51 protein-coding genes and 1 pseudogene (1 of these 52 cut by a window edge) are annotated in these 51,055 nt (G+C 49.7%); 45 read left to right on the forward strand and 7 right to left on the reverse strand.

Annotated elements, in window-relative coordinates; translation table 11 throughout:
- Nucleotides 1–415, reverse strand: partial view of a calcium/proton exchanger gene (gene cax / locus M3661_RS04750; RefSeq protein WP_251482669.1) — the beginning only. Its footprint begins 650 nt before the window's first position; only the first 415 of its 1,065 coding nucleotides appear in the window; its start codon is at nucleotides 413–415; its stop codon lies off the left edge, out of view.
- A 197-nt stretch (nucleotides 416–612) separates the two neighbouring features.
- On the opposite strand from cax, the gene M3661_RS04755 reads away from it, so the two are divergent.
- On the forward strand, nucleotides 613–1,002 hold the full coding sequence (locus M3661_RS04755) for an Asp23/Gls24 family envelope stress response protein (RefSeq protein WP_021256675.1): 390 nt from the start codon (nucleotides 613–615) through the stop codon (nucleotides 1,000–1,002).
- 36 nt (nucleotides 1,003–1,038) lie between these two features.
- On the opposite strand, the gene ftsW is transcribed toward M3661_RS04755, so the two are convergent.
- Together ftsW and M3661_RS04765 are read right to left on the reverse strand one after the other, a co-directional pair.
- Nucleotides 1,039–2,277, reverse strand: coding sequence for a putative lipid II flippase FtsW (gene ftsW, locus M3661_RS04760; RefSeq protein WP_251482765.1), 1,239 nt, complete (start codon nucleotides 2,275–2,277; stop codon nucleotides 1,039–1,041).
- A 34-nt stretch (nucleotides 2,278–2,311) separates the two neighbouring features.
- Complete coding sequence (locus tag M3661_RS04765) at nucleotides 2,312–2,653, reverse strand: YugN family protein (RefSeq protein WP_251482671.1); 342 nt, start codon at nucleotides 2,651–2,653, stop codon at nucleotides 2,312–2,314.
- A gap of 211 nt (nucleotides 2,654–2,864) precedes the next feature.
- Between M3661_RS04765 and M3661_RS04770 the strand changes: the two genes are divergently transcribed.
- From M3661_RS04770 to M3661_RS04810, 9 genes are all read left to right on the forward strand, one after another.
- Nucleotides 2,865–4,055, forward strand: a complete 1,191-nt coding sequence (locus tag M3661_RS04770) for a M20 metallopeptidase family protein (protein WP_065290272.1) — start codon at nucleotides 2,865–2,867, stop codon at nucleotides 4,053–4,055.
- 217 nt (nucleotides 4,056–4,272) lie between these two features.
- Nucleotides 4,273–4,698 carry a CBS domain-containing protein gene (locus M3661_RS04775; RefSeq protein ID WP_251482673.1) on the forward strand — a complete coding sequence of 142 codons (426 nt, stop codon included), beginning with the start codon at nucleotides 4,273–4,275 and terminating at the stop codon, nucleotides 4,696–4,698.
- A 136-nt stretch (nucleotides 4,699–4,834) separates the two neighbouring features.
- On the forward strand, nucleotides 4,835–6,541 hold the full coding sequence (locus M3661_RS04780; protein ID WP_251482675.1) for a DNA repair helicase XPB: 1,707 nt from the start codon (nucleotides 4,835–4,837) through the stop codon (nucleotides 6,539–6,541).
- A complete protein-coding gene (locus tag M3661_RS04785; protein WP_251482678.1) occupies nucleotides 6,501–8,480 on the forward strand; it encodes a helicase-associated domain-containing protein in 1,980 nt (659 codons plus the stop codon). The genes M3661_RS04780 and M3661_RS04785 overlap by 41 nt, the downstream gene beginning before the upstream one ends.
- Before the next feature lie 91 nt (nucleotides 8,481–8,571).
- Nucleotides 8,572–8,991, forward strand: a complete 420-nt coding sequence (locus M3661_RS04790; RefSeq protein ID WP_251482767.1) for a YlbF/YmcA family competence regulator — start codon at nucleotides 8,572–8,574, stop codon at nucleotides 8,989–8,991.
- 30 nt (nucleotides 8,992–9,021) lie between these two features.
- Nucleotides 9,022–9,285 (forward strand): YlbG family protein, encoded by a 264-nt coding sequence (locus tag M3661_RS04795; protein ID WP_021256667.1) that lies wholly within the window; start codon nucleotides 9,022–9,024, stop codon nucleotides 9,283–9,285.
- 208 nt (nucleotides 9,286–9,493) lie between these two features.
- Nucleotides 9,494–9,931, forward strand: coding sequence for a hypothetical protein (locus M3661_RS04800; RefSeq protein ID WP_021256666.1), 438 nt, complete (start codon nucleotides 9,494–9,496; stop codon nucleotides 9,929–9,931).
- Nucleotides 9,932–10,116: 185 nt separating this feature from the next.
- The gene (locus tag M3661_RS04805) at nucleotides 10,117–11,031 is read left to right on the forward strand and encodes a selenium metabolism-associated LysR family transcriptional regulator (RefSeq protein WP_065290275.1); all 915 of its coding nucleotides are present in this window, start codon (nucleotides 10,117–10,119) and stop codon (nucleotides 11,029–11,031) included.
- Entirely contained in the window at nucleotides 11,028–11,975 is a 948-nt protein-coding gene (locus tag M3661_RS04810; RefSeq protein ID WP_251482680.1) for a PHP domain-containing protein, read from the forward strand. The genes M3661_RS04805 and M3661_RS04810 overlap by 4 nt, the downstream gene beginning before the upstream one ends.
- Nucleotides 11,976–12,110: 135 nt before the next feature.
- On the opposite strand, the gene M3661_RS04815 is transcribed toward M3661_RS04810, so the two are convergent.
- The gene (locus M3661_RS04815; protein WP_065290277.1) at nucleotides 12,111–13,928 is read right to left on the reverse strand and encodes an Rqc2 family fibronectin-binding protein; all 1,818 of its coding nucleotides are present in this window, start codon (nucleotides 13,926–13,928) and stop codon (nucleotides 12,111–12,113) included.
- 330 nt (nucleotides 13,929–14,258) lie between these two features.
- Here M3661_RS04815 and M3661_RS04820 point away from each other — a divergent pair, with 330 nt between their 5' ends.
- From M3661_RS04820 to spoVM, 19 genes are all read left to right on the forward strand, one after another.
- Nucleotides 14,259–17,093, forward strand: coding sequence for a calcium-translocating P-type ATPase, SERCA-type (locus M3661_RS04820; protein WP_251482682.1), 2,835 nt, complete (start codon nucleotides 14,259–14,261; stop codon nucleotides 17,091–17,093).
- 163 nt (nucleotides 17,094–17,256) lie between these two features.
- Complete coding sequence (dapF, locus tag M3661_RS04825; protein ID WP_251482684.1) at nucleotides 17,257–18,087, forward strand: diaminopimelate epimerase; 831 nt, start codon at nucleotides 17,257–17,259, stop codon at nucleotides 18,085–18,087.
- 252 nt (nucleotides 18,088–18,339) lie between these two features.
- On the forward strand, nucleotides 18,340–20,244 hold the full coding sequence (locus M3661_RS04830; protein WP_065290280.1) for a bifunctional homocysteine S-methyltransferase/methylenetetrahydrofolate reductase: 1,905 nt from the start codon (nucleotides 18,340–18,342) through the stop codon (nucleotides 20,242–20,244).
- A 32-nt stretch (nucleotides 20,245–20,276) separates the two neighbouring features.
- Nucleotides 20,277–21,161 carry a YicC/YloC family endoribonuclease gene (locus tag M3661_RS04835; RefSeq protein ID WP_028531238.1) on the forward strand — a complete coding sequence of 295 codons (885 nt, stop codon included), beginning with the start codon at nucleotides 20,277–20,279 and terminating at the stop codon, nucleotides 21,159–21,161.
- A 36-nt stretch (nucleotides 21,162–21,197) separates the two neighbouring features.
- Complete coding sequence (gene remA / locus M3661_RS04840) at nucleotides 21,198–21,458, forward strand: extracellular matrix/biofilm regulator RemA (RefSeq protein ID WP_005548256.1); 261 nt, start codon at nucleotides 21,198–21,200, stop codon at nucleotides 21,456–21,458.
- A 13-nt stretch (nucleotides 21,459–21,471) separates the two neighbouring features.
- Complete coding sequence (gmk, locus tag M3661_RS04845) at nucleotides 21,472–22,050, forward strand: guanylate kinase (RefSeq protein ID WP_065290335.1); 579 nt, start codon at nucleotides 21,472–21,474, stop codon at nucleotides 22,048–22,050.
- Nucleotides 22,051–22,195: 145 nt separating this feature from the next.
- Complete coding sequence (rpoZ, locus tag M3661_RS04850; protein ID WP_065290281.1) at nucleotides 22,196–22,414, forward strand: DNA-directed RNA polymerase subunit omega; 219 nt, start codon at nucleotides 22,196–22,198, stop codon at nucleotides 22,412–22,414.
- 290 nt (nucleotides 22,415–22,704) lie between these two features.
- Entirely contained in the window at nucleotides 22,705–24,039 is a 1,335-nt protein-coding gene (gene coaBC, locus M3661_RS04855) for a bifunctional phosphopantothenoylcysteine decarboxylase/phosphopantothenate--cysteine ligase CoaBC (RefSeq protein WP_072728824.1), read from the forward strand.
- Complete coding sequence (gene priA, locus M3661_RS04860) at nucleotides 24,032–26,713, forward strand: primosomal protein N' (protein ID WP_251482686.1); 2,682 nt, start codon at nucleotides 24,032–24,034, stop codon at nucleotides 26,711–26,713. The genes coaBC and priA overlap by 8 nt, the downstream gene beginning before the upstream one ends.
- Before the next feature lie 88 nt (nucleotides 26,714–26,801).
- A complete protein-coding gene (gene def, locus M3661_RS04865) occupies nucleotides 26,802–27,278 on the forward strand; it encodes a peptide deformylase (protein WP_021256654.1) in 477 nt (158 codons plus the stop codon).
- Between the two features lie 3 nt (nucleotides 27,279–27,281).
- Nucleotides 27,282–28,232, forward strand: a complete 951-nt coding sequence (gene fmt, locus M3661_RS04870) for a methionyl-tRNA formyltransferase (protein ID WP_090511587.1) — start codon at nucleotides 27,282–27,284, stop codon at nucleotides 28,230–28,232.
- Nucleotides 28,229–29,626 carry a 16S rRNA (cytosine(967)-C(5))-methyltransferase RsmB gene (rsmB, locus tag M3661_RS04875; RefSeq protein ID WP_251482688.1) on the forward strand — a complete coding sequence of 466 codons (1,398 nt, stop codon included), beginning with the start codon at nucleotides 28,229–28,231 and terminating at the stop codon, nucleotides 29,624–29,626. Before fmt ends, rsmB begins: the two co-directional genes overlap by 4 nt.
- Nucleotides 29,627–29,839: 213 nt before the next feature.
- A complete protein-coding gene (gene rlmN / locus M3661_RS04880; protein WP_028531234.1) occupies nucleotides 29,840–30,892 on the forward strand; it encodes a dual-specificity RNA methyltransferase RlmN in 1,053 nt (350 codons plus the stop codon).
- 6 nt (nucleotides 30,893–30,898) lie between these two features.
- On the forward strand, nucleotides 30,899–31,672 hold the full coding sequence (locus M3661_RS04885; RefSeq protein WP_065290284.1) for a Stp1/IreP family PP2C-type Ser/Thr phosphatase: 774 nt from the start codon (nucleotides 30,899–30,901) through the stop codon (nucleotides 31,670–31,672).
- On the forward strand, nucleotides 31,669–33,819 hold the full coding sequence (gene pknB / locus M3661_RS04890; protein ID WP_251482691.1) for a Stk1 family PASTA domain-containing Ser/Thr kinase: 2,151 nt from the start codon (nucleotides 31,669–31,671) through the stop codon (nucleotides 33,817–33,819). The genes M3661_RS04885 and pknB overlap by 4 nt, the downstream gene beginning before the upstream one ends.
- 60 nt (nucleotides 33,820–33,879) lie before the next feature.
- Nucleotides 33,880–34,797, forward strand: coding sequence for a ribosome small subunit-dependent GTPase A (rsgA, locus tag M3661_RS04895; RefSeq protein ID WP_251482694.1), 918 nt, complete (start codon nucleotides 33,880–33,882; stop codon nucleotides 34,795–34,797).
- Between the two features lies 1 nt (nucleotide 34,798).
- On the forward strand, nucleotides 34,799–35,476 hold the full coding sequence (rpe, locus tag M3661_RS04900; protein ID WP_251482696.1) for a ribulose-phosphate 3-epimerase: 678 nt from the start codon (nucleotides 34,799–34,801) through the stop codon (nucleotides 35,474–35,476).
- Nucleotides 35,430–35,825, forward strand: coding sequence for a hypothetical protein (locus M3661_RS04905; protein ID WP_251482698.1), 396 nt, complete (start codon nucleotides 35,430–35,432; stop codon nucleotides 35,823–35,825). The genes rpe and M3661_RS04905 overlap by 47 nt, the downstream gene beginning before the upstream one ends.
- Before the next feature lie 167 nt (nucleotides 35,826–35,992).
- Nucleotides 35,993–36,073 carry a stage V sporulation protein SpoVM gene (gene spoVM / locus M3661_RS04910; protein WP_019424875.1) on the forward strand — a complete coding sequence of 27 codons (81 nt, stop codon included), beginning with the start codon at nucleotides 35,993–35,995 and terminating at the stop codon, nucleotides 36,071–36,073.
- Nucleotides 36,074–36,398: 325 nt separating this feature from the next.
- Here the strand turns inward: spoVM and rpmB are convergent, their stop codons facing one another.
- Nucleotides 36,399–36,587, reverse strand: a complete 189-nt coding sequence (rpmB, locus tag M3661_RS04915; protein ID WP_005548278.1) for a 50S ribosomal protein L28 — start codon at nucleotides 36,585–36,587, stop codon at nucleotides 36,399–36,401.
- Between the two features lie 170 nt (nucleotides 36,588–36,757).
- Here rpmB and M3661_RS04920 point away from each other — a divergent pair, with 170 nt between their 5' ends.
- From M3661_RS04920 to M3661_RS04955, 8 genes are all read left to right on the forward strand, one after another.
- Nucleotides 36,758–37,117, forward strand: a complete 360-nt coding sequence (locus M3661_RS04920; protein WP_021256645.1) for an Asp23/Gls24 family envelope stress response protein — start codon at nucleotides 36,758–36,760, stop codon at nucleotides 37,115–37,117.
- A 54-nt stretch (nucleotides 37,118–37,171) separates the two neighbouring features.
- The gene (locus M3661_RS04925; RefSeq protein WP_065290338.1) at nucleotides 37,172–38,875 is read left to right on the forward strand and encodes a DAK2 domain-containing protein; all 1,704 of its coding nucleotides are present in this window, start codon (nucleotides 37,172–37,174) and stop codon (nucleotides 38,873–38,875) included.
- A 23-nt stretch (nucleotides 38,876–38,898) separates the two neighbouring features.
- The gene (locus M3661_RS04930) at nucleotides 38,899–39,777 is read left to right on the forward strand and encodes a DegV family protein (RefSeq protein WP_065290286.1); all 879 of its coding nucleotides are present in this window, start codon (nucleotides 38,899–38,901) and stop codon (nucleotides 39,775–39,777) included.
- Nucleotides 39,778–39,795: 18 nt separating this feature from the next.
- Nucleotides 39,796–41,844, forward strand: coding sequence for an ATP-dependent DNA helicase RecG (recG, locus tag M3661_RS04935; RefSeq protein ID WP_251482700.1), 2,049 nt, complete (start codon nucleotides 39,796–39,798; stop codon nucleotides 41,842–41,844).
- 168 nt (nucleotides 41,845–42,012) lie between these two features.
- Nucleotides 42,013–42,300, forward strand: coding sequence for a stage VI sporulation protein F (locus tag M3661_RS04940; RefSeq protein WP_021256641.1), 288 nt, complete (start codon nucleotides 42,013–42,015; stop codon nucleotides 42,298–42,300).
- A 329-nt stretch (nucleotides 42,301–42,629) separates the two neighbouring features.
- A complete protein-coding gene (locus M3661_RS04945) occupies nucleotides 42,630–43,022 on the forward strand; it encodes a cupredoxin domain-containing protein (protein WP_021256640.1) in 393 nt (130 codons plus the stop codon).
- A gap of 8 nt (nucleotides 43,023–43,030) precedes the next feature.
- Nucleotides 43,031–43,969, forward strand: a complete 939-nt coding sequence (locus tag M3661_RS04950; RefSeq protein ID WP_251482702.1) for a helix-turn-helix transcriptional regulator — start codon at nucleotides 43,031–43,033, stop codon at nucleotides 43,967–43,969.
- 63 nt (nucleotides 43,970–44,032) lie between these two features.
- Nucleotides 44,033–44,596, forward strand: coding sequence for a DinB family protein (locus tag M3661_RS04955; RefSeq protein WP_083189032.1), 564 nt, complete (start codon nucleotides 44,033–44,035; stop codon nucleotides 44,594–44,596).
- An 87-nt stretch (nucleotides 44,597–44,683) separates the two neighbouring features.
- Here the strand turns inward: M3661_RS04955 and M3661_RS04960 are convergent, their stop codons facing one another.
- The gene (locus tag M3661_RS04960; protein WP_251482704.1) at nucleotides 44,684–45,415 is read right to left on the reverse strand and encodes an SOS response-associated peptidase; all 732 of its coding nucleotides are present in this window, start codon (nucleotides 45,413–45,415) and stop codon (nucleotides 44,684–44,686) included.
- Between the two features lie 311 nt (nucleotides 45,416–45,726).
- Between M3661_RS04960 and M3661_RS04965 the strand changes: the two are divergent.
- From M3661_RS04965 to M3661_RS04975, 3 genes and pseudogenes are all read left to right on the forward strand, one after another.
- Nucleotides 45,727–45,980 (forward strand): annotated as a pseudogene (locus tag M3661_RS04965) (Y-family DNA polymerase); the annotation flags it as partial.
- 114 nt (nucleotides 45,981–46,094) lie between these two features.
- Nucleotides 46,095–47,363, forward strand: a complete 1,269-nt coding sequence (locus M3661_RS04970) for a DNA polymerase IV (RefSeq protein ID WP_021256635.1) — start codon at nucleotides 46,095–46,097, stop codon at nucleotides 47,361–47,363.
- On the forward strand, nucleotides 47,360–47,863 hold the full coding sequence (locus M3661_RS04975; RefSeq protein ID WP_021256634.1) for a YhjD family protein: 504 nt from the start codon (nucleotides 47,360–47,362) through the stop codon (nucleotides 47,861–47,863). The genes M3661_RS04970 and M3661_RS04975 overlap by 4 nt, the downstream gene beginning before the upstream one ends.
- Before the next feature lie 376 nt (nucleotides 47,864–48,239).
- Here the strand turns inward: M3661_RS04975 and M3661_RS04980 are convergent, their stop codons facing one another.
- Nucleotides 48,240–48,677, reverse strand: coding sequence for a YhjD family protein (locus tag M3661_RS04980; protein WP_251482705.1), 438 nt, complete (start codon nucleotides 48,675–48,677; stop codon nucleotides 48,240–48,242).
- Between the two features lie 254 nt (nucleotides 48,678–48,931).
- Here M3661_RS04980 and M3661_RS04985 point away from each other — a divergent pair, with 254 nt between their 5' ends.
- The 5 genes from M3661_RS04985 to M3661_RS05005 form a co-directional block, all read left to right on the forward strand.
- Entirely contained in the window at nucleotides 48,932–49,441 is a 510-nt protein-coding gene (locus tag M3661_RS04985; protein WP_251482707.1) for a Crp/Fnr family transcriptional regulator, read from the forward strand.
- A 48-nt stretch (nucleotides 49,442–49,489) separates the two neighbouring features.
- Nucleotides 49,490–50,023: a GNAT family N-acetyltransferase gene (locus tag M3661_RS04990; protein WP_311279529.1), complete on the forward strand. Its 534-nt coding sequence runs from the start codon at nucleotides 49,490–49,492 to the stop codon at nucleotides 50,021–50,023.
- A gap of 197 nt (nucleotides 50,024–50,220) precedes the next feature.
- The gene (locus tag M3661_RS04995; RefSeq protein WP_083189033.1) at nucleotides 50,221–50,538 is read left to right on the forward strand and encodes a spore coat associated protein CotJA; all 318 of its coding nucleotides are present in this window, start codon (nucleotides 50,221–50,223) and stop codon (nucleotides 50,536–50,538) included.
- A 2-nt stretch (nucleotides 50,539–50,540) separates the two neighbouring features.
- The gene (locus tag M3661_RS05000) at nucleotides 50,541–50,810 is read left to right on the forward strand and encodes a spore coat protein CotJB (protein ID WP_065290343.1); all 270 of its coding nucleotides are present in this window, start codon (nucleotides 50,541–50,543) and stop codon (nucleotides 50,808–50,810) included.
- A gap of 51 nt (nucleotides 50,811–50,861) precedes the next feature.
- A partial coding sequence (locus M3661_RS05005) for a manganese catalase family protein (RefSeq protein ID WP_251482709.1) occupies nucleotides 50,862–51,055 on the forward strand: 194 nt, incomplete at its 3' end.

A 51,055-nucleotide genomic window follows, 5' to 3' on the forward strand; every position in this document is an offset into this window, starting at 1 on the left:
CAATCACAGCAAGCAGCATCAGGGAACCGTTCATGCCTGCAAGCTCGATGTTGAACCGCTGCACCTTGTATTTTAAGCCGCCTACAAATAAGCTAAGCCCCAATACAAGCAGTAAGTTGCCGATAATCGCACCAGTCAAGCTGGCCTTGACCATGTCGAACAATCCTTCCCGAACAAGGAAGATTGCGATGATGAGCTCAGCTGCATTGCCGAAGGTCGCGTTAAGGAAGCCACCGAGCCGCTGGCCTGCGTAGTGGGATACACTCTCTGTGGCCCGTCCAAGAAAGCCGGCGACGAAAATAATCGAGACTGAGGAGATGACGAATTGCAATGTCATATTCCAGTGAAGGTAATGACCTACCCCACTAAGGACGAATGTGGTGCACAAAAGCGCAAAAAACAATCGGTTGCGCAAACCGATCACTCCTAACGTTCATAAGGTATGGGGCAAAACATCTGATATTTAATATAGCGAACTGATTTTCGTTTGTAAACTATGCCAATTGATCCATATCGTCGCTGTGAATTGAATCTGATTCGAGTTGAATTCACTGTTTGCTTTCATGTTCAAAAATCGACTACAATATAGGGGAGACAGAAAGGAGGATGACGATGGCTGAGGAACAATTGAACACGCAGGAAGGTAACATTCGGATATCCGACGATGTCGTCGCCACAATCGCTGGTCTTGCTGCGCTTGAAACTCCAGGTATTGCTGCTATGTCAGGCGGACTGTCCGAAGGCTGGGCGAAGCGATTGAGCGGCAAGAATGTACAAAAGGGTGTATCTGTAGAGGTAGGCCAAGTGGAAGCCGCTATAGATCTACGAGTGATTGTCATGTATGGCATGCCAATTCAGGAAGTGTGCCGCCAGTTGCAATTAAACGTCCGCGAAGCGGTTCAGAATATGACCGGACTAGGCGTCGTTGAAATTAATGTTAAGGTTGAGGGCGTCGCATTTAAAGATGAGGAACTGGAAGAGATCCAGCGAATCAGTAAATAGGCACTTATGCTTGCATGCACACCACGAAAAAAAAGACTACACGGACCTAAGAGGCCGGTAGTCTTTTTTGGTTGTTCGCTCGCGGGAATTCGGCAAGCTCCCAATTGGCTTCTTATCATGATTCATCCGATTCGCCTCGCGTGACACACTGAGCAATATGCCGATACTCGCCATCGTAATGAGCAGCGAGGAACCGCCATAACTGATGAGTGGAAGCGTGACACCGGTTATCGGGATCGTTCTCGTTACGCCTCCGATGTTAATGAAGGCTTGAACGGCGATAATCCCAACGATGCCAACACTAACAAGTGTCCCGTACGTATCTGGACACCGGAGAGCGATCATGATGCCGCGCCAGATGAACATCAAATAAACGATCAGGAATATGCTTGTTCCGATAAAGCCCCATTCCTCGGCGATGATAGCGAAGATGAAGTCATTATACGGGTAGGGCAGATAGAGCAGCTTCTGGATGCTCTGACCGAACCCAGCGCCAGTCCATCCGCCATGAGCGATCGCCTTCAACGATTGCAGGAGATTATAACTGGTATTCTGCGAATCGTGAAAGGGATCGAGCCAGGACTGGATGCGGGCGAATTGATATCCGTCCGTCAGCTTCCCAGGCGATAACAAAAAATGCAATCCTAGAACGACAATCACACCTGTCAGTCCTACCAACAGGCAATTCATGATGTGCTTCAGGTTGGCTCCGCCTGCAATGACGATAACACCGGCACAGAAGGCTAGAATCATGGCAGACCCAAAGTCAGGCTGCAGCATGATCAGGCCGACAACGAAGCCGACGATAATCATAACAGGAAAGAGTCCTTTTTTGAAATCTCGAAATTTCTCGCCCTTCTTGGTAATTAAGGCGGCTAGGTACAGAACAATTGATATCTTAGCCAGTTCTGTAGGCTGTATCCCGATTGAACCGACGCCAAACCAGCTGCGTGCTCCGTTCACATCCTTACCTATATACGGGACGAGCATTAGCATTATAATCGTAGCAATAAATAAAGGGATAAATAACTTTTTATACATCCTGTACGGGATATTCATTGCAATGAGCATTGCGATGAATCCAACTCCAGCCCACATGAGCTGACGCTTGCCGAAGTAAAGTGCATCATGGTTGTATAAAGCAGAAACGGCAGCCAGACTAGAACTCGCACTATATACCATGACGACACCGAATCCAACTAGCAATAACGTAAGCACGAGCAAGGTGAAATCCGGCGTGCCTTTGGCTGGTGGAGACGGGGTATCTCGTTTCATGGGTTTATATGTTGTTCTACTCAAATGAGAACCACTACGCGCTAAGCGCTTCCTTCAATTGATGCAGGCGTTGGGTAGCAGTGTTGAGCTGTGCTTGCGGAATGGGTGTTTCATAATCCAATCCGTGCGGGAAAGACGCACGTCCCATGTAGACCGCTTCGATTGCCAGAATCGCATCTGGCTTCTCCAGCTTGCCTTCCTTCACCCGTGTGTTAATACGCAAATAATAGTCTTCGCCGCCTGCTTCCAGCTTCAAGTCGTATGTAGCACGGTAATACTCCCATTGGCCGCGAAAGAAACCGAGCTTCTCCATTGCTTCATCAAGATAAGCAAGGTCGGATTCAAGCCCGATCAGGCCAGAATTTTCGATTATCATGTACCACTTTCCTCCTTCGAGTTCTCGTCTACCTTGTAAGTACAACCATCTTTACTCTCTACCATGATAGTATGTTTCCTACGCTTGCGCAAGACACCTCTAGCAGGAGCGGATATGGCTCCATATTTCAGGCAGAATCATGCAAAGATGTCTACGAAAGAATGCATGTTATGGTACAATTATGAAAATGGAAACGTAGGGGGAGAGAAGGATGAGTGTGTCTCAGGCATCGTCCTTATGGAAGGAAGCTTTGTCAGCGCAGTTTGACCAGATGATTGCATGGCGACGTTACTTGCATCAGAATCCGGAACTGTCCTATGAAGAATCGAAGACAGCCGCATTTGTAGCGGAACAGTTGCGCTCCTTTGGAATTGAGGTTGAAACCGGCATTGGCGGCAACGGAGTGGTAGGCCGCATTCGCAATGGTGATGGTGCAGTTGTTGCCCTGCGTGCAGATATAGATGCGCTTCCGATTCAAGATGAGAAGCAGTGTGAATACCGTTCACAGGTTGCCGGCGTGATGCATGCATGTGGTCATGATGGACATACGGCTACGCTGCTGTCGGTAGCTAAGGTGCTGTCAGAGCATCGAAGCCATTGGTCAGGAGAAATACGATTGCTGTTCCAGCCTGCGGAAGAGGTAAGCCCTGGCGGCGCTCAGGCTATGATCCGTGATGGCGCGCTGGAAGGTGTAGATCGGATATACGGCGTTCATCTGTGGACACCGATCCCTACAGGCATCATAGCTACGCGTCAAGGGCCGATGATGGCGGCTGTGGATGACTTCCGCTTGACGATTGCAGGGAAGGGCGGGCATGGAGGAATGCCGCATCTGTGCACAGATGCTGTATTAATCGGAGCCTCGCTTGTGCAGCAGCTGCAATCCATCGTTAGCCGCAACGTATCGCCGCTTCAGCCTGCGGTACTATCCATTGGCTCCATACAGGCGGGTACGACCCAAAATGTGATTGCAGAACGTGCGGAATTGAAGGGGACATTACGCTCGTTTGATCCGGATGTCCGCCAGCTGCTTCGTCAGCGCTTCGAGCGTATCGTAGATCTGACTTGTGCAATGCACGAAGCTGAATATGACTTAGAATTTCGAGTTGGCTATCCGGCACTCGTGAATGACAACAGCGAAGCTGAGCGTGTCTTCCGCATTGCAGCAGAAGTGGTGGGGCAGGATTGCGTTCGGGAAGCAGAGATGATGATGCCAGCCGAAGATTTTGCCTATTACGTGAAGCAGATTCAAGGCTGCTTCGTACTTGTCGGTGCTGGAAACGAGGACTACGCTCGTTATCCACACCATCATCCGAAGTTCGACTTCGACGAGTCTGCCATGTTGCCCGCTGGTCAGATGTTGATCGGATTAGCTATGGATGCATTGGCCGAGAAGAAGTAGCCATTGGCTGCCTGTGATATAGTAGTATAGAATACGTAACAGACTCCATTGGATGAGAATAAATTTGAGCCAGCTAACCTCTTATTCAGTATTACATACGTGTTCGGCAATTACATACGTGGCTGAGCATTAGAGCGCACTATGCTGGGAGAATGGTTGATAACCTTGGATAATCTCCTCCAATTAGGGCAACCTATGCCTGAATAGGAGGATGCTGATGTCAACGGTACAAGAGGTAATGACGACAAACTGTGCATCATGTACAGTATTGGATAACATCTACGAGGCAGCCGTCAAGATGAAGCAATACGATACGGGATTTATTCCGATAGTTGACGGAGAACGACTCGTTGGGGCTGTAACGGATCGTGATTTGGTGCTTCGCGGCATTGCAGCCAAGCAACCTGGTTCCACACGGATTTCGCATATTATGACAGAAGAGATCGTTAGCATATCACCGGATACGACGATTGACGACGCAGCTGCATTGATGGCTGAAGAGCAAGTTAGACGTCTTCCTGTCGTGAAGAACGGCAAGCTCGTAGGGGTCGTGTCCATCGGCGACTTAGCGAAACGGACGCCATTTGCGGATGAAGCAGGCCAGGCGCTCAGCGAGATTTCTGAATCGCCTTACACACATTAGGCAAGACATGTAACATGTACAGTTCATCTCGTCTTCTGTTATGAGGAGGGATGGACTTTTTTGCATTTAGTGTTAAGGACAGTTCGGGGATTCTTATATAGATAAAAATATTAACAAGCGAAGGGAGGTGCGGCAAATGACGAAAGAGATGTTTACGCTCGCAGTTCAGCAGGACATGACGATACTGGTTAATGCGCAGTCCGATGGCTATTCAGTTGTACGTCGAGCTCTGTTAGGATTTGCCGAGTTGGTGAAGAATCCGCACGGGCTGCATACCTTTCGAATGACTCCAATTACGCTATGGAATGCTGCGGCAAGCGGCAAGACTGCGGAGATGGTCTGCTCGGTGCTGGATGCTCATGCAACCTACCCTGTTCCTGTTAAGGCCAAGCAAGAGATCGCGATGTGGATGGGGCGGTATGGCTTATTCGTCCTACATGGGGAAGAAAAAGAATCCAGCATTACCTTGCATGCTAAGGATGCGAAAGTGTTAGAGCGCCTGTTGTCAGACCGAGAGGTCGGCAGATTGTTCACAGGGAAGCCGCAGGATGGCTGTGTGGCTATATTAGCGAAGCATCGTGGACGCTTGAAGCGGGCGCTTGCTAATGCAGGATATCCGGTTGTGGATCGGGTTGGATTCAGAGATGGGGAGCCGCTAGATTTCCGGTTTCGAGATGAAGGAGGCTTCCGAGTACGGGATTATCAGCGAGAAGCCGTACGGGCTTTTATCGGCAGTGAAGAACGTGCTGCGGGAGATGGCGTCATTGTGCTGCCATGCGGAGCGGGCAAGACAATCGTTGGGATTACGGCTATGACTGAGCTGCAAAGCGAGACTTTGATTCTCACATCGAATACAACTTCAGTGAAGCAGTGGAAGCGGGAAATACTGGCGCGAACGACCCTGTTAGATGAACAGATTGGCGAATATACGGGCAGAACGAAGCAGGTACGGCCGGTAACGATATCTACCTACCAAATGATGACTTACCGTCAAGACAAGGATGGGGAGTGCCAGCATATGCACTTATTTCATGAGCGGGATTGGGGGCTTATCATTTATGACGAAGTGCATTTGCTTCCGGCTCCTGTATTTCGCACAACGGCAGATTTACAGGCAACTAGACGGCTTGGTTTGACAGCTACACTCGTCCGTGAGGATGGATGCGAACGGGATGTATTTTCCTTGATTGGTCCGAAGCGGTATGAGCTCCCTTGGAAGGAGCTGGAGCAGGATGGTTGGATTGCCGAGGTGGATTGTGTAGAGGTTCGTGTGCCCTTATCAGAGGCTGGCAGACGGCACTACCTTCAAGCCGGCGAGCGAGACAAGGCAAGAATCGCGGGAGAAAATGAATTGAAGATAGAGGCTGTAAAGCGCCTCCTTCAGCGCCATCCCGGTGTTCCAACTTTGGTTATCGGGCAATATTTGCAGCAGTTGGATCGGTTATCGCAGTCACTGAATGCCCCTGTATTGACTGGGAAGACGCCGCAAGAGGAGCGGGAGCAGTTGTATGCGCAGTTCAAGCAAGGAGCGATACAAGTGTTGATTGTCTCCAAGGTTGCTAACTTTGCTGTGGATTTGCCGGATGCTACGGTAGCGATACAAGTGTCTGGAAGCTTCGGATCAAGGCAGGAGGAGGCCCAGCGGTTAGGTAGACTGCTTCGTCCCAAGGCGGATGGGAGACAAGCAAGCTTCTATTCAGTTGTGAGCGAAGATACGAAGGAGCGGGATTACGCCTTGAAGCGACAGCGGTTCCTCGTGGAACAGGGGTACCAATATGCAATTGAGCAACAGGAGGGCAGCCATGAATACGTATCAACTATGGAAGCGAACGGAACAGGATAAGGAGCATCCACGCAGCCAGCAGTGGAGAACATTCAACGATAATCCTGACCGGATTGCCGAGGCATATGCAGCACTGTCTGAGGAGCATAGAGTCTCGTACGATGTCATGCTCGATCGATCTGCTACTCTCCCTTTCGCATTGGATTCCCTGCGCAAATGGCATGGCCCTCAGGCAACAGGGGCGATGCTGCGTGCTGCTTGCGGATCGTTGTTGAAGTCAGGTCTGTTGGCAAGTGTCCGAACATCCTGGGGAGAGCGGCTTTTGTTCATTCCGAAGGACATATACGAGCATTTGCTTGCAATGCGTCTAGACGATGCGTTCTCGAAGTATGATTGCGTACCGGAAGGAGCGGAAATGGGAGATGCATTCCTGTATTCGCTTCATCCTCTCTCTGGAGGCGGTGTAATCTCGGTAGAAGCTTCCAAGGGGATGCTGACTGATTTGTTCCAAATGCTCGTATACGCCATGAATGAAGGCCTTCCGCTTACGGCTAAGGGGAACCTGCATAAGAGAGCGATCACGCGGCTTGATTCCTTGCTTCGTTTGGATGGACAAGCACTTGCATTTTGGAACATCAAAATTCCGTTTGCAGAGTCGTTGCCTATTCATGTAGCCATCGTGCTGGATATGGCTCTCCGGCTTGGGCTGCTGCGTAAAGACCCAACTAGCTATGTGGTGCAGATTGAACAGTTGAAGTGGTGGTTCAGCTTGCCTTCGCACGAAGCACTTCGGGCTATAGCCGAAGTTGTGATTGAGCACTATTTGCCTAATGAGGCGTTGGCAAGACATATTGCTTACTCCGCACTTTATTATGGAAGTTTGCGCAAGTGGAGCTCAGAAGAGAGCATTGTGAACGCTTGTCGGCATCTTGGGTGGCTCGAAGATGATGAACATACATATGAGGCGGTGCGGGAGCAGATTCGGGACTGGCTGAGAACAGCCCACTCCTTAGGGTTGTGCGATGTTGGTACGTCGGATGGATGCTGGATGTTCCGCAGCATACAACAGGAAGAAGGAGTACAACAACGCGTTCTATTCGTCCAGCCCGATTTTGAGATTATGGTGCCGCCTCACACCTCATTTCTCATTCGTTTCGAATTGGAGGTCTTTGCCGAACTGTGGAAGTCCGATCAGATGGATACGTATCGCTTGACTCGTGATTCGTTCGAGAACGGATTGGAGCATGGCCGCTCGGTTCAGTCGGTTCTGTCGTTTCTAGAGAGATGCTCGCTGACGGGAGTACCGGAGAATGTACGCGATGCAATCGAAATGTGGGGCCGTCAATACGGGAGAGTTCAGTTCGCAGAAGTCATTCTGCTTCGTTGTACAGATGCGGATACAGCCCAGGCTGTACAGTCCGCAATGGACAGCTTTGAGCCGCTCAAAAGATGGCTTATTCCCGTAGGTGCCCTCGATTATATTGTCGATCGGGAACATGTTGATGAAGTATCCAATCAGCTGACTCGCTTCGAGCTGCCGCCCTTGCAGCGCTGGGGTGGAGAAGAGCGGATGCGCATGCCATGTCTGTGGCAGGATGTGGTACGCGAACAAGAGGAACTGGAAGCAGATCATGAAGGGCCAGTTTACAGTCCATCCTCATTGCAGTATTATGAAATGGATACCGGTTCGATGGCGCAGGATGTTGATGAGAATAGCAACGACGATATTTCCAGCCAATGGACGAAGGCATTGCGGCCCTATCATACTTCAACGAAGCGTGATATGGTGATGGCGGCCATTCGGCATCAGACACAGCTTGAAGTCGAGGAAGAGGGGCGATCGCACGTGATTGTGCCGCTAACCTCGAAGGTGTCCGATGACAAGAGCTGGGCGGTAACAGCTTACGTATTGCCGTGCCTGTCGAGCGACAAGCCTGTCAACCTGTCTCCTGAGAAGTGGGACAAGGTTCGCTTGATCGTACCGGAGGGGCTGCTGTAGGGTTGGACTGCTGTATGCCCTCAATCGCAATACTTTCAAAAGAATTGAGCGTGATAACGTGCCAATAGAAGAAAAGCAAGATGTTGCCGATATGGCCGTTCTGCTCACCAATGCATATGAATTAGGCGACATGATCAACCAGTCAATAGAGGTTGCCGATTATGTGATGTGGAAAGAACGCATGGAAGGCAATGAGCAGGTTAAGCAGCTCATACGCGAATTTGCCCGTAAGAAGGAAAGGTTTGAAGAAGCGGAGCGATTTGGTCACTTCCATCCCGATTATCATAAGGCGAAGGATGAAGTGCTCGCTGTACAGCATGAGCTGGAGTCTATAGAAGAAGTATTTCAATTCAAGCAAGCTGAGGAAGCAGTCGATAAGCTGCTGCACAACTTGTCAGAAACAATTGCTCTTGCAGTATCTGAGACGATCAAGGTGCCGAGCAATGATCCACAACCGAAAGGTGGATGTGGGAGCGGAGGTTGCAGCGGCGGCTGCAGCAGTTGTTCATAGCAGCTCGGCTAGGGGAAAGCGAGGAGAGTTATGATTCCTGAACGGACGGGGTATATCATTTGGGTAAACGATGTGAAGGCTGCGCGCAACTTGGATAAATACGGAACGCTTCACTATGTATCGAAGAAGATGCAGTATGCTGTTCTTTATGTAAATGCGGAGAAGGCAGAAGAGACGGTCAAAAATGTGAAACGCTTGAATTACGTGAAGAAGATTGAGCGCTCGTATCGAAATGAGATTAAAACGGAATACAGTAAGGATGTTCCAGACAAAACTCGTTTTTACGGTATGTAAAATCAGATTAGAGCAGAATAGCAGAACTCTCCATTCTATTTGGAGGGGGCTGCTATTTTTTTTGTAATTTCTGATTTTATGTTAAAGATTTCCTAAAATGAAGGAAAAAGTTCTGTCTTGAACTTGTGAACAGTTGGCGCATCATGTAATATATTGGGTATATATACATAGATATAAAGACCTAACATGGTGGAGAGTGGTGAAGCCAATGAGAGACAAAGTAATGAATCGATGGAGCACCTATGAACCTTTCTATGTGTTGTTAGGCGATAAGAAAGTAGCCAATGTTGTCATTACGAATCATGCACGGGCTCGCTGGAATGATCGTATCGCGAAGGAAGAGGCGGATATTGAGTCTATAGCAGCGTTCATATGGGACAGCTTGAAGCAGAACCGGATCATCTCTTACTATCGCAATGAGCAGGATGTGTTCTTGATCGATGATGATTTGGTTGTGGTAGCTGAGTTCGTGGAGTCGGACACGGAGTTCGATTTGGCAGGCGATCCATTGTCTAAGATGATCATCGTTACCTTTCTTGGCAAGATGTCGGAGACGATGGAACTGCGTGATTTGAAGACATATTATTCATGGCTGCGGCATTCGCGGCGCATGACGTTGGTGAAGAATAGCCGCAAACATAGATGAATGCTTCCCCGGGTTGCATCGCATATATAATAGGCCAATCAGATCATCTGATTGGTTTTTTTGATTTGGCAACAGCATCGAGCTGAGTTGGTGCGGCAATGATATCAGTGGGAGGAGAAGTCTTATTGATCTTACGGATTTACGCTATAATAGAGCAGAAGAGTTAGGAAAGAGGGGAAAGGCGTATGGGGTTGAATTTTCATCAGCTGCATATTTTCTATAACGTCGCAACAAGAGGAAGCTTCTCGGCTGCTGCGCAAGCGCTGCATATGACCCAGCCGGCGGTAACGATGCAGATTCAGGCATTGGAAGAGTATTTCGGAACGAAGCTGCTGCACCGTTCTACGAAGAAGCTGCAATTGTCTGAGGCGGGCCATAAGCTGTTCCCTTATGCACAGCGTTGTATGGAGCTTGTTCGCGAAACAGAGGAAATAATGTCAAATTATACACTCGACTTGCATGGCAAGCTTGTGCTTGCAGCGAGTTTGACCATTGGTGAATATATGTTGCCGCCGATCCTCGGTCATTTTGCCAAGCTGCACCCGCATTTGGACATCCATATGCGTGTGATGAACAGCTCGCAAATTGTAGAGGGGATTCGCAGTCAACAGCTGCATCTCGGGCTCGTGGAAGCTCCGGTAGCGGATAATGATATTCATGTCGAGCCGATTATGGAGGATGAGCTGCTGCTGGTTGTGCCGCGGGATCACTCGCTGGCAGCGGTTAGTGAAGTGAAGCTTGAGAACGTGCTGTCTTATCCATTTGTGCTGCGGGAAATGGGATCGGGTACGCGCATTGTGATGGAGGAAGCGCTTCGCCAGCAGGGAGTTGACCCCGAGAAGCTACATGTTGTGATGGAGCTAGGAAGCACGGGAGCGGTGAAATCTGCTGTAGAGGCAGGAATTGGCGTAACGATGCTGTCGCCGTATGTTGTACGGCATGAAGAAGCGCTCGGGCTGCTGAAGACTGTTCGTATTCAGCAGGTGAGCATGAAGCGGCAATTTTATGCGGTTCATGCCCAAGCGGATCTGCTGTCGCTGCCTGCGACGGCACTGCTGACGATGCTTCGCAATCGACATGATAAGGAGCTATTACGATGAATAAGCATGAGGATGACATTCAAGTGGATGAGACGATGTTGTTTGCAAGAAAAGGAATGGGCGGTTCTAGTATTGAGCCAGGCGGGGCGGATCTGCATACCCATACGATAGCTTCAGATGGGATGACATCGCCTGCCTATAATGTGCGGCTCGCTCATTTAGCGGGTCTGAAGGCTCTAGCGATTACCGATCATGACACGGTGCTTGGTGTGCCTGAAGCGATTGAGGCCGGCGCACAGTATGGCATTCACATCGTACCGGGGGTTGAGATCAGTACGGTGGAAGAAGGAATTGATATTCATGTGCTCGGTTATTTCTTAGATATTGAGGATGCGGGATTGCTGGAGCGGTTGGCTGATTTGAGAGCTGTGCGGGATCGCCGCAATGAAATGCTTGTAGCGAAGCTGACGGAGCTGGGAATTCCACTGACGATGGAGGAAGTGGTGTCCGAGCTTGGGCGGCCGCTGTCTCCAGGCGAGACGGTAGGACGTCCCCATATCGCGGATGCCTTGGTTCGCCGAGGCATTGTTCGTAATATGAAGGAGGCTTTCGATGAGTATTTGGGTGCTGGCGGCAAGGCTTATGTGAACCCGCCGCGCATACGGCCACAAGAGGCAGTGCGGTGGATTCATGAAGCGGGCGGTGCTGCAGTTATGGCACATCCGGGCATCTACCATCGTGATGATCTGGTCATTCAGTTGCTGGATGCGGCGCCATGGGATGGCATAGAGGTATGGCATTCGGATCATTCGGAAGAGGACGCGAAGCGTTATAGCGAGATGGCAAGTGCAAGAGACTTGCTGCAAACGGCAGGCTCTGACTTCCACGGTGCGCGCAAGGGGGATGTATTCCATGGGGCTTTGGGCGGACGTAGGGTTCATGAGCAAACGGTTCAGCAGCTTCAAGAGCGGTCAGAGCAATATCAAGCGAAGCGAAGAAGCTAAATGAAAATGAACTAAGACCTAGCAAATCGGGATACTCCTTAACAGGATCAACATGAACGAATAGAGAAGAAGACCTGCTGATTAGCAGGTCTTCTTCGTACGCGAGCGGGTTGGCCATACTGTGCAAGACTGCGGTTAGCCGCCCTGCTTCACGGTCAGGCTCATGCCCTCAATGCGTTTTGCATCAGGGGTAATGAATAACGTTTTCTGACGTTCGTAGATGACGAACCCAGGTTTGGCTCCGTTAGGCTTCCGCACATGGCGGATAAGTGTATAGTCAACAGGCACCTGGCTGGAATGCTTCGCCTGACTGAAATAAGCGGCAAGCTGGGCTGCTTCCTCTAATGTCGCATCTCCGAACTGTTCGCTGCGTATGACAACATGTGATCCAGGGATATCCTTGGTGTGCAGCCAAGTATCGTTCGGCTTGCCGAGGCGATTGGTTACATATTCATTTTGCAAATTATTTTTGCCTACGTAGATTGGAATGTCTTCCGATGACGTGTAGCAATAGATGGTTGGACGTCCATCCTTCTTCTTCCGCTTGTCCTTGCGGCCCCGGTCACGCAAGTAGCCTTGGCCAACAAGCTCCTCTCGAATTTCCTGTGCATCTTGCACCGTTGCATCCTCCAACTGCTGCATAAGCGTTTCAAAATAGCGATTTTCCTCTTTGGCAGCAGACATTTGTTCTTGGACGACGGCGATGCTGTTTTTAGCTTTATTATATTTTTTGAAATAACGCTGTGCATTGTCTGAAGGAGTGAGCAGCGGATCAAGCGGTATCGTCATGGACGCACCGTTCTCATCGTAATAATTGATGAGTGTGATATCTCTATCTCCCTTCGTAATCATATGCAGGGATGCAAATAACAGCTCACCCATAATGCGTAATCGATCCGCATCCTGTGCTTCATTGAGCGTTTCCTCTAATTTGTCGAGTTTCTTCGCATTCTTCGTATGCTCCTGTTGCAGGAAGCGGAACAAATCGCCAACACGCTGCTTAATCATGTCGCGCTCGGCCTTGTCCCCATAAAAGTGCTCCATACAGTCACTCATTGTATCGAAGTATCGAGCTTCCCCGTGAATATGGGTAATATTCAGCGCTGAAAAATACGTTTTACCGCGTTCATCTGCAAGCAGGGTAGGCTTGTACCGCTGATTAGCGACATCGTCCATTGCTTGGAGAAAGGCTTCGCTCAGGTGTTGGGCTAATGTTTCCGGTGTACGCGTCTCCTCGGTGGATTCCGTGGCGGTTGGTACAGCGTACAATCCTGTACGCCATACGATCTCATCGGCCAATCGTGGGCTCACACCCGAGAAGTGCTGGACAAGCCATTTGGACAAAAATTTGGAGTCGATGCGTTGTTCCGGTTGTTCCGCTGACTCTTCCGCCTGCTCCACAAACATGGATAGGAAGGTAGCGGGTTCCACGCTCAGCGGATCCAGTTTGTGCTGTTCAGGCGGTGCCGTATATGTGAATCCAGGCATGACGATGCGGAAGCTGCTGATGGCAGGAGTGACATGATGAATGCCGTCAATAATGGTGAATGATGACGGTTCAACAATGATAATGTTACTGTGTCTGCCTGTAAGCTCAATGATGATCTTCTTCAGTGATTCATCTCCAAGCTCATCCCGCGAACGAACGGTAATATGTACAATACGTTCCCGGCCAATCTGCTCGATCTTCTCAATAACGCCGCCCTCGCAATGTTTGCGCATGAGCATACAGAACATTGGCGGTTCCGGCGGGTTCATGTACGAATGCTCTGTAAAATGAATGCGCGGATACGTTGGGTTGGCGGAGAGCAGCAGTTTGCGATTTTTGCCTCCCGTTCGGATATGCAGAATCAAGTCGTGTTCGGTAGGTTGATATAATTTAAGAATGCGAGCGCCTACCGTCTGTTGCAGTTCATCGACGAGGGCACGGGTTACAATTCCATCTAATGACATTATGAACTAACTCCTGTCTATCGAAATTCAATTCCTCGGCAAGCCTGCCGCAGCAAGCGGTATATCTGAGCATATGCTCTACATATACCGTGCTTCGTTCTAGTAGCGGGAACTGATCATCCTTCATTTGTGAACAAAAGCGCATATGACGGACGTCAATATGCTGTATCTCCTATCATGCCATATTTTTAATGAAAACTTAAGTGTCTCTTGGATCGTTGGGATATTTTTGGACTCGTCCGAATACCTATAGCGTAGAGGCTGTCTGCTTGGACACTTTTGCAAGGCTATCATACGGAACAATAACGGGAATGGAAAGGGGTACGAACCATGGATCAAATGAAGTGGCACCAGGCATCTTCGGAGCAATTGCTTCAAGCGCTGGGAGTCCACAGGGAAGAAGGGCTCTCTGATGAAGAAGCGGCGTCTCGCCAAACGCGTTTCGGGCATAATGAGCTGTCTGAAGGAGCGCGCATCTCGCCGATCACCTTGTTTTTAAACCAATTTAAAGATTTCATGGTACTGGTTCTTGCCGGTGCTACGCTCGTATCTGGGATACTCGGAGAGTATCTTGATGCCATAACGATTATTGCGATTATTTCACTGAATGCTGTACTCGGTTTCATTCAAGAGTTTCGAGCGGAACGATCGCTTCATGCATTAAAGCAGATGTCTGCGCCTACGGCCAATGTGCTTCGCAACAAGCAAGTGCGCAGTGTGCCCGCGAGTGAGCTTGTACCCGGGGACATCGTGCTTCTGGAGAGCGGAGATCGTGTGCCTGCCGACATCCGTTGGTTTGAGACGAACAGCTTGTATGCTGAGGAATCTGCCTTGACCGGAGAGTCGGTACCTGTTGGCAAGCATGCCAAGCCGATAGATAAGGAAGATATCCCATTAGGAGATATGAAAAATATCGGATTCATGGGCACGATGGTTACCCGCGGCTCCGGCAAAGGCGTTGTTATCCGAACAGGTATGGACACCGAGATGGGGAAAATCGCCGATCTAATCGAAAACACCGAATCGATGGATACTCCGCTGCAGCATCGGCTTGAGCAACTAGGCAAAATTCTAATTATCGTCGCCCTTCTGGTGACGGTAGTGGTTGTGGCTGCTGGTATTATGCATGGACAACCCGCGATGACGATGTTTTTGGCGGGTGTCAGTTTGGCCGTTGCTGCAATTCCCGAAGGATTGCCAGCGATCGTTACGATTGCGCTGGCCCTGGGCGTTCAGCGCATGATTAAGCGCAAGGCTATCGTTCGCAAGCTGCCGTCAGTGGAGACGTTAGGGTGCGCCTCTGTCATATGCTCGGACAAAACAGGAACACTTACGCAGAATAAGATGACGGTAACCCGCATATGGACAGGTGGTCGTTCACTTGAAGTTAGCGGGGAAGGATTTGAGCCGACTGGACAAATTACAGAACTAGGCAAGCAGTTGGATTTGAAGCACGATCAGTCTCTGCGCCGAGTGTTGCAGATCAGTGCATTGTGCAATAATGCCACCCTTATCGAATCTTATCCGACCGAACAACAAGCCGCTACGTCTGAACGTAAAAAGGGGAAGAACGGTAAGCAAGCTGCGGGCAAAGAAAAGGAAGAGCTGAGGCCGATCTGGGACATTAAGGGTGATCCAACAGAAGGAGCACTGGTTGTACTGGCTGCGAAGTTAGGGATGACGCCGCAGTCATTGTCCGCCGTGTATGAACGCGTTGGAGAAATTTCCTTTGATTCGGATCGCAAGCGGATGTCTGTCATTGTGAAGCATCAGGGTGGTCGTCTCGCTTTGGTGAAGGGTGCGCCTGATGTGCTGCTGGAACGGTGCAGCTATGCACTGTGGGATGGCAAGGTCGTTCCATTCACGGCGACATTGAAGCAGAAGGCATTAGCAGCGAACGAAGCTATGGCGAAACAGGCGCTCCGTGTACTGGGGCTTGCCTATCGTGAAATGAAGCCCAGCGAAGATGCGGAGAATGAATCTGCAGTGGAATCCCAGCTCGTGTTCGCAGGATTAGCGGGTATGATTGATCCGCCGCGTCGCGAGGCAAGAGAAGCCATTGCTATCTGCAGACGTGCTGGAATTAAGACGGTAATGATTACGGGTGATCATCAATTGACTGCAGAAGCGATCGCCAATCAGCTCGGCATCATCCCGCGCGGCGGATTAACGATGAGCGGAGTGCAGCTTGCTATGATGGATGATGATGCCCTGGATAAGGTCGTGGACAATGCCTATGTATATGCGAGGGTTTCGCCAGAGCATAAGCTGAGAATCGTTAAGGCATTACAGCGCAGGGGTCATGTTGTGGCGATGACAGGGGACGGTGTCAATGATGCTCCTGCCATTAAGGCTGCAGATATCGGCATTGCGATGGGGAAAACAGGTACCGATGTAACCAAAGAAGCCTCGTCGCTCATCCTGAGCGATGATAATTTTGCAACGATCGTAGCGGCCATTGAGGAAGGACGCGGCATTTACGAGAATATTCGCAAATTTATACGATACTTACTAGCTTCGAACGTAGGGGAAATATTAGTCATGTTCCTTGCCATGATTCTAGGACTTCCCTTGCCGCTTGTACCGATACAAATTTTATGGGTGAATCTGGTGACTGACGGGCTGCCTGCAATGGCGCTCGGCGTCGATCAGCCTGAGAAGGATTTAATGGAGCATCGGCCGCGGTCTGCAAAGGAAAGTATCTTCTCACGGAGATTGGGTTGGAAAATTATTAGCCGAGGCATCTTGATTGGGGTTTGTACGCTAATCGCATTTTGGCTTACATGGAGTACGGATCCAGACAGTGCTGCACAGCTTACGAAAGCTCAATCCGTCGCATTTGCGACACTCGTACTAGCCCAGCTTATTCATGTGTTTGATTGCCGAAGCTCTCGTTCGATTTTCCATCGGAATTTCTTGCAGAACCGCTACTTGGTGCTGGCAGTTGCCTCCTCGGTTGTGCTTCTGCTTGGTGTGCTCTATATCGAGCCGTTGCAGCCAATATTCAAGACGGTTCCGCTCAACTTCAGAGATTGGGCGATTACATTTGTCATGGCTGGCATTCCAACCTTCTTGATGGGGATCGGATCAGTCTTGTCCGGCAAGAAGTCGGGACGGCCAAGTGGGGCGAATCCCGCCTATACCTCCAATCGAAGAGCGGCCTGAAGTTGGTAAATGTTGAAGAATATATTTATGTGAAAAGTGCAAATATTGATCCGCTAGGTTTATAGATTAACAAGCCTTGATTCGGTAAAATTTGAGTTGTTATGAATGACTCGAATGTGGTCAATAATGCAAACTGAGTTTGCCGTATGAAAGGTTGATTGCGATGAAATTTACAAAGATGCATGGACTCGGCAATGACTTCGTTATTGTTTATGGAGAGCAGGAGCTTCCAGCTAACGTATCTGAGTTGGCGGTTGCAGTCTGTAATCGCCATTTCGGTATTGGTGCTGACGGTCTTGTATATATATTGCCTTCTGAATCTGCTGATGTGAGAATGCGAATTATTAATTCGGATGGGTCAGAAGCTGAACAGTGCGGTAATGCGATTCGATGTGTCTCGACCTATGTCGTGGAGCATGGATATGTGAAGCGAGATGAGCTTACGATCGAGACTCAGGCTGGTGTGCAGCATGTTCAGATCATTCGTGAGGACGGATGCGTCCATGCTGTGCGTGTAGATATGGGAGAGCCAGTGCTTGAAGGGCTGCAGGTACCGACGGTATTTGATAAGCCTGCTGTCATTGACCAGCCAATTGAAGCAGGCGGCCACGCATTTACGTTTACGGCAGTATCTATGGGTAATCCACACTGTGTCATCTATGTGGATGATGCAGCAACGTTCGATATCCATGGATGGGGGCCGCTGTTGGAGAGTCACTCTTATTTTCCGCGGAACATCAATGTAGAGTTTGTCTCTATTCATACACGCGATCATGTCACGATGCGAGTATGGGAGCGGGGAGCAGGGGCTACTCTTGCATGTGGAACAGGCGCTTGCGCGACGCTCGTATCGAGTGTGCTTAATGGGTTGACGGACAGAGTGGCAACCGTATCGCTTGCAGGAGGAGACTTATTTATTGAATGGAATGCTGCGGATAATCATGTTTACATGACAGGGCCTGCAACATTTGTATTTGATGGAGTATGGGAGTAAGGAACTTAATAAACTGGATGAGTTGAGAACATGAGGGGTCGCTGTAGTCGATGCAGCTGGCCTCTTTTTTATGCTGTGATGTACGTATAACACAGTATTTTGGTGGAAATTCTATGAGATTTTCAAAAAAAGACGAACAAAATGGGCGATTTTACTTGATGAACCGCGGTTTCTTGATAGAATGTTTACTAAGCAAGTTACTACTATATACAGAGGATTCACCAACGATGGGAGATTGGGGTGCAAGACAGGATGAAGAACTTTCGGGAAGCACTGCACGAGCAAATCATAATTGGCGATGGTGCAATGGGGACGTATTTGTATCAACTTGGGTATCCTGTTGGTATCTCGTATGAAATACTGAATGTTACCGATCCAGATGTGATCCGCAATATCCATAAGCAGTATGTGGATGCAGGTGCGGGTCTGCTAGAGACGAATACATTCACTGCGAATCGGGAGAAGCTCTACAGACATGGCAAAGAGCATCTCGTTAAGGATATTAATAGAGCGGCTGTCCGCCTTGCCCGTGAAGCAGCAGGAAATCAAGCTTATGTGATAGGTGCGCTTGGTTCTATTCGAGCAGGTAAACGTGAGAATGTTCATACCAACCAAGTCATTCGAGATTATCATGAACAGATGTCGGCCATGCTGGAAGAAGGCGTTGACGGCATTATGTTTGAGACCTTCTACGATCTGGAAGAAATGCGTCTTGCCTTGCAAGTGGTGCGTGAACTGGATCAAGATGTTCCTGTAATCTGTCAATTCGCCGTGGAGGAATCTCGGAGAACGAAGGATGGCAAGAGCTTGCTGGAAGCATTCCGCGTCTTGCGTGACGATGGAGCGGATGTAGTAGGCTTGAACTGCCATATGGGTCCGAATGGCGTGCTGCGTGCGCTTGAGGGTGTTCAAGGGCGTATCGACCTGCCGTTGTCTGCATTCCCCAATGCAGGTCTGCCTGATTATGTCGATGGACGCTACAACTTCGTTGCATCCGCAGAATATATGGCGCAAAGCGCGGTTAAATTCGTGCAGATGGGTGCTCGGATTGTCGGCGGCTGCTGCGGAACGACACCTGAACATGTTGCGGCGATCGTAGAAGCACTCCGGGATGTAGAAGTTCCTGAGCTCCCTGTGCAGCCTGTGGAAAGCATCATTATTGAAGAGGAATCAGAATCTATGCTTTGGCATGACGGTGCTGCTTGCTATGACGGCTGTGATCATGGACACGATGCTGAGGAATCAATAGTCGATATGGTGCGATCACGTCATACAGTCATCGTAGAGCTGGATCCGCCTCGTGATCTGGATGTATCGAAGTTCATGAAGGGTGCGCAGGTATTGAAGGAGGCGGGGGTTGACGCCCTGACGTTGGCAGATAATTCGCTTGCCGTTACCAGAATGAGCAACTTGGCTCTTGGTTACATGGCACTTGATAAAGTCGGCATTCGCCCGCTTGTCCATATTGCATGCCGAGATCGCAATCTGATAGGAACTCAGTCCCACATGATGGGCCTTCATGCACTTGGCATTGACCATGTGCTCGCTGTAACGGGAGATCCGGCCCGATTCGGTGATCTTCCTGACTCGAGCTCGGTATACGACATGACCTCTTTCGAGATCATTCGGATGATTAAGCAGTTGAATAGTGGTCTCGCATTCTCAGGCAAGCCGCTCAAGCAGAAGGCGAAGTTCGTCGTTGGCGGCGCATTTAATCCGAATGTGAAGCATCTGGATAAAGCGATTGCGCGTTTGGAACGGAAAATCGAGGCCGGCGCGGATTACATTATGACGCAGCCCGTCTATGATAAAGAGTTAATTGTACGGATAGCAGAAGGTACGAAACATCTTAATGTACCAGTCTTTATCGGGATTATGCCGCTTGCGAGCGGACGCAATGCTGAATATCTCCACAATGAGGTTCCCGGTATCGAACTGTCCGATGAAGTACGTAGTAGAATGAACGGATTAGAAGGGGAAGCTGGGCGCAAGGAAGGGGTCGCCATCGCGAAGGAACTGCTGGATGTCGCGCTTACCCATTTTAAGGGCATCTACTTCATGACGCCGTTCATGTTCTATGAAATGACAGCCGAATTGACCCAGTATGTATGGGAAAAAGCGGAACGCCAGGCAGACCCCTTGTATCGTCTGACATAATCAATTAAAATAGGGTAATGGATGTGGTGCCCGTGGTCTATAGTATGACTGGTTACGGTCAGTCTACCCGCGAGATTGGCGGGTACAAGATAACGATTGAAGCGAAGTCTGTTAACCATCGTTACTGCGAAGCTGTGCTTCGCTTGCCGAGAGAATGGACATGCTATGAGGATCGTCTTCGGCGCATCGTTCAGCAGAAGGTTAGTCGCGGCCGAATCGATGTGTTTATGAATAAGGAGCGGAACGGCGAGGTCAAGTCGGTTGTGGAATTGAATCGGCAAACGCTCGAAGCGTATCTTCAAGCTTCTGCGAAAGTTCAAAGTGAGTATGGTGTAGCGGGAGATTTGTCGGTTACCGACTTGCTCTCGCTTCCTGATTTGTTCACGGTTAGAGAGTTAACCTCTTGGTCGGAGGAGGAGCTTGCTGCTTCTCTGGAATCGGGATTGCTGGAAGCAATGGATGGATTGTGCAGGATGCGCGCCATGGAAGGCAGCCACCTCAACCGAGATTTGGCGGAACGACTGAGCCGGTTGGAATTGCTCCATTCGGAACTCACAGAATGGGCTCCGGTCGTTGTGACCGATTATCGAGCGAAACTGAATCAACGTATCGAACAACTGTTGGATGCCAGTTTTCCAATGGACGAGCATAAGCTTGCACTGGAAGTGGCACTGTTTGCGGAACGCTCCAACATTGATGAAGAACTGACGCGGCTGAAGAGCCATTTCGAACAGTTCAGACGACTGCTCGAAAGTAATGAAGCGATAGGACGCAAGCTTGATTTTCTTGTACAAGAAATGAACCGCGAAACGAACACCATCGGCTCCAAGGCGAATCATTTGGAAATAACGAACCGCGTCGTTGAAATGAAAGCGGAGCTGGAGAAAATTCGCGAACAAGCAGCGAATATTGAATAAATTGTGGAGCGCTCGAAAGTAGAGGGAGGACCTGTAATGGCGATTAAGCTAATCAATATCGGATTTGGTAATATCGTATCTGCCAACCGGATCATTTCGATTGTGAGCCCGGAATCGGCTCCAATTAAACGAATCATTCAAGAGGCTCGAGACCGTCATATGCTGATTGACGCTACATACGGCCGACGCACGCGTGCCGTAATTATTACGGACAGCGACCATGTCATTTTGTCCGCTGTGCAGCCTGAAACGGTAGCTCACCGTCTATCTACAAAGGATGACGACAACGACGAATAAGATGGAGACGAAGATGAAGAAGGGGTTATTGATTGTGCTGTCCGGCCCATCTGGCGTCGGTAAGGGCACAGTATGCAAAGCTTTACTGAAGAAAACCAACGATCTTACTTATTCCGTGTCTGCAACGACACGCGAGCCGCGTGCCGGCGAAGTAGACGGTGTGAATTATTTCTTCAAATCACGCGAGGAATTCATGCAGATGATCGAGGAAGATCGTTTGCTTGAATATGCGGAATACGTAGGTAACTATTACGGAACACCATGTGACTTCGTTGAACAGACGTTGGCTGAAGGCCGTGATGTTATTTTGGAAATCGAAGTGCAGGGTGCAATGAAGGTGAAGGAGAAATTCCCGAACGGAATTTTCATCTTCTTGCTCCCGCCGTCGCTCGACGAGCTGAAGGATCGCATTCGTGGTCGCGGTACAGAGCAGGAGCACGTAATCGATTCCCGGATGAATGTAGCCGTTGAAGAGATTGCGTTAATGGAGAACTATGATTACGCGGTCGTTAACGACGAGATTGATCTTGCGTGCAAGCGTATAGAGAGCATCATCATTGCCGAACATTGTAAGATTGGGTCTCAAGAATAAGCTGCAGCAAGGCGCACTTTCATTGGAAGTGTGCCTTGTCACGGTTGTTAGAAGAGAGCGGCTTCTACAACGTAGATAAACGGCATATATTGTCTGCTGGGCGTCTGCGTCAGAAGCGAGGATACGAAAAAAGGAGTGCTGAACCATGCTTTATCCTTCCATTGATGAATTGATGAAAAAGGTTGACAGTAAATATTCTTTGGTAGTTGCAGCTTCACGCCGTGCGCGCCAATTGCGTGAGGGCGGTCGTACGGAATTGAAAAACCCAAAATCCCATAAACAAGTGGGCGTGGCTTTGGAAGAAATTTATGGCGATTACATTCACACAGAGCAAGACCACAGTCAGCTTCAACCAGGTGAATAAACACAACTGCAAATGCGAGCTGGAAGGCTCTTGGTCAGAGAATGAGGCACGAGTTGACCAGTGGCGCATAGCAGGACGGAAGTTCATACAAGTTTGAAAAAGGATAACAACCGCAAGGTTGTTATTTTTTTCAAGAAGAAGGAACAAGGAAGTACTGTAATAGCAATAATTCCTAAAAAATGATACGTTCGGCGGCATATTGGGCCGATTAATCGCCATGCAGTATGGTCATGAATCGCTAGCGGCTAAGGGGATGTCGGCATGTAGGCTGAACGGAAAGGCGGGATACAATGTTGCAAGGGAAAACGATAGTGCTCGGAGTTACTGGAGGCATTGCCGCTTATAAAGCTGCTGCCTTGTGCAGCAAGCTGAAGCAGGAAGGTGCAGAGGTTCACGTCATTATGACGAAATCGGCAACGGAATTCATTACCGAGTTGACTTTCCAAACGCTATCTCGTCATCTCGTATATACAGATACGTTTGACGAGAGGGATGCATCTGTCGTCTCTCATATTGACTTGGCGGATCGGGCTGATCTGATTCTGGTAGCACCTGCAACAGCGAATGTAATTGGGAAGATGGCACACGGGCTTGCGGATGATATGCTGACGACAACGCTGCTTGCAACGACGGCTCCTGTCATTGTTGCGCCAGCGATGAATGTACATATGTATGTCCATCCTGCAGTTCAGCATAACATGGGGATGCTGCGCGAGCGTGGAGTCCACTTCATAGAGCCAGAAGAGGGCCTCCTCGCCTGCGGTTATACAGGCAAGGGAAGAATGGCAGAGCCCGAGCATATCATCGAGCAGCTCAAACAGTGGATGGCTTCCAACAAGCTGCCTGAGAGATTCGGGCCGAGCAATGTGATGACAAGCGTCAAGGCGAATGGCTCTGGCGTACCGCCAGAAGCTGCTGCACAAGAAGAACTGCTTCTATATGGCAAAACGGTACTTGTCACAGCAGGTGGAACTGTTGAACGCATTGACCCCGTTCGCTATATAACGAATGATTCCTCAGGCAAGATGGGATTTGCTATCGCAGAGGCGGCGCGAAATATGGGGGCTCAGGTGGTCGTAGTAGCAGGACAAACGCAAGTATGCCCGCCAGAAGGGGTAACGATTGTCCGCGTGGAATCCACACAGGATATGTACGAGGAAGTCATGAGCCGCTATCCAGAGATTGATCTGGTTGTGAAGACAGCAGCAGTTGCGGACTATCGTCCGGTCGCACGGGCACCTCAAAAGTTGAAAAAGACTGGGGAACGTCTCATCATTGAGTTGGAACGGAACCCGGATATTTTAGAAGAGCTTGGGCGCCAAAAGTCGAAGCAATTCCTCGTTGGCTTTGCCGCAGAGACGGAGCATGTTGATCAATACGCGGCAGATAAGCTGCGCCGCAAACGGCTTGATCTCATCGTTGCGAATGATGTATCGCGATCAGAAGGTGGATTTGGATCTGATAACAATGAGGTATCGATTTATGACGCGGAAGGTCTTGTAGAACGAATTCCGCTTATGGCGAAGAGCGGGGTTGCGAAGCGTATATTGCAGTTGGCTGCATCGAGAATGAAGGATCCGACCCGGGTGCTGGCAGGCGCTGAAGAGGTGCATCCGATTGAGTAGTGAACATGACTGGATGCCTGCACATGAGCCTTTGTTCCATGCGGTGGGGGCCACAGTCTTGGATGAAGGAACTCGCTGCAATGTGGCTCAGGTCATTGTTGATGTATCTAGCAAGGCAACGAATCGCCCATTTGATTATGCAGTGCCGCAGGATATGGAGGCATGGCTCGAAATTGGCAGCAGAGTTGGGGTTCCTTTTGGCGGGAGAAGCGTACAAGGATTCGTCATCGGACTGTCAGATACGACGGATGTGCCGAAGTCTAGATTGAAGCCCATCCAGCAGCTGCTCGACATTGTCCCTCCTCTGCGTCCTGATTTGGTGCAGCTTGCGAAGTGGATGAGTGACCGCTATGTATGTACTTTGACGGCAGCGCTGCAGGTTATGATTCCTGGCGCAATGAAGGGCAAACGGGAGAAGGCCGTTCAACTTGGGGAAGATGCGGTGTTGTATATGCATCACACACGCCTTCATGAAGAGCAGATGAAGGCTGACGATCCTTCAATTGTGGACTCACAGCTTCCCGATCAACTTGAGCTTATGCCTCATAAACTGCTTGCGGACAGCCTCACCGCTGAACTGCTTGCTTATGTAGAACGGAACGAGCCAATCGCTGCCGATAAGCTGCTGCAGGCATTCCCAGCCGGAGCCGCCCTAATCAAAGAGGCGATGCAGCACGGGTGGCTCGTGGAGACGGAGCGAATTAAAGATCGTATCGGCGTGAAGAAGCTGAAGCGTGTTCGCCTTGCTGTGGAACCGGATCAGGCTGAGCAAGCAGCGGTGGAGATTGGCGCTCGCGCTCGCCGTCAGCAGGAATTGCTTCGGCAGCTTCTTGAATTCGGCGGGGAACTTCCGCTTCGCTCGCTCAATGCTTCTGCGGTGAAAGCCTTGGAAGGCAAAGGACTGGTCGTCGTCGACGAGGTTGAGGTTATGCGTGATCCATACGCCGACCGGCGCTTCAAGCCGACTCAGCCGCTGCCTCTAACAGAAGAGCAGCAGAGCGTTCTAAGCCGAATTACCGAAATGCTGGATGAGGGCTCTGCACAATCATTTCTTCTCCACGGTGTGACCGGAAGCGGCAAGACAGAAGTATACTTGCAGGCAATCGACCGCTGTCTCCGTTCCGGCAGACAAGCGATCGTGCTGGTACCGGAAATATCACTGACCCCTCAAATGGTAGAGCGGTTCAAGGGACGATTCGGCTCAAAGGTGGCTGTTATGCACAGTCGCCTGTCCCAAGGGGAGCGTTACGATGAGTGGAGGAAAATACGAGAGCGGCGCGTTCAGGTTGCGATTGGAGCGCGTTCTGCCATATTTGCTCCATTTGAGCATATCGGTCTTATCATTATGGATGAAGAACATGAAACCTCTTATAAGCAGGAAGAGACACCGAAGTATCATGCCCGCGATGTGGCCGTAGAGCGAGCTAGACTGCATGACGCCGTTGTTGTGCTTGGATCAGCGACGCCCTCTATGGAGACGTATTACGCGGCCAAGCTTCATGGATATGAAGCTCCGCCGTCAGGGCTGGAGCCGCCTGCTTGGGATTTGGCTCCGCTGGCCATGCCGACTCGCGTTGGCGGCAGAGCGCTTCCTCCCGTGACGATTGTGGATATGCGTGAGCAACTGAAGATAGGCAATCGCTCGATGTTCAGCGCTCCGCTGGAGAAGGCGCTGGAGGAGCGGATCGAACGGGGAGAGCAGACAGTTCTGCTGTTGAATCGGCGTGGTTACTCCACATTCGTGATGTGCCGGACGTGTGGGTATGTTGCCCAATGTCCTGAATGTGATATTTCTCTGACTTATCATATGAAGTCTGGGCATATGCGCTGTCATTATTGTGGGTACGCGGAACGGGCACCAGTCGTCTGTCCCTCATGCGAAAGCGAGCATATACGCTACTTTGGCACAGGGACACAGCGTGTTGAAGAGCAGCTAGCCAAGCGATTTCCGGGCATACGTGTCATTCGGATGGACGTGGACACGACGACGGAGAAGGGATCGCATGAACGTCTGCTTGCCCAGTTCGGTGAACGCAAGGCAGATGTACTGCTGGGGACGCAGATGGTCGCGAAGGGACTTGATTTCCCTTATGTGACATTGGTAGGTGTTATCGCTGCGGATTCTGCGCTGCACATGCCGGACTTCCGAGCGGCGGAGAAGACATTCCAGCTTCTTACGCAGGTCGCAGGCCGTGCAGGCAGACATCAGCTGCCAGGCGAAGTAATTGTGCAGACCTATGCACCGGAACATTACTCCATTACCCATGCTGCCCAGCATGATTACTCGGCTTTCGCCTCAGATGAGCTAAGGCATAGAATGCAGCAGATGGTTCCGCCTTTTTGTCGATTGGCCTTGCTCTCTATGACACATGAACAGCTGCCGCTGCTCGTGCGTGTCGCAGAGAACGCTGCCCTGCGGCTGAAGGAGCTGGCTGAGCAGCGAGGATGGCTTCATGGGCTGAACGAAGCAGCCAATGCGGTTGAAATTTTGGGGCCAGTTGCTTCTCCAATTCCGCGAATTAAGAACCGCTACCGGTTCCAATGCATTATCAAGAGCAGAGGAAATGTTGATTTGTCCTCTTTGATGGCAGATGCGATGAAGGAGTTCGACATGGTATCCAAAGAACAGGATGTATGGTTCAATGTAGATATCGACCCGCAAATGATGATGTAGAGATGAATATAAAGCACTGGAGCATTCGTCATCAGCGTATATGGTGAATAAACTATAAATAAACGATTCAAAAAGGAAGGTGTGCCCGATGGCATTACGAATTATTGTACACGAACCAGATGAGGTTTTGCATCAAATAGCAAAGGAAGTTCCTAAGATTACGCCGAATATTCAGAAGCTGCTGACAGATATGGCAGATACGATGTACCATGCTGAAGGTGTCGGACTTGCTGCACCGCAGATCGGTATCTTGAAGCGTGTCATTGTTGTAGATGTCGGCGATGAGCATGGATTGATCGAGATGGTGAACCCTGTTATCCTGTCTGCGGAAGGAGAACAGCTTGGACCAGAAGGCTGCTTGAGCATTCCAGGAATCAATGGGGACGTACTCCGCCATCAGAAAATCACGGTAAAAGGGCTTGACCGCAATGGCCGTGAAATTACGGTCGAAGCTGAAGATTTCTTGGCTCGTGCATTCCAGCATGAGATCGACCATTTGAACGGTGTATTGTTCACCGAAATTGCAGAACGGGTATATGAGGTGCCCCGCGAAGGCAGGGAATAAATGATGACGAAGATTGTATTTATGGGGACGCCTGAGTTCGCGGTTCCTTGCTTGGAGAATTTGTTAAAAGAAGGGTACGAAGTTGCAGCGGTGGTCACTCAGCCGGATCGTCCGGTAGGGCGTAAACGTGTGCTGACGCCTACACCAGTGAAGGCTGCTGCGTTGGAGCATGGGATTCCTGTATGGCAGCCTGAGAAGCTTCGTACTTCTACCACGATAGAGGATATTCGCGCTTTGGAGCCGGATCTTATTGTTACTGCAGCTTATGGACAGATTCTGCCGAAGTCTGTGCTTGATATTCCGCGTCTCGGCTGTATTAATGTACACGGTTCACTTTTGCCGAAGTATCGTGGAGGTGCGCCAATTCAGCGTTCTATCATGAATGGCGAGCCGGTGACTGGTGTAACGATTATGTATATGGCGGAAGGCATGGATACAGGCGATATGATCAGACCGATTGAAGTGCCGATTACGGATGAGGATAATGCTGGCACGATGTTCCAGAAGTTAAGCGCTGCAGGAGCACAGCTTCTGATCGATACGCTGCCGGATCTAATCGCAGGTCGTATCCAGGCGATACCGCAGCCTCATGAGGAAGCAACTTACGCCCCTAACTTGAAGCGCGAGGATGAGAAGATCGATTGGTCACACTCTGCGCGTGAGATTTTCAATCAGGTTCGCGGCCTTGTACCGTTCTCTGGCGGATTTACGTTGTGGAACGATGAGGTATTCAAGGTGTGGGCTTGTGAGGCGCCGAGCAAGGCAGAGGCTGATGCATCCAAGGGATCGCAGGAGCCGGGAACTGTGTTGACACTTAGCCCACGCGGCATTGAGGTTCAGACAGGTGCAGGCACATTGTGGCTGACCGAGGTTCAGCCTGCAGGCAAGAAGGCAATGGCTGCTAGCGAATTCGTTCGCGGCGGCAAGATGATGCAAGGGATGGTGCTGAAGTGAGCGAGCAGCATTCGGGAGGCGCGAAGAAGCGCAAGACAGCACGCGATGTTGCGCTCGAGGTGCTTGTTCAAGTGGAGAAGGAGCACTCCTACAGCAATTTGCAATTGAACCAGGCACTCCAAGGAGCGAATTTACCGCGAGTTGACGCAGGTCTGGCGACAGAACTTGTATACGGAACGATTCAGCGATTGAATACGATTGATGGTGTGCTGGAGCAGAAGGTGCAGCGTGGTTTGTCCAAGCTTAAGCCGTGGATGCGCAATCTGCTGCGCATGACAGCCTATCAGCTGCATTATCTGGATCGCATTCCTGCCCATGCCGCCATCAATGAAGCGGTTACGATTGCGAAGCGACGCGGTGGACAGTCCATGGGCGGCTTCGCTAATGGAGTGTTGCGAGCGATTATGCGCGAGCCGAATTTATGGGATACTCCTGCTGGTTCAGATCCGGTCTCACGAATTGTATGGGAGCATTCGCATCCGGCTTGGCTTGTCTCCGACTGGGTCGATGCTTACGGGGAAGCAGACACAGCAGCGATGTGTGAGGCGAACAATCGTCCTCCGCACGGTAGCGTACGTGTAAATGCGCTGCGAACGAATCGTGAGAAGCTGCTTGCCGATATGAAGGAGGAAGGCTTGAATGCAATGCCTTCTTCACTCTCCAAAGATGGAATCGTAGCTGAGGGCGCAGGGAATCTGGCGTTAAGCAAGTGGTATCGCAATGGCGAACTGTCTGTACAGGATGAGAGCTCCATGCTCGTCGTTGAGGCGCTTCGTCCTGAGGCTGGCATGCGAGTGCTGGACTGCTGTGCAGCTCCTGGAGGCAAGACGACACATATTGCGGAGCGAATGGGCAATACGGGTGAGGTAGTGGCTAATGATGTTCATGCTCATAAGGTGGCGCTCATCGCAGATCAGGCTGAACGTCTTGGCTTGACATCAGTAGCGATGATGAATGTGGATGCGTCCACACTAAGCCGCGAACTGCCTTCTGGCAGCTTTGATGCAGTGCTGCTCGATGCACCGTGCACAGGCTTCGGTGTCATTCGACGCAAGCCGGACATTAAGTGGGCCAAGCGTCCTGAGGACGTAGCATCTATTGCTTCCCTTCAAGCTGAGCTGCTTGATCAGGCAGCTCAATTGGTTCGCCCAGGCGGACGCCTCGTCTATTCAACTTGTACGGTTGAGCGTGCGGAAAATGAGGATGTGGTTCGCCGCTTCCTAGCATACGCTGCTGAGGAAGGTTGGGAACTGGATGATGCGTGGAAGGCGGCTCTTCCAGCGGAGCCCCTCGCCGCGGCACTGAAGCGGAGCCCGGAAGGCATGCTGCAGGTACTGCCGCATGATGCGGAATCGGATGGCTTCTTCATCGCTTGCCTGAAGAAGCGCAAGTAAGCATTTCATCGTGCGAATCGCATGATGTTGATACCTGCATAGGGTGTGAAGCATACGCCGCAACGCTCAAGACGAGGCTTCTTGAACGTTGCGGCTTTCTTTTTCAAGCAGGGAAGATCTGCTGCTTGCAACACGCGCTTTTAGCATTCCGCCCATTTGTGGTAAAATAAATCGAACTGCATGATTGAGGAAAGGTAGAGGTTGAACAAACGAATGAAACCATTTATATACGATCTAACATTTGAACAGCTTCAAGAATGGTTGAAGGAGCAAGGAGAGCCGGCATTCCGTGCCGGGCAAATTTTTGATTGGCTATACGTGAAGCGTGTGGATGACTTCCAAGGGATGTCAAACTTGTCCAAGTCGCTTCGTGAGAAGTTGGAGAACAGCTTCCAATTTGTAACACTGAAAGAAATTACACACATGAAATCGCAGGATGGAACGTATAAATTCCTATTCGGACTACACGATGATCATGCGATTGAGACTGTCATTATGAAGCATAGTTATGGGAACAGCATCTGTGTAACGACCCAGGTTGGATGCCGTGTAGGCTGTACCTTCTGTGCCTCTACGCTTGGCGGGTTGAAGCGGAACCTGACAGCGGGCGAGATTGTAGCCCAAGTCGTCGCTGCGCAGAAAATTCTGGACGAATCCGAAGAGCGCGTGAGCAGCATCGTTATTATGGGGACGGGAGAGCCGTTTGAAAATTATGATGCGACGATGGCGTTTCTGCGCATTATGATCCATGAGAAGGGGCTGCACATCGGACAACGTCATATTACGGTATCAACGAGCGGCATTGTGCCAAGCATTTACAAATTTGCTGACGAGAATACGCAAATCAACTTGGCGATTTCAATTCATGCGCCGAATGATGCTCTGCGTTCGAAGCTTATGCCCGTTAACCGCAGATTCCCATTCGAGGAAGTGATGAAGGCGCTCAAGCATTATCAAGTGAAGACTGGACGCCGTATAACCTTCGAATACGCCCTTATTGGCGGTGTGAACGATAAGGTTGAGCATGCGGAAGAACTTGCAGATGTATTGAAACGTATGGAAATGCTCGCACATGTCAACTTGATTCCGGTCAACTATGTACCGGAGCGGAATTATGTACGTACCCCTCGCAACGATATTTTTGCATTCCACCGTGCGCTTCAGGATCGAGGTATTAATTCGACGATACGCCGGGAGCAGGGGCATGACATTGCTGCAGCGTGTGGACAATTGCGAGCGAAGCATATGGAGTCTAATGCGAGGTGATCGAAAATGAGAGCTGTACAACGTTCTGATGTAGGACGCGTCCGTGCGGTCAATGAAGACCGTGCTTTCCTGTCCGAGTTGTCGAACGGCTATTACGCAGCTATCGTAGCCGATGGAATGGGTGGACATCAGGCGGGAGATATTGCAAGCCGACTTGCTGTCGAGACGGTTATATCTGAATTGTCAGCATTGCCAGGTGATTTGGATCAGGAGATGCTGGGCAGTGCGCTTGAACAGGCGATTATCCGAGCGAACCAAACAATTTTTCATATTGCCTCTCAAGATGAGAAGTATCATCACATGGGAACGACAATTGTCGCGGCCCTCTTCGATAAATCCGATTGGAAAGGATTTATCGGGTATATCGGCGACAGTAGAGCCTATGTGATTAATCGCAGTGGAATCAAGCAGCTGACGGATGATCATACACTAGTCAATGAGCTGGTGAAGCGCGGTCAGATCGAGCCACAGGAGGCAGAGCGTCATCCGCGGCGCAATGTACTTATTCGTGCGCTCGGAACGGACGAGCAGGTGGAAGTGGATCTGCTGTCTGTTGAAATTCGTGTTGGAGATGTGCTGCTTCTATGCAGTGATGGATTGACGAATATGCTGAATGCTGAACAAATATGGGGAGTTGTCATTGATCCTTCGCTCCCGCTGCCTGTCAAGGCGGATCGTCTGCTCGGACAAGCGCTTGATGCCGGGGGGGATGACAACATCACGATTGTCCTTCTGGATCGTTTGGAGAACAGCGTTGTGGAAGAGGGGGGTAGCTCATGATTGGCACCATACTGTCTGGTCGCTATGAAATCATTACGCGGATTGGTGGAGGCGGCATGGCGCTTGTGTACAAGGCGCTTGACAATTTGCTGAACCGCTATGTAGCAGTCAAAGTATTGCGCCAGCAGTTCGTTCATGATGAAGAGTTTATTCGCCGATTCCGCCGGGAGGCGCAGTCTGCTGCATCGTTGTCTCATCCAAATGTAGTCAGCATTTATGATGTTGGACAGGAAGAAGATACTCACTTTATCGTTATGGAGTATGTGGAAGGGCATAATCTGAACGAGATTATTCTGGAGAGGGCTCCCCTGCAGGTTGACGAGTCGGTGCGAATCACTACGCAAATCTGTGACGCGCTTGATCATGCCCATCAGAATCATATTATTCACCGCGACATTAAACCGCATAACATCTTAATTGGCCGGAACGGCCGCGTCAAGGTGACAGACTTCGGGATTGCACGCGCGGTTACTTCGTCGACGATCACACAGACTGGATCTGTGGTCGGCTCGGTTCATTATTTTTCTCCAGAACACGCGAAGGGCGTGTCGACAGGAGAGAAGTCTGACTTATACTCGCTGGGGATTGTGTTATATCAGATGCTTACCGGCAAGCTTCCGTTCCTCGGGGAGAGCCCGATCAGCGTGGCGCTGAAGCATCTGCAGGAGCCGTTCGATGAACCAAGAGTGGTTAATCCGCATATTCCTCAGAGCGTGGAGAACGTCATTCTGAAATCGATGCGCAAAAATCCTGCTGAACGATATCAATCCGCAGCCGAGATGATGCGTGATCTGGAGACATGCTTGCTGCCTGAACGTCTGCATGAGTCCAAAATTACATTCAAGCCGCGGCCTGTCTATGATGACGATCAAGAAACGCGGGTGATGCCTGCAATTCGCTCCACGACGTCAGATCATGCAGCTAGCCCTCAGGGGAGGACGGGAAAGCCTCCTGAGCGCTCGGCATCATCTGCTGCAGCTGGAGCAAGCAAGCGCAAGTCTTGGGTAAAGCCTGCGATTTGGGCAAGTGTGACAGTTGTATTCCTAGCGATTTTAATCGGTGTAGTGTATTACGTGAAGAGTGTGCTTGTTGTGAAGGATATTGAAGTTCCGAAACTGATCAACATGACGTTACAAGAGGCCCAGAAGGAACTGGGCGCTCTCAAGATTGAGATTGAGGATCCTGTAATTGAGGAATATAAGGAAGGCTTCGAGGCGGGGAAAATCTTCGACCAGAGCAAGCCCCCTGGATCGATGGTGAAGGAAGGCTCGACCATTCGCTTATATGTGAGCAAAGGCACCCCGCTTGTGAAGCTTGCTGATTACAAGGGGAAGTCGGTCGACAATGTCGTACAGCAGCTGTTAGATCTAGGATTTGACAATTCACAGATTGAGAAGAAGCTCGTCTATGATGATGAGTTGGAAGAAGGTCTGGTCGTCAGCATGTCTCCTAGCCCGAATACGGAGGTCGATCCGAAGAAGACAACGATTCAGCTTATGGTCAGCAAGGGCAAGGAATCGTTCGGCATGCCGAACTTGAAAGGCATGACCAAGGAAGCGGCCATTGCCGCGATTGAATCGAGTGGACTGAAGCTGGCTAGGGACGGGGTTGTGGAAGAGCCGAGTTATGAAGAACAAGGCAAGGTAATTAAGCAGCAGCCGTACGAGGCAAATGATCCGGTGACGAAGGGTGCGGAAGTTCGTATCTACATTAGCTCAGGCTATCCGCCTGAGGCATTGCGATATACGTTCCCGTTAACGGTGTATCCGGAAGTGGAAGGCAAGTCGAGCAAGATTCGGATCTATTATACGGATGCCCGCGGCGAGAAGAGGGAATGGGGAACAGAGACCATTTCGACGGCCAAAACGTTCAATGTGGAGCTTATTCTTGCACCAAATAAGGATGGAGCTGTGTCCTTTGAGCGTGACGGCAAATTCGTAGATGCTTATCCTGTCTCTTATACCGATGCGAAGCAGGGAACGGTACACATCCCACCACCTCCTGATATTCCGGCTACTACACCGCCAGGAGGCACTCCAGAACAGGGAGGCGGCCAAGGCAATGGCGAAGGGGTCACTCCTCCTGCGGATGGAACAGATGGACAGAACGGAGAGGCAGGGACAGGCGGTGAGGAAACTGGGAACTAATAGTTGGCCTCGCTGCCGTGCAATGAATAGCAGGAACGTGAAGAGCTTGGAGGAGCATATATGCCAGAAGGTTTAATTGTAAAGGCGCTGAGCGGCTTCTATTATGTTCGGCCCGATGAGTCTACAGATGAAGAGGTCGTTCAGTGCCGTGCCCGCGGCATTTTCAAGAAGAAAGGCGTGTCCCCGCTTGTCGGGGATCGCGTCACCTTCTCTATGACGGATAATGGAGAAGGTACGGTAGATCAGATTGAGAAGCGGAAGACAGAGCTGATTCGTCCGCCAATTGCGAATGTGGGGCTGGCAGCGCTTGTCTTCTCGGTAGCTGAACCCGTATTGAACCGCCAATTGCTGGACAAGTTCCTTGTACATATCGAGCACGCGGGACTTGATGCGGTTATCGTGTTGACGAAGTGCGACATCATCGAAGGGTTGCCAGAGACAGAGCAGTCGGCTGCACGTCAGGAGATGGAAGAGACAATTCGTCTGTATTCCAATGTCGGTTACGACGTTATTTCTACCAGTGCCCGAGGCGGGTATGGCTATAGTGAAGTGGAGAGCAAGTTGATTCAAGACATCAGTGTATTTGCGGGTCAGTCTGGTGTCGGCAAGTCATCGCTACTTAATGCGATGCTGCCCGGCGTATCGCTGGAGACGAACCAGATCAGCCATCGTCTCGGTCGAGGCAAGCATACGACACGTCATGTGGAGCTGCTTGCATTGCCCCGTGGCGGCTATATTGCGGATACTCCGGGATTCAGCCAGCTGGATTTCTTGGAACTGGGCGTTGATCAGCTTGGAGACTGTTTCCGCGAGTTCAGAGCATATGCAGACGGCTGCAAATTCCGTGGCTGTACGCATATTCATGAACCCGGTTGTCAGGTAAAGATGGCTTTGGAGCAAGGCGATATTGCGAAATCCCGCTATGAGCACTATGTGCTATTTTTTGAGGAAATGAAAGAGAAAAAACGGAGGTACTAACATGACACAGCAGAACGACATCCGAATTGCCCCTTCCATTTTGTCCGCTGACTTTGCGAAGCTTGCGGAGGATATTCGTGACGTAGAGCGAGGTGGCGCCGACTGGATCCACATCGATGCGATGGATGGCCGCTTCGTTCCGAACTTGACGTTTGGTCCGCTCATTGTAGATGCTATCCGTCCGCATACGGAGCTGACATTGGACGCTCACCTCATGATTGTGGAGCCGGAGAAGTACGTTCCTGACTTTGCTAAGGCAGGAGCCGATGTCATCACCGTACATGCGGAAGCTTGCCCGCACCTGCATCGTGTGGTGCATCAAATTAAGGAATGTGGTGCCAAGGCAGGCGTCGCGTTGAATCCTGGCACCTCGCTGTCGGCTGTTGAGGAGCTGCTCGGTGATGTGGATTTGTTCCTCATCATGACGGTCAATCCAGGGTTCGGCGGACAGAAATTCATTTCTTCGATGACGGATAAAATCAAGCGTCTGCGTACAATGCTGAACGAACTTGGCAGACAGGACGTCCATATTGAAGTGGATGGAGGAATATCGGCAGAAACAGCTGGCCTCGTTACAGAAGCGGGAGCGGATGTACTCGTGGCAGGCAGCGCGGTGTATGGGGCACCGGATCGTGCAGAAGCGATTCGTGTGCTTCGCGAAGCAGCAAGAAGAGGGTGACACGGCAACTAGATTGCGCAGCGGCATCATGGGATATACGTGTGGGAGAACGCGCGTGATGCTGCTGAGTGGCAAAGGGGAGAAAAGCATGTGGGTAACAGCGCTAATGCTGACGCTGTACAGCTTTGTGTGCGGATCACTAATAGGATTGTATGCATTTTTGACCTTTCCGATTAACTTGGTATGCTCGGTGGGGGCTTTGTTTCTTGGATACAAGTTCTTCAAGCGGTATCAGACCAAGAGCATTCGGATCTGGTTTGTATCCTTGTCCGTATTGTTTTACTTCATCTTTTTATTCATGATGTCAGTTGTCACATATTTGAAGCAATTGCCTACGCCTGCTGCCTGAATCCTTCAGAATCGGGCTTGCTCTCCATGCATAGAGCTTGTGGGGTCGGCATATAGTGGTTACATGAGCACAGATCTCATGTAACCTTTTTTCTTATCATGACGGGTCTTTCGGACATGTCGGCGAATAGAAGTGTAGGGTAGATGAGATGACGAGGAGGGTGGAGTATGAAGTTCTATACGTTTAAGCTGCCTAAGTTCTTGGGAGGTTTCGTCAAGGCCATCTTAAATACGTTTCAAAAAAACTGACGTTCCTGGCGGCCATGATGCTGAATCCGTATCCATCATCCACCACCCGAACGTATTCGTATATGAAGGGCAGCGGGAACGGAGCAACAGGCTCAGCACATATATGATCGATAGTGGGTTCCGGCATGCAGCAGAAACGGTTGTTCCGTCCCGTTCGGAGGTCCGACCGTTTCCTGCGAGATGGCATAAAATTCATGTCATTTCATGTAAAATAAGGACAAATCAAAAAAGACTCCCCATTGAACGATGTCAATGAGGAGTTCATCCCGATATGAAAAAAAGCACCTGATCGCGTCAAGGTGCTTTTTGTATATCTTACATGGGATTAGACGCGAGTCACTTTACCTGCTTTCAAAGCGCGTGTGCTCACGTAGACGCGTTTAGGTTTGCCATCTACCAAGATGCGAACCTTCTGAACGTTAACGCCCCAAGTGCGGCGGTTTTTGTTATTCGCGTGCGACACGTGATTACCGGATCCAGGTTTCTTCCCCGTTACATAACATTTGCGAGCCATGCCTTACACCTCCTTATCCCAAAACAACCCTCATACAATTAAATACTCAAATATGATATCATATATGAAAAAGCCTCGTCAACTGAATCAAAAACTTTGTTTATTTCTGTTTTCTATTATAGTACAATGTTGATTAGTCCATAATACTCACAAAAAGGGGTGGAACAACCATGGCCATTCAATTGGATACCAATCTCGGAGCTGTGAATATTTCCGAAGGGGTCGTAGCAGTCATCGCCGGATCAGCGGCAATGGAATGTTATGGACTTGTGGGCATGGCCTCGCGCAAGCAGTTGAAGGACGGCATTGCTGAGCTGCTTGGTCGCGAAAATCTGACGCGTGGTGTCGAAGTGCGCCGGGAGCAAGATGCGCTACATATCGATTTATATATTATTGTTAGCTACGGAACGAAAATATCCGAAGTGGCGCACAACATTCAACAGAAAGTGAAATATGTATTGAATGATGTAGCTGGCCTGTCAGTCGAGCAAGTCAACATCTTTGTCCAAGACGTACGCGTATTAAGCTAGGAAGGGGAATATTCGTTGAATATACGTTCTTTAAATGGAACACAATTTGCCAATATGGTGCTAAGTGGTGCGGACAGTCTGAATCGCCACGCAGAGCATGTCAATTCATTAAATGTCTTCCCGGTACCTGATGGGGATACGGGAACGAATATGAATTTGACGATGACAGCAGGCGTTACTGAACTGAAAGCGAAGATGTCTGCATCCATCGCCAAGTCGGCAGAAGTTTTGTCCAAAGGATTACTAATGGGAGCCCGGGGTAACTCGGGTGTTATTTTGTCTCAATTGTTCCGCGGCTTTAGCCGTGGTGTTGCTGGTTTGGATGAGGTGAACTCGGTTCAGTTCGCCCATGCGATGCAGAGTGGTGTTGATACCGCTTATAAGGCTGTCGTCAAGCCGGTTGAAGGGACGATTTTGACAGTTGCGAAGGAAACAGCCAAGTACGCTGTTCAAATTGCTCGTCGTACTCCGGATTTGACGGAGTTTATGCGTGAGGTATTAGCAAAGTCCAAGGAAGCATTGGCGAAGACGCCGGATATGCTGCCCGTGCTCAAGCAAGTAGGCGTTGTAGACTCCGGTGGACAAGGCCTCGTATATATTTATGAAGGTTTCTTGGCTGTTCTGGAATCCGCAGATGGTTCTTTCCATGAGTCGACTGCGTCTGCAGCCGTTCATACACCATCCGGAGCAGCGACTCCGCATGTGAATGCTTCTGCTCAAGCGAAGCTGCATACGGAAGATATTGAGTTCTTGTATGATATGGAATTTTTCATTGATCGTACGCGCGGAGTATCTAAGCCGTTCGATGAAGACAATTTCAGGAAAGCGCTTGCCAAAAATGGGGATTCGATCATTGTGATTCCAGATGATGAGATCATTAAGGTTCACGTTCATTCCCGCAAGCCAGGTGAAGTATTCGATCTGGCCATGGAGTATGGAGAGCTGACGCAAATGCACATCTTGAATATGCGCGAGCAGCACCGTGAGATCATTCATGGCGAACACGGCGATGTGTCTGCTATGCCTGAATTATTCGCAGAAATTCCTGTACAGGAAGTAGCTGTAGAATCCACTTTGGTAGAGCCGCCAGCTGAAGAACTTGCACCTTATGGCTTTATCGCTGTAGCAATGGGCGATGGCATCCGGGATATTTTCAGCAGCTTGGGCGTAGACGTTGTGCTTTCTGGGGGACAAACGATGAACCCAAGTACACAAGATTTCATCGACGCTATTGAGTCGATCTCGGCACAGCATATCTTCATCTTGCCGAACAACTCTAACATCGTGATGGCTGCGAAGCAGGCTGCAGAAATCGTGGAACGTGATGTAACAGTACTTGTCAGCAAGACAATTCCACAAGGGATTGCAGCGGCATTCGCCTTCCAAGAAGACGAGAGCTTGGAAGTGAACCGCTGTGCGATGGAGGACGCTATCGCTCATATTACGTCTGGTCAAGTGACGTACGCGGTGCGTGATACGACGTTGGATGGTCTGGAAATTAAGGCCGGACATTATATGGGTATTGTAAACGGGAAGATCGTAACGACGACGGAATCGGTTGCGGATACGCTGCAGCAGCTGATGACGAAGATGTTGGAGAACAATGGGGAAGTCGTGACGCTTCTTACAGGAGAAGAAGCGAAGGACGAGGATACGGAAGCGATTGTTGCATGGCTCAGCGAGCAATATCCGAACGCTGAAGTAGAAGTGCATCAAGGCGGTCAACCGATCTATTCCTATATCATCTCCGTAGAGTAGGACAATGTGGAGGGGGATTCTGTATGAGTCATATTCGTATCGTAACGGACAGTACAGCGGATATTCCGCAGGATGTGCGTGAACGCTACGGAATCGAGATGGTTCCGCTCAAGGTGCATTTCGGTCAGGATATGTTCAAAGATTCTGTAACGATTACCGCGGAACAGTTCTATGAGAAGCTGGTGCAGGCTGACAAGCTTCCTACAACATCTCAGCCTTCGCCAGTTGAGTTTTTGGATGTATATAAGCGTTTGACTACAGAATCAGACACCCAAGTTATTTCGATACATTTGTCCGCAGCGCTCAGCGGAACGTATCAATCTGCGGTTCTCGCCAAGAGTATGATCGAGGATGAGGCGGATATTACAATTATTGATTCGATGTCAGCCTCTTATGGATTTGGATTGATTGTCGTTGAGGCGGCCCGCATGGCGGAAGCAGGTCAATCCAAGGACGAGATACTGTCCATGATTGATCGTTATCAAGCGGAGCGCTCTTTATACTTTTTAGTGGATTCATTGGAATTTTTGCATAAAGGCGGACGTATCGGCAAAGCTGCTGCTATGTTCGGTGCTCTGCTAAACATTAAGCCTATCTTGTCTGTAGATCGTGCAGGTGAAGTATGTGCAGTGGACAAGGTTCGCGGTCATAAGCGTGCTGTTGCACGCATCGTTGAACTGCTGGAGCGGGATCACGGAGGCCATCCGGTTCATGTCGTGATGGGCTACACGAGTGACCAATCTGCAACAGATGAACTAATGGAAGCGATTAAGGAGCGGTTTGATATTCGCTCCTTGTCATATACGGCCATCGGAGCCGTTATCGGCACCCACGTCGGAACAGGCGTAGGCGCTGTGTTCATGTGGCGCGCTGATACGGATACTGCCGAATCTATGCAATAGGGTAAGTGTGGTGCAATTATGATTGAACTTAAACAATGTCCGGTTACGATGATCAAAGGCGTGAGCGCTTCGAAACAACAAGAGCTTCACGCCTTTGGCATCTCTACCGTTGCTGATTTGCTTGATTATTTTCCATATCGTTATGATGATTTTCATCTTCGTCCGCTTAGCGAACTGAAGGATGGAGAGAAAGTAACTGTTGAGGGACGGGTGATGAGTGCTCCTGTCCTTCAGCGATTTGGGGGCAAGTCTCGCTTGTCCTGCAAGGTGATGGTAGAAGATTGGCTCATTACGGCCACCTGGTTCAACCGCCATTACTTGCGCGAGCAGCTGACACAAGGCCGGGAGATTGTATTGACAGGGAAGTGGGATCAACGCCGGCTGCAAATGACGGTGTCGACATCCGAATTCTCTGACCGTGGGGGAGGGCGTAAGAATACCTTGCAGCCGGTCTATTCGGTTGGTAGCAAGATTACGCAGACATGGATGCGCAAGACGATCACCCAAGCGCTCCAACAGTTCGGAGAAGCAATTCCTGAGCTAATGCCCCCGGAATTGATGCGGCGCTATCGACTGATGCCGCGCAAGCTGGCAGTACGAGCGATGCATATGCCGCAAGATGCGGAGGAAGGCAAGCAAGCACGAAGACGAATGGTCTACGAGGAGCTGCTGCTATTCCAGTTGAAGCTGCATGTATTCCGTGCAGTGACTCGCGAGCGCGCCGACGGCGTTGCACATGAGGTGGATAATGCGACAATTCGCGAGTTCGTCCGCAGTCTTCCCTTCGAGCTTACAGATGGTCAGAAGAAGGCTATAACCGATATTTTACGTGATATGCGGGCCAACACCTGCATGAACCGTCTGCTTCAGGGTGATGTTGGTTCTGGTAAGACGGTTGTTGCCGCTGTTGCCCTGTACGCTACCGTACGTGCAGGCTATCAGGGAGCGCTCATGGTGCCTACAGAAATATTAGCGGAGCAGCATATGCGTTCGCTAACGAAACTGTTCGAACCGCATGGCATTGAGGTTGGGCTGTTAACCGGCAGCTTGACTGGACGGAAACGGAAGGATCTGCTTGCTTCCTTGCAGATGGGCATGATCGATATCTTGGTTGGGACGCATGCGCTTATCCAGGATGACGTTCATTATCGGAAGCTCGGCCTTGTCGTAACAGATGAGCAGCATCGGTTCGGTGTCAATCAGCGGAGTATATTACGGCGCAAGGGGATGAATCCGGATGTGCTTCTGATGACGGCGACGCCAATTCCGCGCACGCTGGCGATTACGGCATTTGGCGATATGGATGTATCCTCAATCCGTGAACGTCCTGCAGGACGCAAAGCCATTAAGTCATACTGGGTGAAGCATGACATGATGGATCGGGTGCTTGGCTTCATCCGTCGTGAAGTATCTGCTGGTCGCCAAGCCTATATTATTTGTCCACTTATTGAAGAGTCGGACAAGCTGGATGTGCAAAATGCGATTGATGTGCATGTGCAAATGCAGCAGGCCTTTCCGGATTTGCATGTTGGCTTGCTGCATGGCCGCATGACGCCATCGGAGAAAGACGAGGTCATGCGCACATTCAGTACAGGAGAAACTCATGTACTTGTATCGACGACTGTAATCGAGGTTGGTGTTGATGTACCGAACTCGACGCTCATGATCGTGATGGATGCGGAGCGCTTCGGCTTGTCTCAGCTTCATCAGCTTCGTGGACGTGTTGGACGCGGTGAGCATCAGTCTTATTGTGTACTCATTGCGGATCCGAAGTCGGAGGTTGGGCAAGAACGTATGCGCATTATGACGGAAACAGACGATGGCTTCGAATTGTCTGAGCGCGATCTGGAGCTGCGCGGTCCTGGCGACTTCTTCGGAACGAAGCAGAGCGGGATGCCAGACTTCAAGGTCGCGGATATGTCGAGCGACTTCGCTGTGCTGGAACAGGCGCGGGATGATGCAGTAGAGCTTATCCGATCTGAGGCATATTGGACATCGCTTGAATACGCCCCGCTCCGCGATGCTGCCCAGCAGGAGCAGCTATTCCAAGGGGAGCTTCTCGATTAGTCGATGGTATAGTGCGGATAGAATGAAAACGGGCGGATAGTAGACAAGCGGGCAAGCATATATTGGAACAGTATTCCGTTTAGAGGTTGTTCAAAACGCATGATTTTGATAACCAACCTTTTTGAACTTGCATGGATTTGCAGGATATGTTCTGGAGGTGCTGCCCGCATGAGTTATGTAAAATACGGCATTAGCCCACAGCTGGTGGAGCGAATAAAGCTGAAATTGAAAAATCCGGTGACGAAAGATCGTGTGAAAAAGCTTGTCGAAGGATTGAGTAAGGCAGATTTGCAAAATCGCGCGACAATTAAGCGCTTGATGAAGCAAATCGCGAAGGTGCTTAATGAGCCGCTAACGAGCCAGCAGGAGGATCAGTTCGCTGATTTTATCATTGCGCAGAAGATCGATCCGAACAATACGTTCCATTTATTGAAGCTATGGGGGATGTTCCGCTGATACACGCCCTTTTCTTGAAGCCTTGGTTCTATAGTTATACGCAGAAGCTCAGTTCTCTTAGGAGGACTGGGCTTCTTGTGCGTTATGCCGGATTTATGCTGGTTAATATGGTTTGGCTTCATTGCAGCACAATATAGGTCTAGAGAGGATTCTAAATAGTAGAGAATGATGATCATCGAGTACATTGCTCACGAAATGGCCTTGCAATGGTGACGAATTCGGCACACTTCGATATTTTTGCGATCCGTACATGCAAAATATGCTTATATAGGGGTATAACGTTTGTAGATGATTGACATTTCTTAATCAATTATGTGGAGGCGAATGACATGAAGAAGATGAAAATAGGCGCAGCTGCATTAGCTGCCATGCTGCTGGCTGTATCTCTTGCTGGCTGCGGTTCGGCGAAAGATTCCGCCAAAGAGTTGGAGGGGACGGCTACTTCCTCTGAAGGGACAGGTGCGGTAACCATTAAGGCAACGAATTATAAATTCGAACCTGGAACCATTAAGGTGAAGAAGGGCGATAAGGTGAAGCTGACGCTGAGCAATAAGCAGGGTCTGCACGGTTTGAAGCTGGAGGACTACAACGTAGAACTGCAGGAAGACGGCGCAACTGCCGAGTTCACAGCAGATAAGGCGGGTACATTTGAGTTCCATTGTTCGATCATGTGCGGTTCTGGCCATGATGGAATGAAGGGCGAGCTTGTTGTTGAAGAGTAAAGCTAGGGATGAATAAGACGGATCGCATGATGGCGATTGTACTGGAGCTGCAGCGCAGAGGTACGCTGCGTGCAGAAGATCTGGCATCTGTATTCGAGACGAGTGTCCGTACAATCTATCGCGATATTCAGGCGCTCTGTGAAGCAGGGGTTGCGATCATCGGAGCTCCCGGCCAAGGATACTCGCTCATGGATGGCTATTTTCTGCCACCTGTTCATTTTACAGCGGAGGAAGCAGAGGCGATTTTGCTTGGCGTAGATTATATGGAGCAGCAGTTCGGAAGGGCTCATGAAGATACGATACAGGCCGTTCGGCGCAAGCTTGAATCAGTCATGCCACAGTCGGTACGGCAGGATACGGAACGGATGCGCTCTTCCTTGAAGCTCATTGCCCATTCTGCGCATGCAGAAGGACTTGCTCTGCTGCGGCGTGCTGTAATGGAGGAGCGAAGTGTGCGCTTCCGCTATGTGAAGCCTGTTCAAGGGGACGATGGCCGTAGAGAACATATTCGCAAGGTAGATCCCTACGGGATTGTGCATATCAAAGGAACATGGTCGATGGTGGCTTATTGTCATCTTAGACAGGGACTTAGACATTTCCGACTTAGTCGAATACAGGATTTAGAACTGCTCGATGAATCATTCACTCGTCCGCCCGACTTCTCCCTACAGTCCTATCAGCCGACAGATGATCGCCAGCTCCTTGTACGTGTGCTTCTGCATGCCGCTGCGGCTGAGCGTGTGAAGGAGCAGGGATATTTCTTTATCGATACCATGGAGGAACATCCAGAAGGGGCACTTGTGACATTGCGAGTGAGACAGCCCGAAGATGTGATTGGATGGATTCTAGGTTGGGGTTCGGCAGCGGTTGTATTGGAACCGGAGTCGCTTACAGAGCTTGTCCGCCTTGAGGCAGAAAAAATATTGCAGCAGTTAAAACGCTACTGACATACTGTTGTCAGTAGCGTTCGCGTATAGTAGGGGTATATTCGTTCGAAGGGAGCTTTACTAATGACAAATATGACCCCGCATCAGTCACTGTTAAGCCTGGAGGAATCAGTTAAGCAGGTTGTGCAAGAGCTTGATCTTTACAGTATGGAGGAGATTACACGTAAGCCAAGCGAGGAGGAGTGGTCGCTCGGGCAGGTCTATATGCATTTGATCCGCTCTGCGCTCTTTATGCATCTCCGTCAGGTGGAAGTGTGCCGCGACATGACTGTAGATGCAGCTGGCAATGACCAGTTGGAGAAGACGCATCAGGGCAGTATGGCCTTTGCGGCTGGGAGCATTCCTCCTATTCGTGTGAAGGTGCCAGCCTCTCCAGAATATACGCCACCTCAGCCTGCCAGCAAGGAGGAGGTTGTAGAAGGCATGCAGGCAGTACTGCGACGCATGAACGAGCTTGAACCTGTTATTGCCTCGATTCCAGAGCATCATAGAACGATGCATCCAGGCTTCGGCTACTTGAGTGCGATGGAATGGTACTTGCTTGTGGATATGCACTTCCGTCACCATGCTCTGCAGCGGGGACGCCTGGCGGAATTTCTCCGGGGAACTCCATCAGCCTCGTATTGAATTAGCATCGGAGTATCGGATGCTCTAAGGTGCGCGATTGCGAGATGAAGGAGCATGGCGTGATACTGCTATATGCTAGCGATAGGTTTATAGCGTAAATAAGGTAGGGGGGACGCTGTCTGGTGTCTCCTCTTGGTGCTGCTCGCTTATCTGCTCGATACAGGAGGGATCGTCCACTCGTGTATTCCCCACCTTAGCGCTGACAGGGTAGACCTCCATTAGCTTAGACGGATAGGGAAGGAGAACGGATTGAAGCTTCCCAGTGTCGGTCATTCGGCGATCAAGCCAGAATGACAGCTGATCCTCTGGTAAAATAACCGGCATTCGATCATGAATCGGCTCCATCAGCTCGTTCGGAGTCGTCGTGATGATCGTGCAGGTGCTGATCTTCTCCCCATTGGGATTGACCCATGTGTCATATAATCCTGCCATATTGAAAATACCGCCATCAGTGCGTCTAATACGCATAGGCTGCTTCTTTCCATCTGGATTTCGTTTCCATTCATAGAAGCTGTCTGCTGGTATAATGCACCGCTTCCGCTGGAATGGGAGGCGGAAGGCGGGCTTGTCCCGAACGGTTTCGGCGCGCGCATTAATTGTTCGTGCAGCGAACTTCTCGTCCTTCGCCCAAGCTGGAATGAGGCCCCACTTAAGCGGTCCAAGCCGCAGCTTCGTACCATCATGAATCAGGGCAGGTACTTGCTGGCTCGGCGCAATATTGTAGCGCGGCTCATGGAAGGGCACGAGGGCTCCTGAATCAAGCAGATAGTGCGCCATTAGCTGTTCAATGGTTACGGTTAATGTATATCGTCCACACACGTTACGTCTTCCTCTCTTGTCCGTTCTATCCTATGGTGATCTCATCATATCACATTCTCTTCCTTCCCGTGAGGTGATCCCTCAGTCACATGCAACGACTTAAACTTTACATACATTCAGCGTGAATTTGGATTTATACGCAATCCGCAGTAGATCCTCACCTGCTCGACGCCATTCGATCCGAATTTTCAAAATCTCCCTGTTGAAAAGAGAATGTACGTTCGGTATTCTGAGTATATAAGAACAAACGTTCTCAGTGGGGTGAAGGGTGTATGGATGGCAAACCGAATAAATCATGAGAACGAGTTATTATGTTGGCAGATTGTCAATCGTTCTATGCGAGTGTGGGGAAGGTTTCACACCCTGAATACAAGGATCGTCTGCTAGTAGTAGGCGATCCTGCTCGTCGTGCTGGCATCGCACTGGCAGCTTGCCCTACAACTAAGAAGCATGGTGTCATACAGCGGCTCGGCTTGGCTAAGCCATTAGTAAATGTGCAGACCTTATTGTTGTTCAGCCCCGTATGGATGAACAGCATTTGGATATGGCGGGCAGCCTATTACTTGCATAACGAATGTATGTTCGGCATACAATAGGAATATACGTTCTTATTTTGTGGTTGTGTATGTGTATGTGATTGTGTATGTAATATGATTTATAACTATTGGAGGGCTTTAGTGTGAGTCAGAAAAGGGAAAGGGTAATATTTTTGGCCGATTGCGAAAGCTTCTACGCAAGTGTAGAAAAAGCAGATCATCCAGAATATCAAAATAAAGCAGTAGCAGTAGCTGGTGACCCTACACGTCGTTCAGGGATTATTCTGGCCGCGTGCCCGATCGCTAAAAGTTTTGGTGTGACGTCAGCCGAACGGTTGGGTGAAGCACTCAAGAAATGCCCCGATCTCATCATTATGCGTCCTCGTATGCAGCATTATATCGATGTTTCATTGATGATTACTCAGATTTATGAAGAGTTTACGGATTTGGTTGAAGTGTTTAGTATTGACGAACAATTTTTGGATGTGACAGCCAGTCAATCCATTTTTGGTGATCCAATCACCATTGCGAAGGAAATCCAGAAACGGGTAATGCTCCAGACAGGGGTGCGGATTCGAATCGGGATCGGTACCAATAAAATATTGGCTAAGACGGCAACGGATATTTGGGCCAAAAAAAATAAAAGCGGTATTTTTACTTTGCATCCATCCGACGTTCCCACCATGCTGTGGAAAGAGCCCGTTCATAAAATGTTCGGTGTTGGATCTCGAATGTGCAAGCATTTTGCGAAACTAGGGATCGTTACGATTGGGGATATTGCGAGAACTCCATTGCCCCAGCTCAAAAATAAATTTCGAGCTCGATTCGGCAAACAGTCGGATATTCATGCCGAGGTGATGTGGCGAACTGCGAACGGCTTGGATGATAGTCCGGTAACACCGGGTACATTTCAAACACCTCCCAAATCGATTGGTCACATGATGACCCTGCCCAGGGATTATGTGCATTCTACGGAGATCGATACTATCCTGTTGGAGTTGACGGAGGAAGTCTGCCGAGATTGTCGGATAAAAGGGTATATGGGCTGGGTCGTAACCGTAAGCTGCATGTGCAGCCCGTATGAAGCGCCCACAGGATTCTCACGCCAAATGAAAATGCCGGATCCGACGAATCATACAAATAAAGTATTTGATATGGTCAAGCGAATTTTTTATCAATATTGGGATCGAATGCCTGTACGTCGTGTAGGTGTTATGCTAAGCACATTGGAAGATGACCAGCAGTATCAACTAACGCTCTTTGAAGATCAAGTCAGAGCTAGAGCGCTGGATAAGGTGACGGATATGATTAAGGATCGATATGGCAATGCGGCAATTATCAGAGCTTCTTCTCTTACCTATGCAGGTCAAGCGGTAGAGAGATCCCTGAAAATCGGGGGGCATTATAAATGAGTAAAAAGCTCGAGAAGAATGGTCTTTGGGAGTCCAGCCGGATGATGTTACCGCAACATCGGGAGGCTCTGTTGAGAAGGCATAGTGATACGTCAAGCGGGGAGTTAAACCAGCCAAAGAGGGAAGATATTGAATTAATGCGCGATTATGTTCTACTTTCGGTGATGTGTACGATGGTAACTAAGAAAATTCACGAAATGAAGGGATCCTCTGAGACATTGAAATCTCTGTATACCAAGGCTGCTCAAATCCTTGCAAATGATATCTCTACCGACCTGTCCAAAAGAAGACAGGAGATGTTGAAAAAAGAAATTCGTATTGTAGATGAAGAGAAGCATGATAGTACAATGATATTACACTATGCGTACCATGGCTATGAGGATAGCTTTCATATAACGAAAGAGTACATGAAGATGGAGATAAGCAGAAGGTTAGCTCGATACACGGATAGACTTACTACTAAATTAAGCAACTTAGTTGAAATAGAGCCGCGATATTAATCGAGTCAAGAGAAAAAGAAAGAGAGCAGCATTGAGAACGCCTCGGTGTTTGACTTCTAAGTATGACAAAGCCATAACGAAGAATGCCAATTTCCCCAACTCGGGACTGGTTAGCCTGTTGAGAAATCCTCAACAGGCTTTTTATCTTTTCCATTGTGTATTCATCCACAGCGTTAATAGAGAATAGACTCCAACAATCGAAAGTTCGGGGATGCAGTGAATTCTGCGGGCTGTCTCATTGACGATGCTGGGCAAGCACGTGAGATCAGAAATGCCCCTTAGCAAGCATCAGAAGAGCGGCTGCTCCGTCCTTGTTAAGGGGCATTGTTCTGAGGAATTGGATAAGATGAGGCAGCGGTGAATATGGGCTGTAAACCTATTGGTGCCGAGTAAGGGGACTGCCCATACTTGTGGCTGGATTCGAAGCTTGGGAGGCGGCAATGTTCAAGTAAGCCTGCATGCGGTTCTTCACCTCTGCACGAATTAAGCCGCGCAGCATGTAGAACGAATGTTGATAGCCTCGGCATACGTATTGGACACGAATCCCATGTTCAAGCCGTTCCTCCTCATATACTTTAATGCCGCGGTTGCGAAACTGTTTGCGCAGGCGGTACAGATTGAGAGAAGCATTATCTTGTGCTTGTCTTAGACATTGTGTGTAAATGTCGGACATCTTCAAATTAGAGGCTCCAATCCGTTCAATGTCACGTTCCAGCACATCCAAGATTAGCGTTTGAATAATATATTGCTTGACAATGTAGGCATCTTCTCCGTTGTGGGGGGGAGAGCCGTTCGATGCGAATGGTGTACCCATGCGCGTTCTTCCTCCTTGTATATATCGCGTGTATGCCATATGCATGGCCTCATGTCGTGTGAGGCATGAGATATCTATTTAAAAAGAGCAGATAGAGAACTCTTGTTCTCATTATATCCATAATACCGAACAAATATTCGTATTTCAACAACCAAACGTGGTCAAAAGGGTGAGAAATCGGTACAATAGGTACAACATACGTGCGAATGCGGCAGCATTCATAGACGGAACGGCAATTAGGGGGGCAGCCAAAAATGATTATGACACTGCATCGGGGAGAAGTTTTATTTCGACAAGGAGATCCAGGAACGTATTTGTACCGCATTATAAGCGGGCTGTGCAAGGTTACACGCCTGCATGAGAACGGCAATATTATTTTGTTCAACCTCGTATACACGGGCGAAATCGTCCCGCATCATTCCTTAATCACGCCGAAGGAATGTCACGGAACAGCGATCGCGATGGTTAAGACGGTCGTGGAACGGATTCCGGCTGAGGAGTGGTATGAAGGCTTGCGGCAGCAGCCGGACAAGGCGCTGGATGTTGCGAAGCTGCTTCAAGATAAGCTGCGTTTCATGCAGCAGCGCATTGATCATTTGACTATCGGGACACCGAGTGAACGACTAGAGCTGTTGTCAGCATGGCTGAGAAGCTATGCGGATACGATGCCTATTACCGAATTATTGACACAAGAAGAAATCGGCCAATTTATTGGTGTGCGGCGGGAAACGGTAAATCGGCTTCTTCGTCAGGGTCAGATATAGGATGGGATTTCAAATGCCACCCAAGTGTGCTTTAATAGAAGGATCATTTTGAATCCTGTAATCATATCGGAGGGCTATATGTTGCTTGAGACGAAACGTTGTACACTTACCAAGCTGCAAGCAAGTGACTATGATAACGTAAGACGGCTGTATGTGAACGAGGAGGTACGCAAATATCTGGGCGGGGCATGGACAGAGGAAGAGGCGATTACAGGCAGCTTCCGCAGAATGCTTGCTTCTCAGGAAGGAACCCCGTTCTGGATCATTAGAGAAAAGCAAACGAATGCGTTTATCGGGTTGATTTCTCTAGATACGCACCATGATGGCGTCAGTACGGAGGTATCTTATGAGCTGCTGCCTGAATGGTGGGGCTCTGGATATGCGGCAGAGACAGTTACAGCAGTGATTGATTACGCATTTCGCGAACTAGGATTGCCTGAAGTGATCGCCGAAACACAAGCTGCGAACAAGGCCTCATGCAGGCTCTTGGAACGAATCGGCATGAGCTTCCGGGATACGGTGCAAAGATTTGGCGAACAGCAAGCGATATACGGCATCACCAACAGAGAGATCGTATCGTAAGCGACAGAAACGGAGCTCAACACTCGTTCTTTATTATTTGACATTCAATCCTATAGCGCCAATAAAGCCAAGGTGTACAGAAAATCAGATCTGTCACATCTTGGCTTAAATTATGTACATGGGACATTCCTACTCTCACATACAAGTAAGAGATCGAGTAAATGCGAACATGAATGCAAGGAGGAGTAAAGAGTGTCATGGAACACGAATTACAGCGAAATTTAGCTTCAGAAGATCTGCCTCCGGTTGGACAGCAAGAGAGAAGCGGCTGTTGTCCGACGGAACAGGCTGTGCCGCAGGAGCGTGTATATTTCCCGTTCCGAAGTCCGTGTGACCCCTGTCCGCCACTGCCTTATTCCGTCTTTGTTGTACCCATCAACCAATTCATCACGTTCCAGCCGCCTAATCTCCCACAGTTCCCACCTGCGCAGGCACTACGCTGTGGAACCTTATGGCCTGCCCTATACAGCCCGTACCATTCCCGCAGAAACCAGCGAGGGGAGGAAGAAGCTTGACGATGAGTGTACATCCTTATCAAACCGAGGAATACCGCAGAAGCTTGGAACAGCTGCAAGTAATCGACTTCGTATTATTGGAGCTGAATCTGTACTTGGACACTCATCCTGGAGATCTGCAGGCGATTCAGCAGTTCAATTACTACGTCAGTGAGCGAATGAAGGTTGCCCATCAGTTCCAAGAGCAGTATGGCCCGCTTATGAACTTCGGCCATTCTTATTCGGGCTGTCCATTTACATGGGCTACCACGCCTTGGCCATGGCAGATTTAGCAGTGTGTCGTCAGGCGGCAAATAACTTGATGGACAGGAGGGGACGCGGGATTGTGGATCTATGAGAAGAAGCTGCAGTATCCAGTGCGTGTTAGCAAGTGTGATCCTCGCATGGCGAAGCTGTTGATGGAGCAATATGGGGGAGCGGATGGAGAGCTGGCAGCGGCGCTGCGCTACTTGAACCAACGGTATACGATACCAGATAAAGTAATTGGGTTGTTGACGGATATTGGGACCGAGGAATT

The organism is Paenibacillus sp. MER 180 (assembly GCF_023713665.1).
In the GTDB taxonomy this organism is placed as follows: Bacteria; Bacillota; Bacilli; order Paenibacillales; family Paenibacillaceae; genus Paenibacillus_B; species Paenibacillus_B suaedae.

Excerpts from the sequence above, each read along its gene's own strand:
- M3661_RS04755 (WP_021256675.1), top strand. The coding sequence starts at position 613 with ATGGCTGAGGAACAATTGAACACGCAGGAAGGTAACATTCGGATATCC.
- ftsW (WP_251482765.1), bottom strand. The coding sequence starts at position 2,277 with ATGAAACGAGATACCCCGTCTCCACCAGCCAAAGGCACGCCGGATTTC.
- M3661_RS04765 (WP_251482671.1), bottom strand. The coding sequence starts at position 2,653 with ATGATAATCGAAAATTCTGGCCTGATCGGGCTTGAATCCGACCTTGCT.
- M3661_RS04770 (WP_065290272.1), top strand. The coding sequence starts at position 2,865 with ATGAGTGTGTCTCAGGCATCGTCCTTATGGAAGGAAGCTTTGTCAGCG.
- M3661_RS04775 (WP_251482673.1), top strand. The coding sequence starts at position 4,273 with ATGTCAACGGTACAAGAGGTAATGACGACAAACTGTGCATCATGTACA.
- M3661_RS04780 (WP_251482675.1), top strand. The coding sequence starts at position 4,835 with ATGACGAAAGAGATGTTTACGCTCGCAGTTCAGCAGGACATGACGATA.
- M3661_RS04785 (WP_251482678.1), top strand. The coding sequence starts at position 6,501 with ATGAATACGTATCAACTATGGAAGCGAACGGAACAGGATAAGGAGCAT.
- M3661_RS04790 (WP_251482767.1), top strand. The coding sequence starts at position 8,572 with ATGGCCGTTCTGCTCACCAATGCATATGAATTAGGCGACATGATCAAC.
- M3661_RS04795 (WP_021256667.1), top strand. The coding sequence starts at position 9,022 with ATGATTCCTGAACGGACGGGGTATATCATTTGGGTAAACGATGTGAAG.
- M3661_RS04800 (WP_021256666.1), top strand. The coding sequence starts at position 9,494 with ATGAGAGACAAAGTAATGAATCGATGGAGCACCTATGAACCTTTCTAT.
- M3661_RS04805 (WP_065290275.1), top strand. The coding sequence starts at position 10,117 with ATGGGGTTGAATTTTCATCAGCTGCATATTTTCTATAACGTCGCAACA.
- M3661_RS04810 (WP_251482680.1), top strand. The coding sequence starts at position 11,028 with ATGAATAAGCATGAGGATGACATTCAAGTGGATGAGACGATGTTGTTT.
- M3661_RS04815 (WP_065290277.1), bottom strand. The coding sequence starts at position 13,928 with ATGTCATTAGATGGAATTGTAACCCGTGCCCTCGTCGATGAACTGCAA.
- M3661_RS04820 (WP_251482682.1), top strand. The coding sequence starts at position 14,259 with ATGGATCAAATGAAGTGGCACCAGGCATCTTCGGAGCAATTGCTTCAA.
- dapF (WP_251482684.1), top strand. The coding sequence starts at position 17,257 with ATGAAATTTACAAAGATGCATGGACTCGGCAATGACTTCGTTATTGTT.
- M3661_RS04830 (WP_065290280.1), top strand. The coding sequence starts at position 18,340 with ATGAAGAACTTTCGGGAAGCACTGCACGAGCAAATCATAATTGGCGAT.
- remA (WP_005548256.1), top strand. The coding sequence starts at position 21,198 with ATGGCGATTAAGCTAATCAATATCGGATTTGGTAATATCGTATCTGCC.
- gmk (WP_065290335.1), top strand. The coding sequence starts at position 21,472 with ATGAAGAAGGGGTTATTGATTGTGCTGTCCGGCCCATCTGGCGTCGGT.
- rpoZ (WP_065290281.1), top strand. The coding sequence starts at position 22,196 with ATGCTTTATCCTTCCATTGATGAATTGATGAAAAAGGTTGACAGTAAA.
- coaBC (WP_072728824.1), top strand. The coding sequence starts at position 22,705 with ATGTTGCAAGGGAAAACGATAGTGCTCGGAGTTACTGGAGGCATTGCC.
- def (WP_021256654.1), top strand. The coding sequence starts at position 26,802 with ATGGCATTACGAATTATTGTACACGAACCAGATGAGGTTTTGCATCAA.
- fmt (WP_090511587.1), top strand. The coding sequence starts at position 27,282 with ATGACGAAGATTGTATTTATGGGGACGCCTGAGTTCGCGGTTCCTTGC.
- rlmN (WP_028531234.1), top strand. The coding sequence starts at position 29,840 with ATGAAACCATTTATATACGATCTAACATTTGAACAGCTTCAAGAATGG.
- M3661_RS04885 (WP_065290284.1), top strand. The coding sequence starts at position 30,899 with ATGAGAGCTGTACAACGTTCTGATGTAGGACGCGTCCGTGCGGTCAAT.
- pknB (WP_251482691.1), top strand. The coding sequence starts at position 31,669 with ATGATTGGCACCATACTGTCTGGTCGCTATGAAATCATTACGCGGATT.
- rsgA (WP_251482694.1), top strand. The coding sequence starts at position 33,880 with ATGCCAGAAGGTTTAATTGTAAAGGCGCTGAGCGGCTTCTATTATGTT.
- rpe (WP_251482696.1), top strand. The coding sequence starts at position 34,799 with ATGACACAGCAGAACGACATCCGAATTGCCCCTTCCATTTTGTCCGCT.
- spoVM (WP_019424875.1), top strand. The coding sequence starts at position 35,993 with ATGAAGTTCTATACGTTTAAGCTGCCTAAGTTCTTGGGAGGTTTCGTC.
- rpmB (WP_005548278.1), bottom strand. The coding sequence starts at position 36,587 with ATGGCTCGCAAATGTTATGTAACGGGGAAGAAACCTGGATCCGGTAAT.
- M3661_RS04920 (WP_021256645.1), top strand. The coding sequence starts at position 36,758 with ATGGCCATTCAATTGGATACCAATCTCGGAGCTGTGAATATTTCCGAA.
- M3661_RS04925 (WP_065290338.1), top strand. The coding sequence starts at position 37,172 with ATGGTGCTAAGTGGTGCGGACAGTCTGAATCGCCACGCAGAGCATGTC.
- M3661_RS04930 (WP_065290286.1), top strand. The coding sequence starts at position 38,899 with ATGAGTCATATTCGTATCGTAACGGACAGTACAGCGGATATTCCGCAG.
- recG (WP_251482700.1), top strand. The coding sequence starts at position 39,796 with ATGATTGAACTTAAACAATGTCCGGTTACGATGATCAAAGGCGTGAGC.
- M3661_RS04940 (WP_021256641.1), top strand. The coding sequence starts at position 42,013 with ATGAGTTATGTAAAATACGGCATTAGCCCACAGCTGGTGGAGCGAATA.
- M3661_RS04945 (WP_021256640.1), top strand. The coding sequence starts at position 42,630 with ATGAAGAAGATGAAAATAGGCGCAGCTGCATTAGCTGCCATGCTGCTG.
- M3661_RS04950 (WP_251482702.1), top strand. The coding sequence starts at position 43,031 with ATGAATAAGACGGATCGCATGATGGCGATTGTACTGGAGCTGCAGCGC.
- M3661_RS04955 (WP_083189032.1), top strand. The coding sequence starts at position 44,033 with ATGACAAATATGACCCCGCATCAGTCACTGTTAAGCCTGGAGGAATCA.
- M3661_RS04975 (WP_021256634.1), top strand. The coding sequence starts at position 47,360 with ATGAGTAAAAAGCTCGAGAAGAATGGTCTTTGGGAGTCCAGCCGGATG.
- M3661_RS04980 (WP_251482705.1), bottom strand. The coding sequence starts at position 48,677 with ATGGGTACACCATTCGCATCGAACGGCTCTCCCCCCCACAACGGAGAA.
- M3661_RS04985 (WP_251482707.1), top strand. The coding sequence starts at position 48,932 with ATGATTATGACACTGCATCGGGGAGAAGTTTTATTTCGACAAGGAGAT.
- M3661_RS04995 (WP_083189033.1), top strand. The coding sequence starts at position 50,221 with ATGGAACACGAATTACAGCGAAATTTAGCTTCAGAAGATCTGCCTCCG.
- M3661_RS05000 (WP_065290343.1), top strand. The coding sequence starts at position 50,541 with ATGAGTGTACATCCTTATCAAACCGAGGAATACCGCAGAAGCTTGGAA.